At 45.9% G+C, this 57,671-nt stretch carries 51 protein-coding genes (2 of these 51 cut by a window edge); 14 read left to right on the top strand and 37 right to left on the bottom strand.

The annotated features are described in order from the left end of the window. From accC to OQJ75_RS14720, 6 genes are all read right to left on the bottom strand, one after another. Positions 1-512 carry the 5' end (the start) of an acetyl-CoA carboxylase biotin carboxylase subunit gene (gene accC, locus OQJ75_RS14745; RefSeq protein ID WP_265973866.1) on the bottom strand. The gene continues 832 nt to the left of window position 1, outside the view, so 512 of the gene's 1,344 nt are visible here — the first part of the coding sequence; its start codon is at positions 510-512; its stop codon lies beyond the left edge, outside the window. Between the two features lie 15 nt (positions 513-527). Next, positions 528-977, bottom strand: coding sequence for an acetyl-CoA carboxylase biotin carboxyl carrier protein (accB, locus tag OQJ75_RS14740; protein WP_017083823.1), 450 nt, complete (start codon positions 975-977; stop codon positions 528-530). Positions 978-1,051: 74 nt separating this feature from the next. After that, positions 1,052-1,501 (bottom strand): type II 3-dehydroquinate dehydratase, encoded by a 450-nt coding sequence (aroQ, locus tag OQJ75_RS14735; protein WP_265973867.1) that lies wholly within the window; start codon positions 1,499-1,501, stop codon positions 1,052-1,054. Positions 1,502-1,823: 322 nt separating this feature from the next. Beyond that, positions 1,824-3,773: an acetate--CoA ligase gene (acs, locus tag OQJ75_RS14730; protein ID WP_265973868.1), complete on the bottom strand. Its 1,950-nt coding sequence runs from the start codon at positions 3,771-3,773 to the stop codon at positions 1,824-1,826. A gap of 218 nt (positions 3,774-3,991) precedes the next feature. Then, the gene (locus tag OQJ75_RS14725) at positions 3,992-4,624 is read right to left on the bottom strand and encodes a 3'-5' exonuclease (RefSeq protein ID WP_017630889.1); all 633 of its coding nucleotides are present in this window, start codon (positions 4,622-4,624) and stop codon (positions 3,992-3,994) included. 11 nt (positions 4,625-4,635) lie between these two features. Then, positions 4,636-6,468 (bottom strand): DUF294 nucleotidyltransferase-like domain-containing protein, encoded by a 1,833-nt coding sequence (locus OQJ75_RS14720; RefSeq protein ID WP_265973869.1) that lies wholly within the window; start codon positions 6,466-6,468, stop codon positions 4,636-4,638. Between the two features lie 229 nt (positions 6,469-6,697). Between OQJ75_RS14720 and OQJ75_RS14715 the strand changes: the two genes are divergently transcribed. Together OQJ75_RS14715 and OQJ75_RS14710 are read left to right on the top strand one after the other, a co-directional pair. Continuing rightward, the gene (locus OQJ75_RS14715; RefSeq protein WP_265973870.1) at positions 6,698-7,879 is read left to right on the top strand and encodes a 3-phenylpropionate MFS transporter; all 1,182 of its coding nucleotides are present in this window, start codon (positions 6,698-6,700) and stop codon (positions 7,877-7,879) included. 131 nt (positions 7,880-8,010) lie between these two features. Next, positions 8,011-11,442 (top strand): PAS domain-containing hybrid sensor histidine kinase/response regulator, encoded by a 3,432-nt coding sequence (locus OQJ75_RS14710; protein WP_265973871.1) that lies wholly within the window; start codon positions 8,011-8,013, stop codon positions 11,440-11,442. Between the two features lie 107 nt (positions 11,443-11,549). On the opposite strand, the gene OQJ75_RS14705 is transcribed toward OQJ75_RS14710, so the two are convergent. From OQJ75_RS14705 to OQJ75_RS14690, 4 genes are all read right to left on the bottom strand, one after another. Further along, entirely contained in the window at positions 11,550-12,935 is a 1,386-nt protein-coding gene (locus OQJ75_RS14705; RefSeq protein ID WP_265973872.1) for a class II fumarate hydratase, read from the bottom strand. A 12-nt stretch (positions 12,936-12,947) separates the two neighbouring features. Then, entirely contained in the window at positions 12,948-13,334 is a 387-nt protein-coding gene (locus OQJ75_RS14700) for a hypothetical protein (protein ID WP_017630893.1), read from the bottom strand. A 202-nt stretch (positions 13,335-13,536) separates the two neighbouring features. Then, positions 13,537-15,240, bottom strand: a complete 1,704-nt coding sequence (locus OQJ75_RS14695; RefSeq protein ID WP_017630894.1) for a sodium:solute symporter family protein — start codon at positions 15,238-15,240, stop codon at positions 13,537-13,539. A gap of 10 nt (positions 15,241-15,250) precedes the next feature. Next, complete coding sequence (locus OQJ75_RS14690) at positions 15,251-15,517, bottom strand: DUF4212 domain-containing protein (RefSeq protein WP_010435433.1); 267 nt, start codon at positions 15,515-15,517, stop codon at positions 15,251-15,253. A gap of 426 nt (positions 15,518-15,943) precedes the next feature. Between OQJ75_RS14690 and OQJ75_RS14685 the strand changes: the two genes are divergently transcribed. Continuing rightward, positions 15,944-17,695 carry a potassium/proton antiporter gene (locus OQJ75_RS14685; protein WP_265973873.1) on the top strand — a complete coding sequence of 584 codons (1,752 nt, stop codon included), beginning with the start codon at positions 15,944-15,946 and terminating at the stop codon, positions 17,693-17,695. On the opposite strand, the gene OQJ75_RS14680 is transcribed toward OQJ75_RS14685, so the two are convergent. The 11 genes from OQJ75_RS14680 to aspA form a co-directional block, all read right to left on the bottom strand. Beyond that, a complete protein-coding gene (locus tag OQJ75_RS14680) occupies positions 17,692-18,321 on the bottom strand; it encodes a response regulator (protein ID WP_065677170.1) in 630 nt (209 codons plus the stop codon). The genes OQJ75_RS14685 and OQJ75_RS14680 overlap by 4 nt on opposite strands. A gap of 211 nt (positions 18,322-18,532) precedes the next feature. Beyond that, a complete protein-coding gene (locus OQJ75_RS14675; protein ID WP_265973874.1) occupies positions 18,533-20,380 on the bottom strand; it encodes a protein-disulfide reductase DsbD in 1,848 nt (615 codons plus the stop codon). Between the two features lie 175 nt (positions 20,381-20,555). Continuing rightward, positions 20,556-21,044 (bottom strand): arginine repressor, encoded by a 489-nt coding sequence (locus OQJ75_RS14670; protein WP_017630898.1) that lies wholly within the window; start codon positions 21,042-21,044, stop codon positions 20,556-20,558. A 326-nt stretch (positions 21,045-21,370) separates the two neighbouring features. Then, entirely contained in the window at positions 21,371-21,835 is a 465-nt protein-coding gene (pyrI, locus tag OQJ75_RS14665) for an aspartate carbamoyltransferase regulatory subunit (RefSeq protein WP_017630899.1), read from the bottom strand. 15 nt (positions 21,836-21,850) lie between these two features. Continuing rightward, positions 21,851-22,780, bottom strand: a complete 930-nt coding sequence (gene pyrB / locus OQJ75_RS14660; protein WP_017062721.1) for an aspartate carbamoyltransferase — start codon at positions 22,778-22,780, stop codon at positions 21,851-21,853. A 497-nt stretch (positions 22,781-23,277) separates the two neighbouring features. Beyond that, a complete protein-coding gene (locus tag OQJ75_RS14655; RefSeq protein ID WP_004729719.1) occupies positions 23,278-24,288 on the bottom strand; it encodes an ornithine carbamoyltransferase in 1,011 nt (336 codons plus the stop codon). 210 nt (positions 24,289-24,498) lie between these two features. After that, positions 24,499-25,410 (bottom strand): carbamate kinase, encoded by a 912-nt coding sequence (arcC, locus tag OQJ75_RS14650; RefSeq protein ID WP_076655802.1) that lies wholly within the window; start codon positions 25,408-25,410, stop codon positions 24,499-24,501. A 71-nt stretch (positions 25,411-25,481) separates the two neighbouring features. Next, a complete protein-coding gene (arcA, locus tag OQJ75_RS14645; protein WP_065104149.1) occupies positions 25,482-26,705 on the bottom strand; it encodes an arginine deiminase in 1,224 nt (407 codons plus the stop codon). Between the two features lie 834 nt (positions 26,706-27,539). Beyond that, positions 27,540-28,988 carry a YfcC family protein gene (locus OQJ75_RS14640; protein WP_265973875.1) on the bottom strand — a complete coding sequence of 483 codons (1,449 nt, stop codon included), beginning with the start codon at positions 28,986-28,988 and terminating at the stop codon, positions 27,540-27,542. 509 nt (positions 28,989-29,497) lie between these two features. Next, positions 29,498-30,805, bottom strand: coding sequence for an anaerobic C4-dicarboxylate transporter (locus OQJ75_RS14635; RefSeq protein WP_017063667.1), 1,308 nt, complete (start codon positions 30,803-30,805; stop codon positions 29,498-29,500). 180 nt (positions 30,806-30,985) lie between these two features. Next, a complete protein-coding gene (gene aspA / locus OQJ75_RS14630) occupies positions 30,986-32,437 on the bottom strand; it encodes an aspartate ammonia-lyase (protein WP_048612383.1) in 1,452 nt (483 codons plus the stop codon). A gap of 284 nt (positions 32,438-32,721) precedes the next feature. Between aspA and OQJ75_RS14625 the strand changes: the two genes are divergently transcribed. Next, a complete protein-coding gene (locus tag OQJ75_RS14625; RefSeq protein ID WP_012604974.1) occupies positions 32,722-33,246 on the top strand; it encodes an FxsA family protein in 525 nt (174 codons plus the stop codon). Between the two features lie 208 nt (positions 33,247-33,454). On the opposite strand, the gene trmL is transcribed toward OQJ75_RS14625, so the two are convergent. From trmL to OQJ75_RS14605, 4 genes are all read right to left on the bottom strand, one after another. Further along, positions 33,455-33,934, bottom strand: coding sequence for a tRNA (uridine(34)/cytosine(34)/5-carboxymethylaminomethyluridine(34)-2'-O)-methyltransferase TrmL (trmL, locus tag OQJ75_RS14620; RefSeq protein ID WP_009844716.1), 480 nt, complete (start codon positions 33,932-33,934; stop codon positions 33,455-33,457). A gap of 92 nt (positions 33,935-34,026) precedes the next feature. Further along, on the bottom strand, positions 34,027-34,644 hold the full coding sequence (locus OQJ75_RS14615) for a superoxide dismutase (RefSeq protein ID WP_265973877.1): 618 nt from the start codon (positions 34,642-34,644) through the stop codon (positions 34,027-34,029). Between the two features lie 76 nt (positions 34,645-34,720). Then, positions 34,721-36,100 carry an envelope stress sensor histidine kinase CpxA gene (gene cpxA, locus OQJ75_RS14610; RefSeq protein WP_265973878.1) on the bottom strand — a complete coding sequence of 460 codons (1,380 nt, stop codon included), beginning with the start codon at positions 36,098-36,100 and terminating at the stop codon, positions 34,721-34,723. Next, the gene (locus OQJ75_RS14605; protein ID WP_265973879.1) at positions 36,100-36,789 is read right to left on the bottom strand and encodes a response regulator; all 690 of its coding nucleotides are present in this window, start codon (positions 36,787-36,789) and stop codon (positions 36,100-36,102) included. Before OQJ75_RS14605 ends, cpxA begins: the two co-directional genes overlap by 1 nt. A gap of 180 nt (positions 36,790-36,969) precedes the next feature. Here OQJ75_RS14605 and OQJ75_RS14600 point away from each other — a divergent pair, with 180 nt between their 5' ends. The 3 genes from OQJ75_RS14600 to pfkA all read left to right on the top strand — a co-directional run bounded on the left by OQJ75_RS14600 (position 36,970) and on the right by pfkA (position 39,832). Continuing rightward, the gene (locus OQJ75_RS14600; protein ID WP_265973880.1) at positions 36,970-37,479 is read left to right on the top strand and encodes a CpxP family protein; all 510 of its coding nucleotides are present in this window, start codon (positions 36,970-36,972) and stop codon (positions 37,477-37,479) included. A 164-nt stretch (positions 37,480-37,643) separates the two neighbouring features. After that, complete coding sequence (gene fieF / locus OQJ75_RS14595) at positions 37,644-38,552, top strand: CDF family cation-efflux transporter FieF (RefSeq protein ID WP_265973881.1); 909 nt, start codon at positions 37,644-37,646, stop codon at positions 38,550-38,552. 317 nt (positions 38,553-38,869) lie between these two features. Further along, positions 38,870-39,832 (top strand): 6-phosphofructokinase, encoded by a 963-nt coding sequence (gene pfkA / locus OQJ75_RS14590; protein WP_017061160.1) that lies wholly within the window; start codon positions 38,870-38,872, stop codon positions 39,830-39,832. A 149-nt stretch (positions 39,833-39,981) separates the two neighbouring features. On the opposite strand, the gene tpiA is transcribed toward pfkA, so the two are convergent. Next, on the bottom strand, positions 39,982-40,752 hold the full coding sequence (gene tpiA, locus OQJ75_RS14585) for a triose-phosphate isomerase (RefSeq protein ID WP_017061158.1): 771 nt from the start codon (positions 40,750-40,752) through the stop codon (positions 39,982-39,984). 249 nt (positions 40,753-41,001) lie between these two features. Here tpiA and OQJ75_RS14580 point away from each other — a divergent pair, with 249 nt between their 5' ends. After that, entirely contained in the window at positions 41,002-41,349 is a 348-nt protein-coding gene (locus tag OQJ75_RS14580; protein ID WP_016793866.1) for a 5-carboxymethyl-2-hydroxymuconate Delta-isomerase, read from the top strand. A 45-nt stretch (positions 41,350-41,394) separates the two neighbouring features. Next, the gene (locus OQJ75_RS14575; protein ID WP_248373185.1) at positions 41,395-41,823 is read left to right on the top strand and encodes a DUF805 domain-containing protein; all 429 of its coding nucleotides are present in this window, start codon (positions 41,395-41,397) and stop codon (positions 41,821-41,823) included. A 60-nt stretch (positions 41,824-41,883) separates the two neighbouring features. Here OQJ75_RS14575 and OQJ75_RS14570 read toward each other — a convergent pair whose 3' ends face one another. The 3 genes from OQJ75_RS14570 to glpX form a co-directional block, all read right to left on the bottom strand. Further along, a complete protein-coding gene (locus OQJ75_RS14570; protein ID WP_248373177.1) occupies positions 41,884-42,231 on the bottom strand; it encodes a DUF3135 domain-containing protein in 348 nt (115 codons plus the stop codon). A 136-nt stretch (positions 42,232-42,367) separates the two neighbouring features. Further along, a complete protein-coding gene (locus OQJ75_RS14565; protein ID WP_265973882.1) occupies positions 42,368-42,994 on the bottom strand; it encodes a helix-turn-helix transcriptional regulator in 627 nt (208 codons plus the stop codon). A 198-nt stretch (positions 42,995-43,192) separates the two neighbouring features. Beyond that, on the bottom strand, positions 43,193-44,200 hold the full coding sequence (gene glpX / locus OQJ75_RS14560) for a class II fructose-bisphosphatase (protein ID WP_048605418.1): 1,008 nt from the start codon (positions 44,198-44,200) through the stop codon (positions 43,193-43,195). A gap of 324 nt (positions 44,201-44,524) precedes the next feature. Between glpX and zapB the strand changes: the two genes are divergently transcribed. Further along, on the top strand, positions 44,525-44,767 hold the full coding sequence (zapB, locus tag OQJ75_RS14555; RefSeq protein ID WP_009848877.1) for a cell division protein ZapB: 243 nt from the start codon (positions 44,525-44,527) through the stop codon (positions 44,765-44,767). A gap of 109 nt (positions 44,768-44,876) precedes the next feature. Here zapB and rraA read toward each other — a convergent pair whose 3' ends face one another. The 7 genes from rraA to priA form a co-directional block, all read right to left on the bottom strand. Then, positions 44,877-45,395: a ribonuclease E activity regulator RraA gene (gene rraA, locus OQJ75_RS14550; RefSeq protein WP_265973883.1), complete on the bottom strand. Its 519-nt coding sequence runs from the start codon at positions 45,393-45,395 to the stop codon at positions 44,877-44,879. Positions 45,396-45,468: 73 nt separating this feature from the next. After that, entirely contained in the window at positions 45,469-46,386 is a 918-nt protein-coding gene (locus OQJ75_RS14545; protein ID WP_265973884.1) for a 1,4-dihydroxy-2-naphthoate polyprenyltransferase, read from the bottom strand. A 155-nt stretch (positions 46,387-46,541) separates the two neighbouring features. After that, on the bottom strand, positions 46,542-47,882 hold the full coding sequence (gene hslU / locus OQJ75_RS14540) for an HslU--HslV peptidase ATPase subunit (protein WP_009848880.1): 1,341 nt from the start codon (positions 47,880-47,882) through the stop codon (positions 46,542-46,544). A gap of 58 nt (positions 47,883-47,940) precedes the next feature. Continuing rightward, positions 47,941-48,489 (bottom strand): ATP-dependent protease subunit HslV, encoded by a 549-nt coding sequence (hslV, locus tag OQJ75_RS14535; RefSeq protein WP_004729692.1) that lies wholly within the window; start codon positions 48,487-48,489, stop codon positions 47,941-47,943. Positions 48,490-48,713: 224 nt separating this feature from the next. Beyond that, complete coding sequence (locus tag OQJ75_RS14530) at positions 48,714-49,253, bottom strand: SPOR domain-containing protein (RefSeq protein ID WP_265973885.1); 540 nt, start codon at positions 49,251-49,253, stop codon at positions 48,714-48,716. A gap of 122 nt (positions 49,254-49,375) precedes the next feature. Then, positions 49,376-50,380, bottom strand: coding sequence for a DNA-binding transcriptional regulator CytR (cytR, locus tag OQJ75_RS14525; RefSeq protein ID WP_210442147.1), 1,005 nt, complete (start codon positions 50,378-50,380; stop codon positions 49,376-49,378). A gap of 239 nt (positions 50,381-50,619) precedes the next feature. Further along, positions 50,620-52,821 (bottom strand): primosomal protein N', encoded by a 2,202-nt coding sequence (gene priA / locus OQJ75_RS14520; RefSeq protein ID WP_265973886.1) that lies wholly within the window; start codon positions 52,819-52,821, stop codon positions 50,620-50,622. Between the two features lie 331 nt (positions 52,822-53,152). On the opposite strand from priA, the gene rpmE reads away from it, so the two are divergent. Then, the gene (gene rpmE, locus OQJ75_RS14515; RefSeq protein WP_004737142.1) at positions 53,153-53,371 is read left to right on the top strand and encodes a 50S ribosomal protein L31; all 219 of its coding nucleotides are present in this window, start codon (positions 53,153-53,155) and stop codon (positions 53,369-53,371) included. A gap of 334 nt (positions 53,372-53,705) precedes the next feature. Then, positions 53,706-54,995, top strand: coding sequence for a malic enzyme-like NAD(P)-binding protein (locus OQJ75_RS14510; protein WP_248388963.1), 1,290 nt, complete (start codon positions 53,706-53,708; stop codon positions 54,993-54,995). A 201-nt stretch (positions 54,996-55,196) separates the two neighbouring features. On the opposite strand, the gene metJ is transcribed toward OQJ75_RS14510, so the two are convergent. Further along, positions 55,197-55,517, bottom strand: coding sequence for a met regulon transcriptional regulator MetJ (gene metJ / locus OQJ75_RS14505; protein WP_004415993.1), 321 nt, complete (start codon positions 55,515-55,517; stop codon positions 55,197-55,199). Positions 55,518-55,725: 208 nt separating this feature from the next. On the opposite strand from metJ, the gene OQJ75_RS14500 reads away from it, so the two are divergent. After that, positions 55,726-56,907: an O-succinylhomoserine (thiol)-lyase gene (locus tag OQJ75_RS14500; RefSeq protein ID WP_265973887.1), complete on the top strand. Its 1,182-nt coding sequence runs from the start codon at positions 55,726-55,728 to the stop codon at positions 56,905-56,907. Positions 56,908-56,909: 2 nt separating this feature from the next. Beyond that, on the top strand, positions 56,910-57,671 hold the 5' portion of the coding sequence (locus tag OQJ75_RS14495; RefSeq protein WP_017632081.1) for a bifunctional aspartate kinase/homoserine dehydrogenase II. Its footprint extends 1,650 nt past the window's final position; only the first 762 of its 2,412 coding nucleotides appear in the window; it begins with the start codon at positions 56,910-56,912; its stop codon lies beyond the right edge, outside the window.

Genomic DNA, 57,671 nt, shown 5'->3' with positions numbered 1-57,671 from the left:
ACACGCATACCACGACCGCCGCCGCCGCCAGATGCCTTGATGATAACTGGGAAGCCAATGCGCTTAGCGTGTGCTTTGTTTCTGGCTTCGTCGTCATCAAGAGGACCGTCAGAACCTGGTACACAAGGTACGCCAGCTTTTTTCATTGACGTGATAGCTGACACTTTGTCACCCATCATGCGAATGGTCTCAGCTTTAGGTCCAACAAAGATAAAGCCACTGCGTTCTACCTGTTCTGCAAAGTCTGCATTTTCAGATAGGAAGCCGTAGCCAGGGTGGACAGCTACTGCACCTGTAACTTCAGCTGCGCTGATGATACGAGGGATGTTTAGGTAGCTATCGATACCACGAGCTGGACCGATACAAATGGTTTCATCTGCAAGCAGTACGTGCTTAAGATCACGGTCAGCAGTTGAGTGAACCGCTACCGTTTTAATGCCAAGCTCTTTACATGCACGCAGAATACGTAGTGCAATCTCACCACGGTTCGCGATTACTAATTTATCTAACATAATGAGTGCTCTCTATTATTCGATAATTACTAGAGCTTGGTCGAATTCTACTGGTTGACCGTCTTCAACTAGGATAGCTGTTACAACACCAGATTTATCAGCTTCGATTTGGTTCATCATTTTCATTGCTTCAACGATACATAGCGTTTCGCCAGCCGTTACAGATTGACCAACTTTAACGAATGGTTTTGCGTCTGGGCTTGGAGCGCCGTAGAAAGTACCAACCATTGGAGAAAGAACTTGGTGACCCGCTGGAACTGCAGGAGCTGCTGCTTCTGCTGCTACAGGTGCCGCCGCAGGTGCTGCCGCTACAGGAGCTGGAGCCGCTGCATATTGAATAGGCGCTGCAGATACAGGGCTGTTACGACTGATTCGTACTGACTCTTCACCTTCAGAGATTTCTAGCTCAGAAATACCAGACTCTTCAACCAATTCGATTAGCTTTTTGATTTTGCGAATATCCATTGTTTCTTTCTCTTTATCTGTTGATTGAACTTACTCTTTGACTGAGTAGGTTAGTAATAGTTCGTTGTTTTTATTTACTTTGCGTTGAGCTTGTTGAGCGCAGCCGTCAAAGCAAATTGATAACCTTGGGCACCTAAGCCACAAATCACACCTTCTGCTTTATCAGATAGGTAAGAGTGGTGACGGAATGGTTCACGTGCGTGAACATTCGATAGGTGAATCTCAATAAATGGGATAGCAACACCAAGTAGTGCATCACGCAACGCCACACTGGTATGTGTAAAGGCCGCTGGGTTGATAATAATGAAATCAACATTTTGATAAGCACTATGGATAGCTTCAATCAGTTCATACTCACGATTTGACTGTAAGTGAGACAGCTCAACATCTTGTGTTTTCGCTTGCTCGGTCAATGAGCTAATAATCTGGTCAAGTGTTTGAGAACCGTAGTGTGCAGGCTCTCTAAGGCCTAACAGGTTAAGGTTTGGGCCATTTAAAACTAGAATGCGAAACTTTGTAGACATTGTGGGGCTATCTTCCTTTATCGTGTTTACGAATGTGAATGTTGCCATTTTATTGAAAATTTGGGGTTAATTTCCAGTAAGAAAAACCCAAATTTAAAAATTAGAACCAGATTATAGCTAATTCAGCGCAAATCGCAGCAATTTACTGGTCTAATCTCCTATAAGTACAGCATGGAATTGTTACCAACTTAACAAAAAAGCGTCTTAGCCTTAATTTGGGGCGGGATATTTGAGATCAAGATCAGCCATAAAAAAACCGCCACATAGGTGACGGTTTAGAAAGGGCTGTTTTAAACAGTGATTAGCTGCTGTGACTGGTTGCTTATGCCAGTTCTGCTTTCTCGGCAATCAGCTTATCAACCACGCTTGGGTCGGCCAGTGTCGAGGTATCACCTAGGTTACCTGTATCACCAGTCGCGATTTTACGCAGGATACGACGCATGATTTTACCAGAACGAGTTTTTGGTAGAGAGTCAGTCCAGTGCAGTACATCTGGCGTTGCAATTGGGCCAATCTCTTTACGTACCCAATCTTTCACTTCTTTATGAAGCTCTGCAGTTGGGAACTCACCATCATTCAGCGTGATGTAAGCGTAAATCGCTTGGCCTTTAATATCATGAGGGATACCCACAATCGCGGCCTCAGCGATCTTATCGAACGCTACTAGAGCCGATTCAATCTCAGCGGTACCCATACGGTGACCTGATACGTTAAGCACGTCATCGACACGACCAGTAATCCAGTAGTAACCATCTTCATCGCGACGAGCGCCGTCACTGGTGAAGTACATCCCTTTAAAAGTAGAGAAGTAAGTCTGTTCAAAACGGTCATGATCGCCATGAACGGTACGCATTTGTCCAGGCCAAGAATCTAGAATGACTAGGTTGCCGTCGGTTGCGCCCTCAATGATGTTACCCATGTTATCAACCAGCGCAGGTTGTACACCGAAGAATGGACGTGTTGCTGAACCTGGTTTTAGATCGGTCGCGCCCGGTAGTGGTGCGATTAAGATGCCGCCCGTTTCAGTTTGCCACCATGTATCAACAATTGGAGATTGCTCATTACCGATTGTTTTGTAGTACCACTCCCACGCCTCTGGGTTGATAGGTTCACCCACTGAGCCCATGATTCTTAGGCTGTCACGAGAAGTACCTTCAACGGCTTCATTGCCTTTTGCCATCAATGCACGAATAGCCGTTGGTGCAGTATAAAGAATATTAACTTGGTGCTTATCGACTACTTCACTCATGCGACTGGTGTTCGGGTAATTTGGTACGCCTTCAAACAAAATAGTTTTTGCACCATTGGCAAGCGGTCCGTAAACAAGGTATGTGTGACCGGTAATCCAACCCACATCGGCTGTACACCAGAAAGTTTCGCCTTCTTGGTAATCGAATACGTATTTGAAGGTCATTGCGGCATAAACCAGGTAGCCACCTGTGGTGTGCATTACACCTTTAGGCTTACCTGTGGAACCAGACGTATAAAGAATGAAGAGAGGATCTTCCGCATTCATCTCTTCTGGTGGGCAATCCTCAGATACGTTTGCGATAGCATCGTGCCACCACACATCACGGTGTTCGTGCCAAGCAACATCACCGCCAGTGCGTTTGAATACTACAACCTTCTCGATGTTCTTCACTTCAGGATTCGTCAGTGCTTCATCGACGTTTTTCTTCAGTGGAACAGCACGGCCGCCACGCACGCCTTCATCGGCAGTGATCACGACTTTAGAGTTGGAATCGATAATACGACCAGACAGTGCTTCAGGTGAGAAACCACCGAATACCACTGTGTGAACCGCACCGATACGGGTACATGCCAGCATGGCTACTGCCGCTTCTGGCACCATTGGCATGTATAAACAAACCACATCACCTTTGCGTACGCCTTGCTCTTTTAGAGCATTTGAAAACAGGCATACATCTTTGTGCAGTTCATTAAAAGTTAGAGTTTTGTCATCAGCCGGGTCATCGCCTTCCCAGATGATAGCGACTTCATCACCGCGCTCAGCAAGGTGACGGTCGATACAGTTAGCCGAAACGTTAAGCGTGCCATCTTCAAACCAGCGAATATCAATGTGGCCTGGGTCGAAAGAGGTATTTTTTACTTGTGTAAAAGGCTTAATCCAATCAACGATTTTTCCGTGTTCACCCCAAAAGCCTTCAGGGTCAGAAACAGATTGTTGGTACATGGCTAGGTAAGTGTCATTATCCGCGTGTGTGGTTGATTTAATACTTTCTTTTACCGGATAAACGTGGGCTTCACTCATTGCATCTCTCCTTGTGCCTACATTCTTAATGAACTGGCAACTTCCTTTGTGTTCAGTTTCTAAGTCTATTACAGGACTGTCGTTGTGCTATCACTCTCGGCTAGGACGGCGATTTCCACAATTAGACTTTAGGATGAGACGCCGCTTTTCACTTACAAAATAGCGAGTTAAGTTCATTTTTGAGATGTTGCTCTCTATGTAGAAAGCCAGTGGTTGAATTAAGAGTAAGAAGAGTTGAAGCGGGGCAAGTCGCCGTGCTTTAGGCGAACAAAGATCAGCGCAGCGGAGATAGCGTCTTGTAATGCATCATGTTTATTGACTGGAATAGGCAAATCGAGCTGGCGACAGATGGCATCCATACTGAGGTCGAAGTAGGCATTGGGCAACTGTCTTTCGAGTTTGTCTTGATAGAGTTGGCTCACTTCGACTAATCGGTTAGGCAGTGGAAATCCGAGCTGTTTTAAACAGGCGCGGTCGAGAATTTTCTTGTCATAGCGGATGTGATAGCCGACTAAAGGACGATTACCAATGAAACTCAGTAGCTCTATTAGGGCTTGTTTCTCTTCGATGCCATGCTTGAGATCTTGATGGCGAATGCGGTGGATTTTTATCGAATTGCAATCGAGTGATTGAGGCGCCCGCAGCCGCACTTCAAAAGGTTGGCTGGTAATGATTCGGTTACCGATGATCTTTGTCGCGGCAATGGTCACCAGTTCGGCTTGATTGGGATCGAGGCTGGTGGTTTCACAATCGAGTGAGACATATTCTTGATGAGCAGGCGCAGTAAATAGAGGCTGATACGCAGAGCCTTTGAGCTTGTGGTGCCAGTAATAGCGAACCAGTCTATTCATCGTTCAATCGCCTAGTCCCTTATCTGATAGTGGTAGCCAAGCCATTGCTTGAATTTCTTAACCACGTGCAAGCTATGACGAAGCAGATCTCGGTCAGCTCGTTCCATTAGTTTGACGTCGATTTTATTGCTGCTGTGCTGTTGCGATAGGCGTTGTGATAAGCGCCACTTAAAGAACTGCTTGAGCGCTTCATTGAGGTTATCCGCGGTGCTTTGCTCTAGTACCTTCTTATTCACGAGATGCTCAATGCGTTCGAAGGTGTTATTTACCGTGACACCATGTTCAAGGCTCAGCGCTCTCACACCATGAACAATTGGGAAAATACCGCCTTGTTTGATGTCGAGTCCTGACTTGGACTGTTTCACGTTACCAAACAGGGTCAGGGGAACCGAGAAGTTCAGAGCAGGGCGGCAGAACTCGGTCAGAATCAACTCTTGTCCGAGCATTAAATCACTCAAGTGCTGTTTGACCGGTTTTAATAATTCCCTGTTACCCGCCACTGCGTGTGCGTCCGCCATGATGGCGATATCCATCACTGTCTCTGGCGTTGCTTTTCTTACCCAACTAGTGAGGGTTTGTTTCCACTCTTGCTCTGAATGCACCCATTTCGGATTGTTGACCATCACGTTGCCTGGGCATAACGGATAACCCAATTGCTGCAGTGTGTGGGTGAGGTCGTTCATGGCACTTTGGCATTGATGCCACTCCAAACCATCTTGAATTATTAGCGCGTTGTCTTGATCGGTTTTGAGGATTTGTTCTCCACGCCCCTCAGAACCCAACACGATCAGGCAACAATGGTTGTGCAGCGCTGGCGGGATAACCAACTCAAATGCTTTCTCTATTATCTGTTCATTTACGGCTGAAATTAGCTCCATGATAAAGCGTGTACGAATGCCATTACTGAGTAGGCTTTCGACCAATTGACGCTGTTTGTTGGAAGCCATTGCCAGTTCTTCAATGCTGGTGGCTCGCGCAATTCGCAAAGTAAGTACGTGCGAGTGAGTGGAGAACGCGCTGAGTATTTGCGTCATATCGACCATGCCCACTGCGTTTTGACCATCACAAACCATCAGCCTTTTTACGCGATTTCGGGTCATGGTGATCATGGCATTAAACAAGAAATCGCCTTGATTAACATGCAACACAGGGAAGGTTGCTATCTCGCCAACCGCAGTATCTAGAGGGCGATTATCGAGCATCACCGCGTGCAATAAATTGGTCCGTGTGACGATTCCATACGGGAAGGAACATGATGATCCAAAAGCTTTTGGAACATCATGATCTAAATGAACCAGAGCCGAGTCCAACCCTTGTTCTTTCAGGGTTTGAGTGACTTGATTAATCGGTTGGTTGGGTTCGAGTATCAGTGGTGGGTGATAAATAGAGTCGTCTACTTTGGTTAGTATGAACTCGGCAAGATTTTGTTGCTGCTGAGCGGCTTCAATCAGTGCTTTTCGGGTTGATAGGTTACTATCAAAGTAAGCCGCGAACTGACCATTGGCGTGGTAAAGCTCAAGGAAGATATCGGTTGGTAATAGATAACTTAAGGTATCTTCCAGCGCGATATATTGGTGCTTGGTGTGAGGCTCAAACTGACTACGCACATCGAAAATATCGTCATTGGCATAGTGCGCGTAGATCTCACCATCGCTGCTGGCACGTTCTTCGACGGCTCCTTTAATCAGAATATGCAGGTGGCGACTTGGGCGGTCGGCCTCCAATATCACCTCGTGCGCTCGGTAATAAACCACATCTAATGAGGAACGCAGCGTTAACTGTTCCGCGTCGGACAGGCTATCGAAGGGCGGGTGCTGCATATTAAATTTATCAGGCATAAGCATCGAAAGAGTTAGGAGTCTCTTTTCAGTCTGACAAATTACCAGCGAAGCTCCAGACGACTTTAGTCTAAATGCGATCGTGAGGGCTGTTGAACACTGGATACTTTAACCAAATGGGATATCGATATTCATTGAATACAGGAATGCTATCTCTTCAATAATTCCCTTTTTCATCCTATGCGACGTAGGCATAATTGGTGCTGCTTCTTTCTGCACATTTTATAGGTCGCCTATGTTTAGTCCTTCTCCCTATGGCTGGATCTCCCAGTACTTTCTTGGTTTCTTTTTTGCCTATGGTGTTTACTTGCCATTTTGGGCGCTGTGGTTTGAAGACCAAGGCGTTTCTGCGGGTGACATTGGTGTCTTAATTGGTATCGGCTTTGCGACGCGTTGTGTGGCAAACCTCGTGATTACGCCTCGTATCCATAAAGTTGAACACTTGATGCCGGCTCTGCGCTGGTTGAGTTTTGCGGCACTGCTATTTGTTGGCTTTCACTTTTTCACTGGCGGCAGCTTTATATTGATGCTGTTGGCAACGGTGCTATTTAACCTCTGTTATGGGCCGATCATTCCGCTCTCGGATGCGATGGCTAACCACTACAGTCGCCTTAATATGCTCGACTACGGACGCACTCGCTTGTGGGGTTCGATTGCCTTTATCGCAGGTTCGACAGTGGTGGGTTACTTAGTCGCGCAATTTGGCACGGACATGATCTTGTACACGGCGTTTGCTGGTGTGCTGGTGTCATTAGTGTTGGCGATGAGAAATCCGAACGTGATGCCGGTGACAAATTCTCAACAACAGGCGGTACGTCCTAAGCTGGGTGAACTGCTGCGAGAATCTTCTGTTGTGAAGTTCTTGGCCTTAATGGCGTTGTTGCAAGGTAGCCATGCCGCTTATTACAGCTTTAGTGCGATTTACTGGAAAGAAGCGGGCCACTCTGAAGCTATCATTGGTTACCTATGGAGCTTGGGTGTGGTTGCCGAAGTGGCGGTGTTTGCTCTGAGCAAGCGACTGTTCTCTGGGTTAACGTTACGTACTTTATTTGTCGTGGCGGCATTAGGTGTGATGGCTCGTTGGGGCATCACAGCATCAACTACCGCCATTGCGGCTCTGATTTTGGTGCAACTACTGCACGGTGTGACCTTCGCGATGGCACATATCGCTGCGATTCAATACATTCAGTCTGAAGAACAAAACAAGATGGTGGCATTACAAGCTCTGTACAACGCAATCCCGCTGGGCGCATTCATTGCTCTAATGACAACACTCAGTGGTTGGGGCTATGAGCTATGGGGTGCCAATATCTTCTGGGCGATGGCTGCGATGGGGGGACTGGCACTGTTCATCAAGCTTGATGAAAGAAGCTCTGTGATTGAAGTTAATCAACCAGAGTCAGAAGTTCATAGCTGATAACCAATCGTGATTATTAGAGTCTAAAGCACAGAATTTAAGCGATGCGATTGAGTTAATCCCACATCCTTAGTTAAATGAAACCTCTCCCTTATGGAGAGGTTTTTTTATGGATGAAGAAAGGGTTTTCAATGCAAGGATGGGTAGTAATTCCAGTCTCTTTAGCCTACTTGGGCGTGTTATTTCTGATCGCTTGGTATGGAGACAGACAGGTTCGTTGGCTATCGCGTTGGCGTCCGTGGATCTATAGCCTTTCGATTGCGGTGTATTGTACCTCTTGGACCTTCTATGGAACGGTGGGTCAGGCGAGCAATAACCCTTGGTCTTTTTTACCCATCTATCTCGCACCGATTTTGGTCTTCACTCTCGGCTGGCGGATCTTAGCGCGGCTGATCTTGATAGCGAAGCGTGAACACATTACCTCTATTGCCGACTTTATCGCGGCTCGCTACGGAAAATCCCAAGGCTTGGCGGTGGCTGTCACCGTGATTGCTGTGGTCGGTATTCTTCCTTATATCGCGTTGCAATTGCGTGGTATCACCATGGGGTTGGATATTGTTGCTCCGAGCCTAGCTCAAGATTTTGGCTATCAGGATTATCACGTCTCTTGGTTTGTGGTTGGCGCACTGGCCATCTTTACGATGTTGTTTGGTACTAGGCACATCGATAACACGGAACATCACCGTGGCATGATGATGGCGGTGGCATTTGAGTCCATCGTTAAGTTGGCGGCATTCCTGATTGTTGGTCTGTTCATCATGTACCTGGCGATGAGCAGCGACAAAATCGACTTGCTTGATGTGGCCGCTTCCACCTACGAATCACCGAATATTCCGACTCTAATCATACATACCGTTTTAACCATGTTGGCGATTGTCTGTTTGCCACGCCAATTCCATACCATGGTGGTTGAGAACGAACGCCCTCAAGATCTGCACACCGCTCGCTGGCTGTTTCCGCTTTACCTAATTTTAATGGGATTGTTCGTACTGCCAATTGCGTGGGCTGGTCAGGGATTATTGACCGGCATGCCAGCCGATACTTACGTGATCAGTGTGCCTATGGCAGAGGGGGCTAATCATATTGCTTTGTTGGCTTTCTTAGGTGGTACTTCTGCAGCGAGTGGCATGGTGATTGTCTCGACCATCGCCTTGGCTATCATGGTGTCGAACGATTTAGTGATGCCTTTGCTTCTGCGTCGTATGCGCTTAACTCAAAGAACCCATCGCCATTTTTCTGGTCTGTTACTCGTTATTCGTCGCGGGTTGATCCTGTTGCTTCTACTTGGCGCTTGGTTGTTCTATCAGGCGCTCGACACCATCCATTCCTTGTCGGCGATTGGCTTCCTTTCGTTTGCAGCGATTGCGCAATTTGCTCCAGCATTGATTGGCGGTTTGTACTGGCGTCCGGGTAACCGAAAGGGTGTCTATGTCGGCTTAATGGTCGGTTCGGTCATTTGGCTGATTACTCTGATGAGTCAAACCAGTATGTTGGCAGGCGATAGCGAAAGTAACCTTTTGCTGTGGATTATCACGCCGCCAGAGTTGCTCAGTAGCTGGAATATCAGCAGTTCTAACTGGGGCATTGTGCTGAGTATTGTGCTCAATACCTTGTGCTATGCAGTGGTTTCAATGTCGACAAGACCAAGCCTAAGTGAGCGCTTACAATCAGCGGCATTTGTTGGTACACCGTTGCCTGAGAATGAAAACATCAGCCTTTACCAGAACCGCGTGACGGTCGCTGAATTAGAGATGTTGGCGTCGCGTTTTGTCGGTCGAAAGCGAGCGAAAAGCGCCTTACACAGCTATTGGCAACAACACGGACAGCCGCTGCTTCCCAATCAACAAGCGCCTGCAAGTTTGATTCGACATGCAGAGCGCGTACTCGCGGGTGTGTTTGGTGCCTCTTCCGCTAAGTTAGTACTTACTTCTGCTTTACAAGGAAGAAACATGCAGCTTGAAGAGGTCGCGACCATCGTTGATGAAGCCTCTGAACTGTACGATTTTAGCCGTGGTTTACTGCAAGGTGCGATTGAACACATAGGCCAAGGCATTGCCGTAATAGACAAACAAATGAGGCTGGTGGCGTGGAATCAACGTTACTTAGAGTTGTTTGAATTCCCTGCGGGTTTGATTCAGGTTGGGCGACCTATCTCAGATGTGATTCGTCACAATGCCGAGCAAGGTTTGTGTGGTCCGGGTGACCCAGAAGATCATGTTCGACGTCGTGTTTATCACCTTGAGCAAGGTACGCGACACACCTCTTCACGTATTCGTCCTGATGGTCGAGTTATTGAGGTGCAAGGTAATCCGATGCCAAGTGGTGGCTTCGTAATGAGCTTTACTGACATCACGGTATTCAGACAAGCAGAGCAAGCGCTAAAAGATGCTAATGAAACCTTGGAATCGAGAGTTCACGAACGAACTCAAGAGCTCGAAAAGCTGAACCATCGCTTGGTCAAGGCGACACAAATCTCTGACCAAGAGTCTCAATCTAAGAGTCGTTTCTTGGCGGCAGTAAGCCACGATTTGATGCAGCCACTCAATGCCGCACGCTTGTTTGCTTCGTCACTTTCAGAGGTAGCAAAAGAGCAAGAGGTGAAACAGCTTTCGTCTCATATCGAGAGTGCGCTTGGTGCTGCTGAAGATTTGATTGGCGACTTACTGGATATCTCTCGACTGGAGTCTGGCAAGCTAGAAACCAACATTCACGCGATTGCTGTGCACGATGTGCTAACCAACTTAAATGCGGAATTTAGTGCCTTAGCGAGACAACAAAAAATTGAATTCAAGATGATCCCATCGTCATTGTTCATTCATTCTGACCCTAAGTTATTAAGGCGTGTGATTCAGAACTTTTTGACTAACGCTTTTCGCTATAACCCAGAAGGGAAAGTGGTACTCGGTGCGAGACGAGTCAATGGTCAGGTACGAATTGATGTGTGGGATAATGGAACCGGTATTGATGAAGACAAGCAACAAGAGATCTTCGAAGAGTTCACTCGTGGCAGCCAAGTGCGTGCTGACCAAGGCTTGGGGCTAGGGCTAGCTATCTCTAAAGGTATTGCTCACGTGCTTGGTCATCAAATTTCGATGCGTTCATGGCCGGGGCAAGGCAGTGTTTTCTCTATCACCTTAGCGAGAGCGCAGCAGGTGGCTCCGGTTGTGCAAGCTTCAGCGCCAATGGCGACCAGTGATATCGAACATCTCAAAATATTGTGTGTCGATAATGAGCGCGAGATTTTGGTCGGAATGGAGAACCTGATTGGACGTTGGGGTTGTGAGGTGAAGACCGCGGTTGATTTGGTTGAAAGCTTGAAGTGTCTCGATGACGACTGGCAGCCGGATGTGATCTTCTCTGATTATCGTCTCGATAATGGTCGAACGGGTCTAGAAGTGTTGCAACAGTGTCGCTTGCGCCTTGGAGATTCTTTTGAGGGTGTCATTATTAGTGCTGATAGAACCGATGACATGTTGGCAGCGATAAAGGCCAACAGCTTTAGCTTTATTGCCAAGCCAGTGAAACCGTTAAAACTCAGAGCGGTATTGAATCGAGTGAGCTAGCTTGAATTAACAGGTTCGGGCTTGCTAACGGATATTGAAAAGGCCTCGTATGAGGCCTTTTTTGTCTCTGCTATTTCAGCGAGTTTTAGCAAATGTTTGTCAGCTTGCTAACCTGCAATACCACCTTGAGTGAGCGCGGTTGGATCAAGCAGCTTGCTGAGTTCTTCTCGGCTGAGATCGGTTTCTCTTTCTGCAACATGAAGGATTGGCAAATCCTCTTTGTAGGCTTTCTTAGCAATATCGGCAGCCTTCAAGTAACCAATCACAGGGTTGAGTGCCGTCACTAGAATTGGGTTCTTTGAAAGTGCTAAATCAAGATTGTCTTGGCGCACCGTGAAGGTCGCAACCGCTTTATCTGCTAGTGCGACAGAGCTGTTAGCTAAAAGCTCGATACTTTCTAATACGTTATGAGCAATCACTGGCAGCATCACGTTTAGTTGGAAGTTGCCTGATTGGCCTGCGACAGTAATGGTGGTGTCGTTGCCAATTACTTGTGCTGCCGCCATTGCTGCGGCTTCTGGAATCACAGGGTTTACTTTGCCTGGCATGATAGAAGAACCTGGCTGTAGCGCCTGCAATTCAATTTCACCTAAGCCTGCCAATGGGCCAGAGTTCATCCAGCGAAGATCGTTTGAGATCTTCATGATCGCAACTGCTGCAGTTTTGAGCTGTCCCGAGAATGCAACGATCGCGTCTTGGCTGCTGAGATTAAAAAAGAAGTTCTCACTTGAGTTAAAACTGATCTTTGTCGATTGAGATAGGTTACTTGCAAACTTATCGGCAAAGCGTGGGTCGGCATTGATCCCGGTTCCGACCGCTGTACCACCTTGAGCGAGTGCTTTGATAGCAGGTAGGGTGCTTTCAATGGCTTGCTTAGCGTGTTCAATCTGGAATTTCCAACCACCGAGCTCTTGAGCAAAGGTAATTGGCATTGCATCCATTAGGTGAGTACGGCCTGTTTTCACTACCTCAGCCAGCTCTTGCTGTTTAACGGTAAGTGCTTCTGCAAGGTGAGTTAATGCAGGTAGCAGTTTGTTTTCAGCCATCAGAGCGACACTGACTTGAATTGCGGTTGGTACCACATCGTTACTGCTTTGGCCCATATTGACGTGATCATTCGGGTTTACGTCGCCTTGTAAGCTTCTTGAAGCGAGTGTTGCAATCACTTCATTGGCATTCATGTTGGAACTAGTACCAGAGCCTGTTTGGTAAACATCGATCGGGAATTGATCGAGATATTTACCATCGATGATCTCTTGGCTCGCTTCGGCAATCGCGTTGGCAATATCACCCTCTAATAAGCCTAACTGAGCGTTGGTGTCTGCGGCGGCCTGTTTAATGAATGCCAGTGCTTGAATGAAGCTGGTTGGCATCTTGTGTGAACTAAAAGCAAAGTTATCTGCAGCACGTTGAGTTTGTGCTTGATATAGCGCATCGGCAGGGACTTTCACTTCCCCCATGCTGTCTTTCTCAATTCGATATTGTAGGGTCATCTTCTATCCTTGTTAGCCAAGTGGGGCTTGGACTTGTTGTAGTGTTTGGCTGAGATTCAAAAAACGCGCTTGGCCTTGAGGCTGCTGGCAGTAGTGGCGTTTCAAATAAAATAGTGGCGAGTGAATAGAGTCTAGGCAGATATGTCGAAAGGCGAAACTGCGCTCAGGAGACTCAATCGCTTCAATCAAATGGAAGAAAACTTGGCGCAGGTACAGCTCGCACAACAAGATGTTTTCTTGGGCGGCGTGCTTTTCATAGTAAGCGGAAAGCGTCAGTGCGCACTCGATGTAGTCTCGAATCACAAACGGCTCATGGCCTTGAACTTGTTCTAATGAAGCAAAGCGATCCTGTGCTTTGTAAAACCTCGAATAGAGACCCTGCTGTTCTTTCATCATCATTTGCATCTCTTTAATGGATGTTAATGATAATTATTATCAAATGAGATTTTAAAAACAACCCTTTGTTTCTCTTTTTATAAAATGAAAAGGGAAAAGAAAAAGCCGATACGTAAAGTATCGGCTTTCTGAAATGCAGTACCTAATCCCTACAATGTAAGTACTGATTCATTTTTTGCTAAACATCTCTGTTTCGTAGTCGTGCTTAGTGGTCGTGAGCTTCACCTGCACCTTTGGGGTAACGGATGTTCTCAACCATGTCTTGTACATCTTGTGGTACTTCAGCAGTTACTTTGTTTACAGCAATCGATACTACGAAGTTTAGACACATACCTAGCGTACCGATGCCTTCTGGGCTGATACCAAACCACCAGTTTTCAGGTGTACTTGCTGCTGGGTTAATGAACTTGAAGTAGATGATGTAGCTTGCTGTGAAGGCAATACCTGACAACATACCTGCAATTGCGCCTTCCTTGTTCATCTTCTTGTAGAAGATACCTAGGATAATCGCAGGGAAGAAGGATGCTGCTGCTAAGCCGAAGGCAAACGCTACTACCTGTGCTACGAAGCCTGGTGGGTTAATACCCAAGTAACCTGCACCGACAATCGCTATCATGGCTGCCAAACGAGCGGCTAACAGCTCCTGCTTGTCGGTCATGTTTGGTCTGAAGCCTTTCTTCAATAAGTCATGTGAAATCGAAGTCGAGATTACCAATAGTAGACCTGCGGCAGTTGATAGTGCGGCTGCTAGGCCACCTGCTGCTAGTAGTGCTACAACCCAGTTTGGTAGTTTCGCTAGCTCTGGAGAAGCCAGTACGATGATGTCACGGTTAATCTTCATCTCGTTGCGCTCATCGCCCGAGTAGAACATTTTGCCATCGCCGTTCTTATCTTCCCAACCTACTAGACCAGTGCTTTCCCAGTTTTTGTACCAGCTTGGTGCGTCTGCTGCTGCGACACCTTGCATGTCAGGGCCGTTGATTGTTTCGATCATGTTTACACGAGCGAATGCTGCAACGCCTGGTGCTGTTGTGTATAGCAATGAGATGAACAGTAGAGCCCAACCCGCTGAGATACGAGCATCACGTACTTTTGGTACAGTGAAGAAACGAATGATTACGTGTGGAAGACCTGCAGTACCTACCATTAGAGCCGCACAGATGAAGAATACATCCACCATGCTCTTGTTACCTTCGGTGTAGGCGGTAAATCCGAGTTCTTCGGTGAGTCCATCCAGTTTATCAAGTAAGTAAACATCTGTGCCTGATAGCGTAGAGCCCATACCAACTTGTGGAAGTGGGTTACCTGTCATCATGATTGACGTAAAGATTGCTGGAACAAGGAAGGCGAAAATGAGGACACAGAATTGAGCTACCTGCGTATAAGTGATGCCTTTCATGCCACCAAGTACTGCGTAGAAGAACACAATACCCATACCAATGATGATACCTAGGTTGATGTCGACTTCTAGGAAACGAGAGAATACAACGCCTACACCACGCATCTGACCTGCAACGTACGTGAATGATACGAAGATTGCACAGAATACGGCTACCATACGTGCTGTTTTCGAGTAGTAACGCTCACCGATGAAATCAGGAACCGTAAACTGACCGAACTTACGTAGGTAAGGTGCTAAACATAGCGCAAGTAGTACGTAACCACCTGTCCAACCCATTAGGTAAACCGCACCGTCGTAACCAACGAATGAGATGATACCTGCCATTGAGATGAATGATGCTGCCGACATCCAGTCAGCGGCGGTCGCCATGCCGTTTGCTACTGGGTGTACACCACCACCAGCAACATAGAACTCACTGGTAGACCCTGCACGAGCCCAGATTGCGATGCCGATATATACCGCGAAAGTAATACCGACGAGAATAAACGTCCAAGTTTGAATATCCATGTTCTAGCCTCTAGTCTTCCTGTACGTTGTATTTTTTGTCGAGCGCATTCATGCGAACAACGTAAATAAATATCAGCGCCACGAAGGTGTATATCGAACCTTGTTGAGCGAACCAAAATCCTAGCTTGAACCCGCCAAACTGAACGGTATTGAGGGCATCTACAAATAAGATGCCAGCGCCGTAAGACACTGCAAACCAGACCGCGAGCAGTGTTCCCATAATTCCCAAGTTTTCCTTCCAGTAGGCTTGAGCATGTTCCGTAGATTCGAACGCCATTGCCTTCTCCTTTATTCCGTTTTCGTAGAAACCGTTTTGTGAAACCGTTTTTGTAAAATAGCGTGTTAACGTAATGTTACGATTTAGAATGTAGCAAGGATGAGTCAAGGGATCTGTGCAACTTTAGTCGGGATAGTATTGGCGCTAATGTACTGAAATATGGGAGTTGGAAGACAGAACCATAGTAAAATGTGATGTTACAAGGTTGTTAAATTAGCCAAAGGTCTAACAAAAGTGGATGAATTAGAGTGCGAGTCATAAAATTTAACAACTAAATGACTGAGAAACGGTATTTAGTCCTGCGTATGACACGAAGGGAAACATAAGTTTGTTATAGTAACTAAAGCACTTTCATCGACCGTGCCATGCTTAGCGCTAGAAGATCAACATGCTTATATCTTGAGTTTTATTCTTTGGGGGAACGAATTGGACGCAATAACTATTAACCACTTATTTTTAACTGGTGCGGTGCTCATCGCCATCAGTGTGCTTTTCTCACAAGTGTCCTCACGATTGGGCGTTCCGATTCTTTTGATCTTTTTGTTCGTTGGTATGTTGGCGGGTGAAGATGGTCCCGGTGGCATCAATTTCGATGATTATTCACTCACTTACTTGGTGAGTAACCTTGCACTTGCTGTGATCCTGCTTGATGGCGGTATGCGAACCAAGGTCGCGAGTTTTAAGGTTGCTTTTTGGCCGTCGCTCTCGCTAGCGACGATAGGTGTCGCCTGTACCGCGACTCTAACCGGTTTAATGGCGTCTTGGCTGTTCGACCTGTCATTGATGCAGGGTATCTTAGTCGGTGCGATTGTCGGTTCGACTGATGCTGCTGCGGTATTTTCTTTGTTGAAAGGACAGAGCCTCAATGAACGTGTTGGCTCAACTCTGGAGATCGAATCGGGTACCAACGACCCAATGGCGGTCTTCCTGACAGTGACTTTAATTGCGCTGCTGGGCACCCCAGATGCCGAGATGGGAATGAACTTCCTACTGAAAAGCTTCGCGATGCAGTTTGGTGTCGGCACGCTTATCGGGCTTGGTGGTGGTTGGGTTCTATGGAGTCTAATCAATCGAGTGCAGCTGGCTGATGGCCTGTATTCGATTCTGGTGCTCAGTGGCGGTGTAGCTCTGTTTGCCTTCTCTAACATGCTTGGCGGCAGCGGTATCTTATCGATTTACTTAGTGGGCTTGTTCATTGGTAATCGTCCGACACGTTCTCGACACTCTATTCTTAATGTCCTTGATGGCATGACGTGGTTAAGCCAAATCGTGATGTTCTTGGTATTGGGTTTACTGGTGACGCCATCGACGCTGATGGACATTGCTCTGCCTGCGCTAGCATTGGCTTTCGGTATGATTCTGTTTGCACGTCCACTGTCTGTTTGGTTGGGCTTGCTACCGTTTAGAAGCTTTACCACCAAGGAGCGCTGGTTTGTTTCTTGGGTTGGGTTACGTGGCGCGGTGCCGATCATTTTAGCTGTATTCCCGATGATGGCAGGCTTGCCCAATGCTCAGCTGTATTTCAATATCGCCTTCTTCGTGGTTATGGTTTCGCTGATTGTTCAAGGCGGTAGCTTAATGAAAGTCGCGAGACTGGCTCAAGTGACCTTACCACCGACGCCTACACCGATTTCTCGTACCGGTATGGAGATTTATCCGACCAGTGAGTGGGAGATGTTTGTTTACAAGCTGAAAGAAGAGAAGTGGTGTGTGGGCGAACCACTGAAGCGCTTGTCTATGCCTGAAGGAACGCGAATTACCGCACTGTTTAGAAAAGATGCTTTGCTCCACCCATCGGGCAGTACCGTATTAGAGGCGAACGATATTTTATGTGTGCTTGGTCAAGACAAAGATTTGGACAGCTTAAGTTCGTTGTTCAGTGAGGCGCCTCTAGCAGAAGAAGCTGCGCGTTTCTTTGGTGACTTCTTCCTCGATGTTGAGCTATCAGTTGCCGCAGTGAGTGATTGTTATGGTATTGAACTTGGCTCGGAAGAAGAGCGAGGAATGACGCTAAAACAATTGGTTGCTCAGGAGCTTGGCGCACACCCTGTATTGGGCGATAGCTTCGAGTGGCATGACATCACTTGGGTAGTTGCAGAGATAGATGACCATAAAGTCGTCAGGTTGGGTTTATGCTTACCTAAGACGACTTTAGAAGAGGATATCAGTGAAGCTTAATTGTGGACTTCTTGTAGCAAGATAACCGCTTGAGTACGATTTTTCACATCCAGTTTACGGAAGATGGCCGTCATATGTGCTTTGATGGTCGCTTCCGAAACATTCAATTCATACGCGATTTGCTTGTTAAGCAAGCCGTCAGAAAGCATCCCTAATACCTTGTACTGCTGAGGCGTCAGAGTAGAAAGCTTTTCTGCAAGGTCGCTACAGGCTGCATTATTGGTGATAAGTCCTTCAGGGAAGAACGGGTCGCCATTTAGTACTTGATTCAGAGCACTCACCAACTCACGCATATCACTCGACTTAGGAATAAAGCCAAACGCACCGTGGCTCTTCACTTGAGTGACCACGCTGGCATCTTCACTGGCAGAGACCACTACAATAGGGAGATCTGGGTATTCCGCGCGCAGTTGAATCAAGCCTGACATGCCATTGGCGCCCGGCATTTTAAGATCGAGCAACAATAGATCCGGCTCGTCTTCTTTCTTTAACAGAGTCAGTAAGGCATCGAGAGAATCGGCCTCAAGCAGGTTCGCACCGCTGATCGCCATATGAACTGACTGAAACAGGGCGTTGCGAAAGAGAGGGTGGTCATCAGCAATGATGATGGTATAGGTCGAGTCCATGACGTTCATACTTTTAACAATTTAGTTAATATTTATTATCATCCTGATTGAGTATGTGGACAATATCTATGCATGAAAAGTCTGAACCATATCGACTTTTATCCCTGTTCTTGGAAAGCGTTTCCTATAATCACAAAAAAGCCGCACTGCCATCTCGTTATGAGGAGCGGTGAGGCCTTTGTGAGTGCTTGTATTTAGACGAATGTCGTCGTTATAGCTGGTGGTCTTGCATGTGTTTTAAGAATACATCGGCAGGCATAAAACCAGTGACACGAGCATTTGGAACATGGTTACCCTCGCCATCCCAGAACTCAATCGTTGGCAAACCGAGCACTTGTAATTGTTTAAGCAGTTCAATGTCTTGAGGCATGTTCCTTGTCACGTCAGCCTGAAGCAGGACGAAATCAGAAAGCTTGTCCTCAACATCAGCTTGGTGGAAGGTATACTTCTCAAACTCTTTACATGCTACACACCAATCAGCGTAGAAATCGAGCATCACTGGCTTGCCGAGTTTCTTGGCTTCGATGAGCTGGATTTCGAGCTCTTCAACGGTGTTGATGCGTGCAAATTGGATATACTGTTGTTCTACCGTTACGCTCTTCTCGGCAAACCAATAGTTCAACGCAGGTTGCGCGGAAGCGAACAAGCCAAGCATCGCGATGATGCCTACCGCACTCTGCTTCCAGCCGCCGAATGGCAGAGCATTCTTACTGTGATATAGCCAACCGAAGGCGATGAAGCCAAGGCCAGACCAAAGTACCGTTGCCCATAACTCAGGGATAATACGCTCTAGCAGGAAGATAGGTGCTGCCAGCAAGATAAAGCCGAATACGATCTTAACCTTGTCCATCCAGCTGCCTGCTTTCGGTAGTAGCTTATTACCAAATACCGCCACCAAAATCAGTGGGATACCCATACCCATCGCCAATGCATACAGAGCGATTGCGCCGGTAAACAGGTCACCACTTTGAGCGACATACAGCAGCGCACCGGATAGTGGTGCTGTGGTACAAGGTGAACACACCAAGCCAGAGATAGCGCCCATCGCGAACACGCCCAAGGTATTGCCACCTTGCTGCTTGTTACTTTGGTTGTTGAGCCACGTTTGGATGCTGCTCGGCAGTTGCAGGTTATAAACGCCAAACATCGACATAGCTAACGCCACAAACAGAACGCTCAATGCAATTAACACGTAAGGATGCTGCATCGCCGCTTGGAACTGCATACCCGCAGAGGCAACCACTAAACCTAATAGGGTGTAGGTTAGTGCCATACCTTGCACGTAGATGAAGGACAACATCAGCGCACGACTTTGGCTGAGCTTGCCGCCACCTAACACGATACCCGTTAGAATTGGGTACATCGGCAGAACACACGGTGTAAAGGCTAAGCCAACACCAAGTGCTAAGAATAATAATGGCGTCCACCAACTGTCACCGAGCTTATCGGCTAGGCTCGCTTCTTTTGAAACGGGTGCAGTTGATTGTGGAGTGGTGTTAGTTGCAACGTCTGCTTTTGGAGAGGCTTGCTGTGTTGAAGCGTCGGCCTCATTGTTTGCAGCCGGTGACTCTGGCGACACTGCATTAGCTTGAGAGTCGCTCGAACCTGTAAATGGTTCAATATCGATGATTCTAGTCTCGGGTGGATAGCAGAAACCTGCGTCCGCACAGCCTTGATATTTAACAATCAGCTGTGAACCATCTTGGTAACTCTGTAGCGGAACTTGCACGAATAATGGCTGAGTATAAATGCTCACCTCACCAAAGAATTCATCTTGGTGTGGCTTGCCATCTTCCATTTCAACATTGCCGATCGCAAGATTTTGGCCAGTGAAAGAGAGGCTATGTTGATAGAGGTAGTAGCCTTCTTTTACTTGCCAGTCGAGAAGCATCTTGCCGTCTTGCTGGTAGTAATTGAAAGGGAAAGCTTGGTCTACAGGGACAAAACCGTTGTTATTGCCTCCGAAGCTTGGCTCGGCGTTGTCATTTCCAAAAAGCGCCCACGCAGGCTGGGTGAATAGGGAAATACAAACAAAAAGTAATGTGGCAAGTCGTCGCATACAATTTAGTCATCAAAATGGAGTTGAAGGTATCTTAACTCAATCAGACCGTAATAGTTTGTGATTAGTTTCATCGACCAGCAAATATCCGCTAGGGCGGGTGAGCCACCTTCATAGGTAGTCGAGAGAGAGTTAGCAGCGCAACTGCAGTGAACAGACCTTGCCAATAAGACATTTAGGCAACGCCCAAGCGTGCTTTGACCACTTGTTCGCAAGCATCAATGTTGGTCGTGTCTTTCGGGATGATTAACACGGTGTCGTTGCCGCCAACTGTGCCGATAATCTCGGTATGTGGGTCGATGTCGACCAATCGTGCGACTAACTGTGCACAACCTGGGTGGGTTTTTACTATCACCATCGCTTGGTTATGAGTAATTAATTCAATTTGCGATGAGATGGATGCATCGACACGAACCGGTGCGCTTTCAACAGTGATGCAGTACACCTTTTTGCCACAGGCGTTCTGGATTTTCACCACGCCAAGTTGTGACAAAATACGAGATACAGTCGATTGGCTAATACCGGTATAACCGATCTCAACCAGTTTCTCGCGCAGTTGATTTTGGGTCGAGAAGCTTTGTTGTTGTAGTAAGCGTTTGCACGCTGCAGTCAGTGTTTTATCTTCAGCTGAATACAAGCAACCGTGCTCAGTGATTTCGTTCATGAACAACTCCTTAAGGTCAAACTGTGGATATCGCTTGTCCATAGCGCCGAACGCACTCCCAAAGCCGTAGAGTACGATTATTAATAGGGCTTACCGATGAATCCCGAAGTAAAGAAGGGAGGGTATGCGAGATGTATGATCATCTATGCATTGAGTCTACCACTAAAGGATAGTTATCTTTTTGAAGGTGATCACCAAATAATATTCTGTTTTATTGCTTTTATTTTGGGATTATATTCTATGGCGAATGGATATTTATTCCGACTTGGGAATAAATATCCACATTGTTTAAATGGTTTTTGTTGCGAAGGTAATACCGCTAAGGGTTAGCGAATTTCATTCATGATCTCGCGAGAGAATACTTTTTCACAATAGTGACATTTTAGCTGCACTTTTTCCTGTTTTAGCTGCACTTTAAAGTGACTTTCGACAGGTTCACCGTGTGAAATACAGTTGCTATTTGGGCAAGAGAACACACTGTGGATTTGTTCTGGCAGCACAAGGGTTAGCTTGTTAACCACTTTATACTCTTCAATCTGATTCACCGTTGCCTGCGGAGCATAAAGAGCCAATTGGTTGGCTTGTTCCTTGGTCAGGAAGATGTTCTCAATCTTGATTAGGTCTTTATGGCCAAGTGCCGATGATGGCAGGTTTAATCCCATGGTGATTCGTTGTTCTGTCTTGTGCAGCTTAAACAGTTTAAGGATTTTGATACCAAGGTGCGCAGGGATGTGGTCAATCACGCTGCCGTTACGGATCGCTTCTACTTGTAGCTGAGTTTGTTTAACCATGACTGTATCTCCTGCTTATAAAGTGTCGTTTAGAACTAGGGCTAATAAAGCTTCACGTGCATACACACCGTTTTCAGCTTGTTCGAAGTAGTAAGCGTGTGGCGTTTTATCAACGTCGGTGGTGATTTCGTCGACGCGTGGCAGCGGGTGAAGGACCTTCATGTTTTGACGAGCGTCTTTCAATGTATCGGCGGTTAGGATGTAAGCCGATTTCATGTGTGCGTATTCCGACGCATCAAAGCGCTCTTTCTGTACGCGAGTCATGTACAAAACATCCAATTCCGGCACCACTTCTTCAATGCTGCTGTGAGTGCTGTATTGGATGCCCATCTCTTCTAATTCTTCACAGATGTAATCTGGCATCTCTAATACTTCTGGCGCGATAAAGAAGAAACGCACGTTATTGAACTTTGATAGTGCTTGCGTCAATGAGTGCACGGTACGGCCATATTTTAGGTCGCCGACGAATGCCACATTGAGGTTATCAAGCGTGCCCTGCGTTTCGTAAATCGAGAACAGATCCAGCAAGGTTTGCGTCGGGTGTTGGTTGGCACCATCGCCGCCATTTACCACCGGAACACCGTTAGAAAATTCAGAGGCCAAACGTGCTGCCCCTTCTTGTGGGTGACGCATGACAAAAGCATCGACGTAGGATGAAATCACCTGCACTGAATCGGCAAGTGTTTCGCCTTTCTTCGCCAGTGATGTGTTACCGCCATTATCAAAGCCGATGACCGTGCCACCAAGACGCTGAACAGCGGTTTCAAATGAAAGACGAGTTCGAGTTGAAGGCTCAAAGAAGCAGCTCGCAACGACTTTATTTTTCAGCAACTCTGGGTTTGGCTCGGCCTTGAGTCTTGCTGCTGTGTCGACGATAAGCTCCAGTTCATTACGAGTGAGCTCAGGTATGGAGATGATGTGCTTGTTAAATAACGAATGCGCCATAACGGGTCTTCCTTCTATGCATACAGTCAAATTGCGGACAAAAAAAAGCCCCCTAAAAATAGGAGGCTTCGAAACGATCAATAGAGCAAAATAAAAATGACACCAACGCCACTCTCGGACGTGTAGTTTGACAATCATGTGCGACAAAATTGCAGTTCATTTTTTGCTCTCTTAAGACAAATTGCGGAGGATTATACTCAGATAAAAACGCCATGCAATACTTTCTGTAAAGTATTCATTTAATGGATTTTCATGCGAAATAACGTCCGTTTTTAACTTCCATTTAAGCCTTTGTTGAAACTGAAAAACTTGTGTTTTTTGGGGCGAAAATCTCTTCAATCGAATGAAAAAAAATGCGGGCTTTATCCAAGGGTTAAACCCCAAGTATGCCACCCGCATTTCCCTGCTACTGCACTTAACTTGTCAATGTCTTGTGAACAAGTGAGTGCTTAACTATTTAGATTATTAGTTATCTAGATTCTCAGTTGTTTAGCTTATTAACTGCCTAATGTCGCAACCATTACTGCTTTGATGGTGTGCATGCGGTTTTCTGCTTCATCGAACACGATAGAGTATTCAGACTCAACTACTTCATCTGTTACTTCAACGCCGTCTTTTAGTTGTGGGTATTCAGCAGCAAGCTGTTTGCCAACAGTGGTGTCTTCACCGTGGAAAGCCGGTAGGCAGTGCATGAATTTCACATGTGGGTTGCCCGTCGCTTTGATCATGTCCATGTTGACTTGGTAAGGCATCATTAGGTTGATGCGCTCAGCCCATGCTTCTTTCGCTTCGCCCATTGATACCCAAACGTCGGTGTATAGGAAGTCACAACCTTGCACGCCTTCTTGAACATCTTCTGTTAGCGTGATCTTGCCGCCCGTGTGTTCTGCAATTTCACGACATTGAGCTAATAGCTCTTCTTGTGGCCAGAACTGTTTTGGAGCAACAAGGCGAATGTCCATGCCCATTTTCGCAGCGCCAACCATTAGAGAGTTACCCATGTTGTTGCGAGCATCACCTAGGTAAGCAAAGCTGATCTCATGTAGCTGTTTACCACGGCCGTATTCCGTCATAGTTAGGAAGTCAGCCAGGATTTGTGTTGGGTGGAATTCGTCAGTCAGACCATTCCATACTGGTACGCCAGCGTAAGCGCCTAGCTCTTCAACGATTTCTTGACCGAAGCCGCGGTATTCAATGCCATCGTACATACGGCCAAGAACGCGAGCTGTATCTTTCATTGATTCTTTGTGGCCAATTTGAGAGCCAGATGGGCCTAAGTAAGAAACGCGAGCACCTTGGTCGAATGCCGCTACTTCAAATGCGCAGCGAGTACGAGTGGAGGTTTTCTCAAAGATAAGCGCAATGTTTTTGCCAGTCAGTGTTGGCTGTTCGTAACCGTTGTACTTCGCTTTTTTTAGCTCCATAGAAAGATCTAACAAGTGTTGAATTTCGCGTGGAGTGAAATCTAGTAGTTTTAGGAAGTTACGATTGCGTAGGTTAAAAGCCATGATGTATTCCTTTTTAGATTTAGGCGCTTCCTTGTTACAGGGAAAGAAAATTCAAGAAAGCGCGATTCAATATTTAGTTAAATTTGTTCGGTTCTGTTTGTTCGTTTAATTCTGTTTTCGCAAGCTTTAAAAGCTCTCAAGGTTTCAGCTTCTTAAGCTTTAAGGTTCTCAAGCTTTAAGTTTTTCAAGATGATAAAGCTCGCTAGTGCGTTAATCTTTGGTGATATTGGTGCCCGCTTGGCCTTGCAGAATTTGCAAACCATCTTCGAGTGCGCCGATACCTACTACCTTGCCGCCTTGCTGAATGAATTCGCACGATGCTTCAATTTTTGGCCCCATTGAGCCTGCATCGAATTCGAACATTGCTAACTCGCTTGGCGTGGTACTGCGCAATGCGTGTTGAGTCGGCTTGCCCCAATCAAGGTATACAGCGTCCGCATCGGTCAGAATTAGCAGTGCATCTGCATCCAATTGTTTCGCCAAGAAAGCCGCTGACATGTCTTTGTCGATAACCGCCTCAACACCGACTAATTTGCCATTTTCTTTTTTCACTGGGATGCCACCACCGCCAGTACAAATCACAAGGTGACCCGCATCGATAAGCTGAGTGATCGCTTCGTGTTCAACAATGCCGGTAGGGCGCGGGCTTGGTACTACGCGACGGAAATGTTGGCCGTCAGGTTTTACGATCCAGTGGAATTTCTCTGCTAACTCACGCGCTTCTGCTTCTTCGTAGATCGGGCCAATCGGCTTGGTTGGGTCCGCGAATGCAGGATCGTTTGGATCGACTGTCATTTGGGTCAACATGCACGAGATGTTGCGATTAGGCAGATAGTTCTTGAACTCTTGCATCAGCATGTAGCCGATCATGCCTTGAGTTTCACTGCCCAATACATCCAGCGGATACGGGTTTACTTTTTTGTATTCCAAACCTTGCAAGGCAAGTAAGCCAACTTGTGGGCCATTACCGTGTACTAATACCACGTTGTACACTTTTGCGATTTCAGAGATGGTTTTAACCGCAGTTTCAATATTACGGCGTTGAACATCGGCTTCTAACGGCTCACCGCGACGAAGTAGGGCATTACCGCCGAGTGCAACAACAACAGTTTGCTTAGTCATAATTGTGTTCTCTCATTTTGGCCAAGCTGAGATTATTTAGATTATTCAACTTGGCCGTTTCGTCTTAGTGATTAGATACCATCACGCTCAATTGGGCAGCTCATGCAGCGTGCACCACCGCGACCGCGACCAAGTTCATCGCCTGGAATCGGAAGAACCGTAATGCCTGCTTTGTCGTATTTTTCGTTGGTGTAGGTATTGCCTTCGTAGCCAACCACAACACCTGGTTTAACAGTCAGCACGTTGTTCGCGTCGTTCCACTGTTCACGTTCTGCATGGAAGTTGTCACCACCAGTTGTGATTAGGTTTAGCTTGTCTACGCCAAGTGCTTTTTCGATAGCCGTTACGAAGTAGCCTTCTTCTTTCACTTTCACAGCGCCTGATTCATCGCCAGTTAGGTTCCAGCACTGCACATCCTTACTCACGACTTCAGGGTAAACAGAGAACGTATCTTCGTTCATGTGCGTCATAACGGTGTCTAAGTGCATGCAAGAGCGGTGTTTTGGTAGTTGCATTGCGATAACTTGTTTTGCTTGACCGTGTTTGAATAGGCTAGATGCTAAGTGCTCAACACCTTGTGCTGTTGTACGCTCAGACATACCGATAAGAACCGCGCCACGACCGAGTACAAGTACGTCACCACCTTCAATCGTTGAGTTGTCGTAGTTGATCTTTTCTTCATCGCCGAAGTATTTAATGAAGTCTTGGCCTGCGAATGTTGGGTGCCAACGGTAAATAGCGCGAACGTGGTTTGTTTCACGTTGACGAGCAGGTTTCGCCATTGGATTGATAGAGACACCACCGTATACCCAGCAAGAGGTGTCGCGAGTAAATAGGTGGTTTGGTAGAGGCTCGATAATGAAGTCGGTTGGTGCGTGCATGCCTTGCATCATTGAAGATGATTTCATTGGCATCTCAGCGTAAGACAAACCGCCTGTTAGAATTTTTGCTAGCTCTAGGTTTGGTAAGTCGCCCAAGTAGCAGCGCACATCATTGGCAAATGTTTTACCCAAACGGTAATCAGATACTTGGCAGCTTAGTAGCCAATCTTTCGCTTCTGGCACAGCTAATGTGTCGGCTAGCAAGTCAGTAAGAAGAAGAACTTCAACACCTTGATCACGTAGCGTTTGAGTAAATGCGTCATGCTCTTTACCTGCACGCTCAACAGCCAGTACGTCATCAAACAGCAAATCGTGACAGTTAGAGGGTGTTAGGTGAGTCAGTGCGCGTCTTGGGCGGTGAACTAGAACGCGGCGTAATTGACCTATTTCAGAACCTACATAGAACTTACTCATGATCGTCTCTCTCTTATATATTTGAATTACTTTTATCGCTAAGAGCAATTATTTATTTTCAGTTGAGAAGAATGAATTATTTTATTCATATCTCTTGTCTGGAATTAATATTACGCCTGCTAGTCAGGTATTCTTAGAGATCTATCACAAATCGTTTTTTATCCTGCAGCCCTTTAAAATCAAGGGTTTTAACAAACTTTATGCACTTTCAACTATTGTCAGTCCTTTCTAAATAGTTAACTCTTCGGGAATATTATGCATGCTTTTTTCATTCATCTAGCTAGAATCTAATTTATGAGGGATTATATGCAAAATAGTTTTATTGATAAGAATGAGCTTAGATTGGAAGTATGCAATGTTAGTATTTAGATATTTAATTTTGTACGTGGAATTAATTGTTTTTTAACAATTTAAATGCGAATAAAGCTATTGTGGTCACACTTTATAATTGGGTGTTTTAAGTCGGTTTTCTATAAAAATTACTACTATTTCTCCTTTGGTGAGTATGGAGTGAATTACTTAGAATATAATTAACGCTAATAAATGACTAAATATTTGTATAAATATAATAACGAAGAATAGTTGGCGTTTTATTAGCCTTAACCTTGATGTTTAAACGTTGGCTTACTCTTTGTCGCAAGTGATTTTTGCTCGTTTAAGCTTTGCTACTGAGATAGGTAATAGAGAGGCTTTAGATGAGGCGTGCGCAGCTCGTGAGGGTGTTTCGATGGAAGGGTCTTGTTGGTGAACGATAGTGACAAAAAAAGCCGCTAAGAAAGCGGCTTTGAACGAGAAGATGAAGCTTGTTATCTGAAGCTTGTTGGTTAGGGCTGTCTAGATAAGTGCACCAATACTCAGCACAATGATGCAGAACACCATCAAGATACCGATTAATGGCATTACCCATTTAACCCAGCGTACGTAAGGGACACGAGCTATCGCCAAACCACCCATTACTACCGCAGAGGTTGGTGTGATTAAGTTCACCAAGCCAGAAGCTGATTGGTAAGCGGTGATAACAAGGTCACGACCTACGCCTGCAAAGTCAGCCAGTGGTGCCATGATTGGCATAGTCAGTACCGCTAAACCAGAGGTCGAAGGTACCAAGAATGACAATAGAATCTCTAGGAAGAACATCACGTTAATAAAGACAACCGAAGATAGCCCGGTCACCATTTGTTCTGCAGAGAAGAGAATAGTGTCTGTGATCATACCGCGGTCCATCACCACCACAATACCACGTGCGATACCTATGATAAGCGCTACACCCAGTAGGTCTCGAGCACCGTCAATGAAGCTAGTGGTAAACTCTTCTTCGCTCATGCGAGACACAATACCAACGATGATAGTTGCTGCTAAGAACATCGCGGAGATTTCAGCCATCCACCATCCAGCAACGGATACGCCGTAAATCATCACAGCGAACGAGCCACCAAAAATGGTCAGAATCAGTTTGCGAGTCATGGTGAATTCAAGTTTTTCGCCGCTCGCATTACCTAAGAAGTGCGCTTTGTTCTCTTCGTACTTGTCGTACACAATCGATTTGCTTGGATCGGCTTGAACCATTCTTGCGTAACGCATAACGTAAGCGACACAAATACCCCAACCAACAATCAGCATACCGACACGCAGTACGATACCATCGGTAAATGGAATACCAGAGGCGTTGGCAGCGATCACGGTCGCGAATGGGTTAATGGTGGAACCTAACACCCCAATCCCTGCGCCAAGCAGTACCGTGGCAGCAGCAACTAAAGGGTCAAAGCGAGCGGCCATCATTACTGGTACTAGCAGCGTATAGAATGGCAGTGATTCTTCCGCCATGCCGTAGACGGTACCGCCAGCAGCAAACAGCGCCATCAGTATCGGTATCATCAACTCTTCTCGCCCTTCTAAGCGGGCGGTGACACGTTCGATACCGGCATCAATCGCGCCAGTTTTGGTTACTAGCCCTAAGAAGCCACCAATGATTAAGATGAACAGTGAAACGTCGATGGCCGCAGCTTCATAGCTATTGTGGTCGTAGAAACCGTCAATAGGCGCGAGCAGTACATCAATCACACCTTGAGGGTTACCTTCTACCGCTTGATAGGTTCCGGTTACGGGTACTTCTCGACCGAGTTCTTCGTTCATGGCTCGGTCGTATTGGCCTGCTGGAACAACCCAGGTAAGGAGCGCTACGAACGCAATAAGAATAAATAAAATTGTATAAGCAGAAGGGAATTTAAAATTGGCAAAGAAGCCGCCCTTTTTTGTCTCGCTTGGTATCGTTTGAGTTGTCATGGCTATCTCCTTACATCATCTTAAATAGAAGTGATGTGAATTAGCGACTAATGATTTATAGATTGTAAATACATTGACTATTATAAAGTGCCCAACGATAAAAAGTTGCTGACTTTAAATTAAGGTTATTTTTATATTTACCAATCCAAATGAATTTAGATTTATTTTAGCTGCGGTTATTTTATTCCTTACTTAACTATTTAATTTTGGTGTTGTTCACAAAAATAATCGCTAATGAATGGACTGGGAAATGGTGAAAAAAATGGCAAGGTTTTTTGGTTGGTTAGCTTGGATTAATATTCGCTATAGATTAAAGGAAAGTGAGGGGAGATTGATTTGATAGGTGTTGCTTCTGGTTGAGTTGAATAATCTTGGAATTTTATTCAAACTTTATTTTTGAGCGGTTTTTGAAGTTTATAATGGTTATTTGACGTGTATCAAATATCACATGAGTAGAAAACAAAAAAGGAAGCCGAAGCTTCCTTTTAAATTTTAATCATCAGCGAATGTTAGATGAACAGACCACCGAACGCGAAGCCTAGTGCTACCGCTGTACTGATTGTTGCCACACCAGGAATGAAGAATGGGTGGTTAAATACGTACTTACCAATGCGCGTTGAGCCTGTGTCATCCATCTCAACCGCTGCCAGTAGCGTTGGGTAAGTTGGAAGTACGAACAACGCACTTACTGCAGCAAAAGAAGCTACGGCTGTTAGTGGTGCTACGCCAATCGCTAGAGCTGCAGGCATAAGTGCAACGGTTGTTGCGCCTTGAGAGTAAAGCAGCATAGAAGCGAAGAACAGAACAAGAGCCAGCATCCATGGGTAGTCAGCCAGTAGAGCGCCTGCTACGTCTTTGATCTCAGCAACGTGTGCGTTTACAAACGTTGAACCTAACCAAGCTACACCAAGTACACATACACATGCCGTCATACCAGAGCGGAATGTTGGTGCTGAAGAGATCTTCGCAGCATCAATCTTAGTGAACATAACAATTGCAGCAGCTGCTGCCAGCATCACAGACATGATTGCTTCGTTACGGCCCAGAGCTGGGTTTTCAATTAGGCCAACAGAGCTAGAGATAGCCGCTGCATAACAAACCACGAAACCAATCGCTGCTAGGAAGATGTAAGTTGCTTTCTTCGCTGTTGGAAGGATCTCGCGCTTCTCTTCTGTTGCCAGTTTGATTAGACCTTTCTCTAGACGCTCTTGGTAAACAGGATCGTCTTTCAGTTCGCTACCCATGTAGTTAGCAACAACTGCACCAACCATACAAGCGATGAAGGTGGTTGGGATACAAACCATCAATAGCGTTAGGTAATCAACACCAAATGGTGCCAGCATTGCTGCGAAAGCCACAACCGCTGCCGAGATTGGCGAAGCTGTGATAGCAATTTGAGAAGCGACAACTGCGATAGACAGTGGACGAGAAGGACGCACGCCTTGGCCTTTTGCTACTTCTGCAATAACAGGAAGCGTAGAGAATGCTGTGTGACCAGTACCCGCCATCAATGTCATTACAAAGGTCACGATTGGAGCATAAAAGGTGATGCGTTCAGGGTGTTTACGCAAAAAGTTTTCTGCAATTTGTACCAGCCAGTCCATACCGCCAGCAACTTGCATTGCAGCAATTGCGGTGATAACAGACATGATGATCAAGATTACGTCGATCGGGATGAAAGATTGGCTTGTTGGAACGCCAAGAATAAGTGAAAGGGCAATAACACCAGCACCACCGGCAAAACCAATACCGATACCGCCAATTCTGGCCCCCAAAAAGATAAAGAGCAGGACGACAAACAGTTCTACTGCAATCATAAGTAACACCTCAGTTAGATTTTATTATGTGAACATTCGCCACTGGAATGTTCATATAATAGTTCTATGGTTTAGATTTAATTTGGCAAAAGCGCAACCAACGGAAATCCACAAAATAATCATGGTTAACCGTATTGGAGCCTAAAAAAGGGCTCCCTTTGGAGCCCTTTCTCGCTAACTTTATTCGTAGCGCTTTGCTTTATACTGAGGATGCATCAAATTTTCAACAGAGAAAATGTCATCAAGTTCTTCTTCGGTTAATAAACCGCGCTCTAGAACCACATCACGCACGCTCTTACCTGTCTCAGCACAGATCTTACCAACGATGTCACCCTCGTGGTGGCCAATGTATGGGTTTAGGTAAGTGACGATACCGATAGAGTTAAATACGTGAGATTCACACACTTCTTTGTTCACCGTAATGCCGTCTACACACTTGTCGCGTAGGTTCACACAAGCGTTTGTTAGGATGTCTAGAGACTCAAACATGCTTTGTGCAATAACAGGTTCCATTACGTTCAGTTGCAGTTGACCACCTTCAGCTGCGAAAGAAACCGTGTTGTCGTTACCTAGAACTTTAAAGCAAACTTGGTTTACTACTTCAGGTACAACTGGGTTTACTTTAGCAGGCATGATTGAAGAACCTGCTTGCAGTTCAGGTAGGTTTAGCTCGTTCAAGCCAGTACGTGGACCTGAAGAAAGCAGACGCAAATCGTTACAAATTTTAGACAGTTTCACGGCTAGACGCTTAAGAGCGCCGTGCGTCATTACGTATGCGCCACAGTCAGACGTTGCTTCGATTAAATCTTCAGCCGCAACACACTCTAGGCCCGTTACTTCTGCTAGGTGTTTAACTGCTAGGCCTTGGTAACCCGGTGCTGCGTTCAGACCTGTACCGATAGCTGTTGCGCCTAGGTTTACCTCAAGCAATAGTTTTGAAGTGTATTCTAGGTTTTTGATTTCTTCATTGATGGTTACTGCCCAAGCGTGGAACTCTTGGCCAACCGTCATTGGAACTGCGTCTTGAAGCTGAGTACGACCCATCTTCAAAATCGTGTTGAATTCTTGGCTCTTAAGCTCGAATGCACCTTTTAGGTATTCAATCGCATCAATCAGTTTACGAACGCTGTTGTAAACAGAGATACGGAAGCCAGTTGGGTAGGCACAGTTTGTAGATTGGCTGCGGTTTACATGGTCGTTCGGGTTGATGAACTCGTATTGGCCTTTTTCTTTGCCCATAAGTTCAAGTGCCACGTTCGCAATAACTTCGTTCGCGTTCATGTTTACAGAAGTACCAGCACCACCTTGGAAAACGTCCGATGGGAACTGATCCATGCACTTACCCGTGTCTAGAATTAGGTCACAAGCTTGGATGATATATTTAGCCACTTCGCTTGGGATTACACCTAACTCTTTGTTTGCTAAAGCCGCAGCTTTCTTAGTCATCACCATACCGCGAACGAATTCAGGTACATCTGAGATCGTTACATTTGAGATGTTGAAGTTTTCAACTGCGCGTAGAGTGTGGATGCCGTAGTAAGCATCAGCCGGAACATGACGTTGACCTAATAGATCTTCTTCGAGACGAGTAGCTTGAGGAGCTTCAACTTGAGCTTCTGATTGAGTAGCCATAACAGGATCCTTAGATAATTATTCTGATTATATAGTTAGTTATTAGCCTATTCTGTGTGCAAATACTCCGTTCGCTAGAATATTGGGCTGATAAATCCGTCCTGACTTATGTGGCACATGATACTGTACTTAGCGCATAAAAATATTAAGTGGATCACCTTTTTCGGTTTTGTTTAGTCAATATTTTGCAAAGTTATTCTTGGTCAATAAACACGCTTATTTACAGGATAAATTTGAGATTGTTAGGGCTTTCAGCGTAAACTGCAAGTAACAAAGGAGGGCGTGTGTTTCCTATCTTATTATTACTATTTATCTTCGTACCCATCATTGAGATTGGGTTATTTATTCAAGTTGGTGGCTTCTTAGGATTGTGGCCAACAATTGCGTTGGTTCTTATCACTGCATTTGTGGGTGCATCACTGGTTCGTAGCCAAGGCATTCAGACGCTTATGTCTGTGCAAGGTCGTTTGCAACAAGGCGAAATGCCAGCACAGCAGATTCTTGAAGGCGTGATGCTTGCGGTTGCAGGTGTATTGCTGCTGACTCCGGGCTTTATGACGGACGCACTCGGTATGTTGGTATTACTGCCAGCACCAAGAGCGATGATTGCCAAGAAAATGATGGAAAAAATGGTGGTGACCAATATGTCTGGTGGTTTCCATGCGGGTGGACAAGCGGGTTTTGGCCAGAGTCCATTTGGACAAGACCCATTCAATCGCGATCCATCTGACCAATCAAAAGACGGCAACACCTTTGAAGGTGAGTTTGAGAAGAAAGACGACGACAACGATCGTAACCGCTTAAACTAATCCGTTTTTTCTCTTCTTTGTTTTTCTCTCTTCTTTATATAGATAGAAAAACAGAAAAGGCTCTTACCTTTATCCTTCGCAAGAAAGTGATAATGGTAAGAGCCTTTTTTATTGTCTGTCGCCTGATGTTACTTACTGTTTACGATTGATAACAGATAACAGATAACAGATAACAGATAACAGATAACAGATTAATTTGAGCGTTTGGTTATACCGCGCCTTCAAAACCCATTTGTCGCCATGCTTCAAAAGCAATGATTGCCACTGCGTTAGACAGGTTCAGGCTACGTGCGTCTGGCATCATTGGGATACGAATGCGTTGTTCCATTGGCATGCTCTCGATGAATTCAGCAGGCAGGCCGCGAGTCTCTGGGCCAAACATCAGCACATCACCTTGTTGGAATTTCGCATCAACGTGGTGGCCTGTCGTTTTAGTGGTGCAAGCAAAGATGCGGAAGTCACCCTCGCGTTCATTCTCTAGATACTCAAGAAAAGCTTCTAGGTTCTTGTGACGCTTTACTCGCGCAAGGTCGTGGTAATCCAAGCCAGCACGACGAACTTTCTTCTCTTCAAAATCAAAGCCAAGCGGTTCGATAAGATGCAGGTTTGCGCCGCAGTTAGCACATAGGCGGATGATGTTACCCGTATTGGGTGCAATTTCAGGTTCGTATAGAGCGATATCAAACATGTTGGTTCACAAGAATAATCAAAGATAGCCAGAGTATACGGTGGCAAGCTGAGTGAGTACAGTTCACCACCGTCACCACCGTCACCATTCACTTAAGCTTGGTTTGCTAATGCTTGCGCGTAGTTTTCAGATACGGCATTCCAATTCACCACGTTCCACCATGCATTGATGTAATCAGGACGACGGTTTTGGTAGCTGATGTAGTAGGCGTGTTCCCAAACATCCAGTGCAAGAATCGGTTCGCCATCACTCGCCACGGTATCCATCCACGGGTTGTCTTGGTTCGAGGTTGAGATGATCTTCAGTTGTCCTTGCTCTACCACTAGCCAAGCGAAGCCAGAGCCAAATGTATTGATCGCTGCTTGAGCGAACTGATCTTGGAATGCCTCGAAATCTCCGAATGTGCTCTTGATAGCATCACCAAGCTCACCAGTTGGTTCACCTCCGCCGTCTTGAGACATGCAATTCCAATATAAGATGTGGTTGTAGTAGCCGCCACCATTGTTACGCACTGCAGGGCTGTGCTGCGAGATGTTAGCGAAGATCTCGGTCAGAGATTGCTGTTCTAGTTCGCTGCCAGAAACTGCCGCAACAAACTTATCGTAGTAGGTTCTGTGGTGCTTGCTGTAATGCACTTCCATTGTTTTAGCATCAATGTAAGGTTCTAGGGCATCGTAAGCGTAGGGTAAAGCAGGGAAAGTGTGTGACATGATAAATCCTCCATAATTAGAGGATTTACCATAATGATAATAACAATCATTATCAACTGCGATCTTTGTGGGGGTATTACACCGGTAAGATAGGCAGGGTGATTTCGAGCTGTAATCCACCTAGCTGGCTACGGCTTGCCGTGATGGTTCCGCTGTGCTGACGAATCGCACTTTCAGTAATGGTTAACCCGAGCCCTGTGCCGCCAGAGTTTCTATCACGTGCTGTTGATACTCGGTAGAAAGGTCTGAAGATAGAATCCAGTTCATCCTCTGGAACACCATCACCATTATCATTGACGCAAATTGTTAGCTGATCTTGAACCACATGGAATTGCACATCCACTTGGTCTTTACCGTAGTAGATGGCATTGCGTGTAATGTTGTCTAGCGCACTCATCAGCAGTTTAGGGTTACCCGAAATAGAGCGTTCTGGGATCTCCGAAAACGTTAGCAATTTGCCCATCTGTTCAGCTTCAAACTCTGCGTCTTTTAAGATCTCCTCCCACAAGCTCGAGATAGGTTGAACCTCACGAGTAATATGGCTATCGACCTGCATACGAGATAACGTCAGTAGCTCACTGATCATCTGTTCCAAACGCTGTGCTTCGGTATCAATACGTTCTAACTCTTGGCTTTCACCTTGCTTACGAATCGCTAATGCATTGGCCATGCGAAGGCGTGTTAGTGGAGAACGGAGCTCATGTGAAATATCAGAAAGCAGGCGTTGCTGTCCTGAAATCATCTGGTTTACAGCTTCGACCATCTGGTTAAAGCTTTCACCCGCTTGTCTGAACTCTGAGGTACCTTTTTCGAGTGTTGGATCGACCTCAAATTGGCCTTTCGCCACGCGCTGCGCTGCGCGTTCTAGCCTGCGAGCAGGTTGACTTAGTGCCCAAGCTAACCAAAGCAATAGCGGGGTACTCGCCAGCATTACGGCAAGCAACAGCTGCAGAGGTCTATCAAACAGGCGCAGTAAAAATGGTGGTGGTTGATTCCACTTCACCCCGGCATACATCAGTAGTTCTTCACCTGCGAGAGTAATCGGTACTGGCCCTGCAACCATGTAGTGTCCATAGAGTTTTTGCTTTGGCATCTCAGGGTTATCAATCGAGGTAACAAAGTTACGAATAGCCTTAAGCTTATAGTCCGAATGCCTTTTCGAGGTTAGAACCGCGCCTTCAAGATCGGTTAAATAGATGCGAGCACGAGAATCCTTGCGACTGCGTGGCGCCTCAAGTTGGAAGACAATTTTGCCGAGATTCGGTTCTCTGGCGTAGCGTTTTTCAGCGGCCTTGGCGATACGCTCTAATTTACCGAGATGATCAGCAGGCACATCGCGCGCGACTCGCGGGTCTAAATGAGGAAGTGACAGTACCGACAAAAGCACCAGTAACATGGTGAACCAAAAGATAGCAAAGATACGTCCATATAAGCTGGTGATTTTAGGGATACGCATTAATCCTCCTCTACCAATAAGTAGCCACGACCGCGTAAGGTCTTGATGCGAGATTTGCCGTCGCTGCGCTCTGGGATTTTTTTACGCAGATTGGAGATGTGCATATCGATTGCGCGGTCAAATGCCGCAAGCCTTTTACCTAATACATCTAGGCTTAATGCTTCTTTGGTGATCACTTGCCCTGGGTTTTGGATAAGGTGACTCAATAGGGCGAATTCTGTGGTGGTGAGGTCGATGAGCTCACCATTGCAGTAGGCTTCTTGTTTGCCAGGGAAGACTTCGATGTCTTGATATTGAACTCGATCACTGGCCGCTTTAGGTACGCTGGTGGTTTGAGTTCGACGCAAGATAGCTCGAATACGCGCTAACAACTCTCGGTCACTGAAAGGCTTAGGTAGGTAATCGTCCGCGCCAAGCTCAAGGCCAATCACACGGTCGATCTCTTCGCCTTTTGCGGTCAGCATCAGCACTGGCGTTTCCCAATTTTCTCTCAGTTTCTTTAGTGTCTCCATGCCATTGAGACGCGGCATCATCACATCCAAAAGAATCAGGTCAATCTCATCATTGATAGCTTCAAGTCCTGCATAGCCATCATTGGCTTCGGAAACAGTGAAGCCCTCAAAGCTCAGAATGTCTTTAAGTAAGCTGGTTAACTCGGTGTCGTCATCAATAAGAAGAATGTTCGCCATTGGGAAGCCTTAATTGGTTATTTACACGTTAATAATACTGCTAATTATTCGTCAACTTTCACTCTTTACGATTCTTTACGCTTTCTAAACGTCACTTTACGAGGGAAAGACTAATCTATATCTAAGCGCTGAGAAACAGACGCAACACATGACTTATTATACCGAATTGAGGCAACAATTATGAAAATGACTAAGAAACTTGTACTAGCAGCTGCGGCACTTCCACTAATGTTAGGTACAGCAAGCGCGTTCGCATATGGCGGCGGCGATAAAGGCGACCACAAAGGCATGCACGGCAAATGTGGCGGCTTCGATAAGAAAATGATGCGTCAACTAGACCTGACTGATGCACAAAAAACAGAATTGAAAGAGATGCGCGAAGCAAATCGCGCTGAGATGAAAGAAAAACACGCTGGCAATAAAGCCGATAAAATGGCGAAAATGAAAGCGCACCAAGAGAAAGTTCAAGCATTGGTACTGGCTGACAACTTCGATGAAGCAGCAGCGAACGACCTAGCAAGCCAAATGGTTGAGAAGCAAACTGAGCGTCGCGTAGCAATGCTTAAGAAGCAACACGAAATGATGAGCGTACTAACGGCAGAGCAAAAGACTCAACTGAAAGAAATCCAACAAGAGCGCATGACTAAGTGTGCTGACAAAATGGAAAAACGCATGAACAAAGACAAGTAATTCATTGCTTGAGAAATCAGCGTTGAATGAAAGTGTTTAGAAAGAAGCGGCCGAGTGCCGCTTTTTTTGATCCTTAAAAATGAATGTTTTACATCATAGCTGTCATATTCAATTGGTTGTTTGCAGGTTATACTTTGTGCTATCAGTCACTTTATAGCCAAGTTATGAAACAAGAATACGCACGTTTAGTTACGCTTGCTGCTTGGGCAGCCACCACCATCGCCACTATTTTATTGATAGTGAAAGTCGCAGCATGGTGGGTGACAGGTTCTGTGAGTCTGTTGGCTTCCGTGGTCGATTCAATGTTGGATATCGCGGCCTCTGTCGTTAACCTCATCGTGGTTCGTTACTCTCTGCAGCCTGCCGACAAAGAGCACACCTTTGGTCATGGTAAGGCTGAATCTCTCGCTGCATTAGCGCAGGCGATGTTTATTTCAGGCTCTGCGTGTTTCCTTATTCTCAATGGTATTGAGCGCTTCTTCCGACCTCATGAACTGAACTCTCCAGAGATTGGTATCTATGTCAGCTTATTTGCGATGGTGATGACCTTCGGTTTGGTTCGATTCCAAAAGCATGTGGTCAACAAAACAGGCAGCCAAGCTATTGCGGCAGACTCTCTGCACTATCAATCAGACCTTTATATGAACGCTGCGATCATGCTGGCACTGGCATTGAGCTGGTTTGGGATTGGTCAGGCGGACTCAGTATTCGCGGTCGGTATCGGTATCTACATTCTGTACAGCGCTTATCAAATGGCGATGGAAGCGGTTCAGTCTCTGCTTGATCATAAGCTGCCAGATGATGAGCTGAAACAGATTAAAGAGACATCATTGAGCGTGGAAGGCGTGTTGGGTGTGCATCAATTACGAACGCGTCGTTCGGGGCCAATACGCTTCATTCAACTGCATCTAGAATTGGAAGATAATATCCTACTTATTGAAGCGCATCGCATTTCTGACGAAGTAGAGGCTAAGCTTATCTCCGTGTTCCCTGATGCTGATGTATTAATTCACCAAGACCCGTATTCGGTCGTATTTGGACCAGAGAAGCAGCAGAAATTTCACTCGTGGTAATGCGTGCTAAAAATCAGCGGGCAAATGGTAAGTGAGTGGCTTTTGAACTAAAGTGAGTAAAAATTATTAACTGTTAGGTGATTCAAAAACCACCTTAGTAACAATTAATGTTGATTCTGATGTGAATCAACAAAGTTATTGAGTAAAACTGTAATACTCTTACAGAAGTAGAAATGTTACATAATTTTACGCGATTTGAGTGCTATTCCTGTTGAGGAAATGTAACATAACGCACAAATATAGATTTAAAATCTTGTTGATATACAATCAGCAAGAACAAGAATTGAATAATAGATTCCCAAAAATCGAGGGTGAGCATGATTAAGAAGATCGGTGTTTTGACCAGTGGTGGTGACGCTCCAGGTATGAACGCAGCAGTTCGCGGCGTTGTTCGTACTGCGTTATCAGTTGGCATTGAAGTTTACGGCATTTACGATGGTTACCAAGGCCTTGTTGAAGACCGTATCGAAAAGCTTGACCGTTCAAGCGTATCTGACGTGATCAACCGTGGTGGTACTTTCTTAGGTTCTGCACGTTTCCCTGAATTTAAAGACGTTGCTGTTCGTGAGAAAGGCATTGAGAACCTTAAGAAGCACGGTATCGAAGCACTTGTTGTTATCGGTGGTGACGGTTCTTACATGGGTGCTAAGAAGCTGACTGAAATGGGTTACCCATGTATCGGTCTTCCAGGCACAATCGATAACGATATCGCGGGTACTGACTACACAATCGGTTACCTAACTGCGCTTAACACTGTTATTGATTCAATTGACCGTCTACGTGACACGTCTTCTTCTCACCAACGTATTTCTATTGTTGAAATCATGGGCCGTCACTGTGGTGACCTTACGCTTATGTCAGCAATCGCGGGTGGTTGTGAGTACATCATTACTCCAGAGACTGGCCTAGATAAAGAACAGCTTATCAGCAATATCCAAGATGGCATTGCTAAAGGTAAGAAGCACGCAATCATCGCTCTAACTGAGCTAATGATGGATGCTAACGAACTGGCTAAAGAGATCGAATCTTCAACAGGTCGTGAAACTCGTGCAACGGTTCTTGGTCACATCCAACGTGGTGGTCGTCCTACTGCATTTGACCGTGTACTGGCTTCTCGCATGGGTAACTACGCTGTTCACCTTCTTCAAGAAGGTCACGGTGGTCGTTGTGTGGGTATCGAGAAAGAAGAACTTGTTCACCACGACATCATCGATTGTATCGAGAACATGCAGAACCCAGACCGTTCTGAGCTGTTCCGTGTTGCAGAAGAGTTGTTCTAAGCCACGCTTAGCGTTCGCTTAAAGAATTTAAAAACCGCTGATTTATCAGCGGTTTTTTTGTGCCTGTCGTTTGAAGTTTCAGGAATGACAGGTACTAAAAAGGCCAACCTAAGTTGACCTTTCATTTAATCTAAACAGTGAAGTTTAAATTAAGCTTTTGCTTCAGCTGCTGCTTTAGCGATAGCTGCGAAGCTTTTCGCGTCTAGAGCTGCGCCGCCAACTAGAGCACCGTCGATGTCTGGTTGTGCGAAGTAAGCTGCTGCGTTTTCTGGCTTAACAGAACCGCCGTATTGGATAACAACTTTCTTAGCAACTTCTTCAGATTTCTCTGCGATGTGCGCACGGATTTGAGCGTGGATGCGTTGTGCATCTTCAGCTGTCGCTGCTTTACCAGTACCGATAGCCCAGATTGGTTCGTAAGCGATGATAGCGCCTTCAAGAGCTTCAACACCTTGAGTGTTGATAACAGCGTCAAGTTGACGAGCACATACTGCAACAGTTTCGCCTGCTTCGTTTTGTGCTTCAGATTCACCGATACAAAGAACTGGAGTTAGACCGTTCTCTTTTAGGAATGCGAATTTCTTAGCTACGAACTCATCTGATTCGTTGTGGTATTCACGACGCTCAGAGTGACCGATGATGATGTGAGATGCGCCGAACTCTTTAAGCATTGCTGGAGACATGTCGCCAGTGAATGCACCGCTGTTGTTTAGGTCAGAGTTTTGAGCACCTAGGATGATCGCGCTGCCCGCTTCAGTAAGCGTACGTTCTGCAAGATCAACGAAAAGTGCTGGTGGAGCAACTGCTACGTCTACGCCTGTTACGCCTTCAAGTTCAGCGTTAAGACCGTTTAGTAGATCAACAACCATTTCTTTGCTGCCGTTTAGTTTCCAGTTACCCATAACTACAGGATGACGCATAGGAATATCTCCAAAGTATTTAAAAAAATCGAATGTAAAAAAGTAAACTTTATTACGAAATAATATAACAGATTAATATCAACAGATCATGACTGTGGTCATGACTTTCTTGGATCTTACTCAATGGTCAGAGTAGATTCTGAGCAAATATCAGTGATCCGGCAGACAGAATAATAGCTAACTTCTCGGATTTTTCATCGTTAGTTGTTATTAAGGGACAAACGATTGCGTTAACAACAGGAAGTAACAATGCCGAATCTAGTTCTAGAGTACTCAAATTCAGTGGATGAGAGAGTGAATATCCAAGGCTTACTGGAAGATCTCCATCAAGTCGCTCTCACATGTGGCTTGTTTGATGTGCCGTCAGTGAAATCTCGTTCACTGCGTTGCCATAATTGGTTGGTCGGTGAGGAGGAAGATAGTGTAGACTTTATTCATATCAGCTTTGAGTTACTTTCGGGACGAACGGAAGAGCAAAAGCGAGAATTGTCACGATCGTTAATGCAGATCCTGCAAGAACAAGCGAGTCATGTAAGAAGCTTAACGGTGAATATTCGTGATATGGATAAAAGTTGCTTTCAAAAAGTAATAAACTAACCATTGCTGCTGACTTTTAGCGGTGTATAAATTTGAGTATTTAAGATGTCGATGAAAGAATTACTGCTCTCTTTCAAGGGGAGGATTGGTCGTAAGACTTACTGGATTTGGAATGTTTTCTACTATGTAGCGATTACTGGTTTTGCTTCTGGTATTTCTGTTCTGTTCCCTGCATATTCCTATATCCTGCTACCAATCTTTCTACTGTTGCTGGTTATCCCGGATCTTGCAATTACCGCTAAACGCTGGCACGACCGCAATAAGTCGAACTACTGGCTGTTGTTGAACGTGCCACTGGTGCTTGGGCGTTTGGCTTCGCCAATGGTAGCAACGACAACAGAGTCGGTGTCGCCAGTTCACATGGCAGCAACGGTTGCAGCATTAGTATGTGGTTTGTGGATTCTGATTGAGTGTGGCTTGTTGAAAGGCACTGAAGGCCGTAATGACTACGGCGAAGACCCATGTAAATATTGATCAATGAATAGATAGAAGGGAGCATTACGCTCCCTTTTTCTTTTTAATACTTTGCTACTTTTAGTACATTTTAGGTTCGGTATTCGGCTTAAAAGGCACGACATTTTCAGGTAGAGATTCTTCAAAGCCGCAGCGCCCTTCGAGCGCCTCTTGGAACTTACAAACCTGACAGCGTAGCTCTTGCATAAGCACGACATTGGCATGATGTGGATTTTTACAACGGCTAACCACTAAGTCGATGTGACTTTGTTGTGCGCGAAGTCGGTCTTGCATCACGTCTGAAGCCGAACAAATCATCTGTTCGCACATCTCGTGTTTGAATTGATTGAATGCTTTCGGATCGCTTTTCGCGAGTTGGACAAGTTCATCAAAGGGTGGCAGTTTTTGAGTGGGTTGTGGATGTGCCATCATTCCTTCCTTAGCATTAAGCATGTTTCATATGCTATAAGCTTAAGAAAGAATTCTGTACAAATTTTGTTCTATTGGGGTTTTCTCAATATTGAGACGAGATCAGTGGCTTGGCGCTAGGCTTTAGTGTTTGGGATTACGATAAAGGTGTGGGTGTTAAAGTGTAAGTACAACGTCGCTCACCAGCAATAATGTGCTCAGTGCGACTCACGTGGCACTCATCTTTTAGTAACTCAGTAAACACATTGAGTTCAGATTGGCACAAGCTAGGGCAGCGAGTTGCAGCCTTGCAGATAGGGCAGTGGTTCTCAATCAAGATGTAGTGGTCATCATGCTCTTGAAGCTCAGCCATGTAGCCTTCGTCTTCACGAAGTTGGGTGAGTTTTTTAAGCTTGCTGATAAGTGAATCACAGTCAGACAGCGCAGTTTTATACTGTTTGAGTGTGTGTTGTTCACGCTCGGCAGCAACCTTAGCCAGTCCTTCTTTACCAAATAGATTTTCTACAGCATCAATCACTTGAATGGTGAGTTCACCATGTCGGTCTGCAAATTGGCTATGGCCTTGTTGAGTCAGGGACCAGTGGCGAGTCGGGCGACCCACTTTCACTTTCACATCATGAAACGCAAGAATACCGTCATCTTCCAGGATTTGCAGATGTTGTCTTGCACCCATTGTCGTCATGCCAAATTCTTCTGACAGTTGTTTCGCGGTTACCGCGCCTTGACGCTTAATGGTCTGTAAGATTTTGTCGCTTGTTTTCATACTATCCCTACCTCATGAACCTTACTATTATGAGGCAAGGTGTTTATAAAGCAAACCATTTACTATATTGATGATGATTTACTCTATAGATAGCGTTTTACTCGATCTGCAGCCATGGTGAGATTCTGGTGCACCAATAAAACAAAAGGCTGATACTTGGTATCAGCCTTCGAATATTTTGTTTAACCGAGTTTTAGCTTACAGGATATGACCGACTACTTCTGGATCTTTACGCTCTAGGTAGTGGATAGATTTGATGCGACGAATCGTGCGACAGCGACCACGGATAAGCAAAGTTTCTGTGGTTGCGATATTGCCTTGTCGAGAAATGCCTTCTAGTAAGTCACCCTTAGTAATACCCGTAGCTGAGAATACAACGTTGTCGCTGCGTGCCATGTCTTCCATCTTTAACACGATACCCGCCGTTACGCCCATTTCTGCGCAGCGCTCAAGTTCAAGTTCACCGTGCTTGCGGTTTTCTTCTGTGTCGCCTTTAACTTCGTGACGAGGTAGAAGACGACCGTGCATGTCGCCATCGAGTGCACGAATAACAGCAGCCGAAACCACACCTTCAGGTGCGCCCCCGATGCAGTACATGACGTCTACTTCGCTGTCTGGCATACATGTTAGGATAGAAGCTGCAACATCACCGTCTGGCACAGCAAATACACGAACGCCCATAGCTTGCATGTCGGCGATGATTTGATCATGACGAGGCTTAGCAAGCGTGGTTACGACTAGAGTATCGAGTGTTTTACCTAATGCTTTAGCGATGTTTTCTAAGTTTTCTGTTAGTGGTAGTTCTAGGTCAATCACACCTTTAGCGCCAGGGCCAACAACCAACTTTTCCATGTACATATCAGGCGCTTTAAGGAAGCTGCCTTTTTCGCCTGCCGCCAATACAGCCAATGCATTTGATTGGCCCATTGCTGTCATGCGTGTCCCTTCAATTGGGTCAACTGCGATGTCGACAGCGTCGCCGCCCACACCTACGTTTTCGCCGATGTATAGCATAGGTGCGTCATCGATTTCACCTTCGCCGATAACAATTTCACCGCTAATTTCGGTTTTGTTTAATAGGCTACGCATTACTTCTACAGCAGCGCCATCTGCAGCGTTTTTATCGCCACGGCCAAGCCACTTGTAACCAGCTAGTGCTGCACCTTCTGTGACACGAGAGAATGACATTGCTAAATCGCGTTTCATGCGGACTCCAAAACTTTCAAAGGGGGAATAGAAATTTCGCGGCGAATTTTACCATATCCAAAAGAAAACGTTTGCCTTTTTGTTTTTTGGAGATTGCTCTCGATCAATTCGCAGTGGAAAACAGTTATTATTCATCAAAATAATCGGTTTGCCGTTGTGGCGGTAATCGTTCACGTCAATATTCGGTAAAAAGCGCTGTTTTTTTCATCGAATGGCGCAAAATATCGAATATATAGAGTGTTTATCCTTGCTCTGCTGAGTAGAATGGGGAAATAAGTGGAGTGAACCTTCACCATCAAACGGATAACTTAAAGGTAGGCCAGAATGTCTTTTGAAGTACTAGAGCAGCTAGAAGCAAAAATTCAAACAGCAGTAGATACAATTGCACTTCTTCAAATGGAAGTTGAAGAGCTTAAAGAAGAGAAACAAGCACTAGCAACAGAAGCTGGTGAGCTTAAAGCAAGCCGTCACGAGCTAGAGCAAAAAACTCAGCAAATGCAGGAAGAGCATTCTGCATGGCAAGATCGCATCCGTAACCTTCTTGGTAAAATGGATGACGTAGAGTAATCGACTCTTCAGATTTAAAAAACGCCCGCTACTCAGTAGCGGGCGTTTTTGTTTGCGTTCTAATGCTTCGTACTCTTATGCTTTGTTTTATTATTCAAAGCTGAGTGAGCTACTCGACCTCTTCTTCTTCGACATCCAGATCAAGTTCTACATCTAAAGGTTCGGCAGAAAGAATGACGCCGGTGTTGTCGGCGTAGAGGTAATCTTCGGGTAAGAAGGTCACGCTACCAAAGTTCACGGGAACATCTACCTCACCGACACCTTCTTGGCTCGCGCCAACAGGGATAGAAGCCAAGGCTTGAATACCTAGATTCATGTCTTCAAGCTCGTCGACTTCACGAACGCAACCGTAAACCACAATACCTTCCCACTCATTGTCTTCGGCCAGTAGGGCAATCTCAGCATCGATCAGCGCCTTGCGCAGTGAGCCGCCACCGTCGATTAACAACACACGCCCCAGACCGTCTTGCTCTAGTACAGAGCGAATCAAAGCGTTGTCTTCAAAACACTTTAATGTCGTGATCTGTCCTGCGAAGGATGCACGTCCACCGAAGTTGCTGAACATTGGCTCCACGACATCAACTTGATCCAAATATATGTCGCACAGTGCTGAAGTGTTGTATTCCATTAGTATACCTTTTGAACAATGAGCTTACTTTGAGTATATCGGTGCTTGATCCCTTTGCAATGATTAGTCTCATTTAACTCAATAGAGTTTGAGCTACGACAACCCCTGCAAACAATAGGTTAGTGACCAGTGAGCATTTCACAATCACGGGCATCATCGGTGCCATCTGCGCTGGCTTTTCGGTTTCCCAAACGGCCTTGCCATGCTTGTACACAATAATAATGCTCAGTAAAAACGGCAGGCTAATCCAGACCGGTTTTTCTTGAATCAGTAGGTAGATGGCGAAAGACGCAAGCGCCAAACTAAGCAGGGCGAAATGGTATTGCTTGGCTTTGCGCTGCCCCAGACGAACCGCCATGGTGCGCTTACCACATTCGCTATCGTTTTCGATATCACGCATGTTGTTAATATTGAGTACCGCAACCGCCATCAGTCCACAGCCTAATGCTGGCAGAAACAGGCTTGGTTCAACATGGCCAGTGTGTAAGAAGTAAGTCCCTGAAACACCTAATAAACCGAAGAAGATAAACACCGATAAGTCGCCAAGGCCAATATAGCCATAAGGTTTATTACCGACGGTATAAGCGATGGCAGCCATTATGGCTAATACGCCTAACGCAATGAAAGATAAGATACTTTCAATCGAGGTTAAGGCATGAAAAATAAGAATCAGCCCAGCGACCATGGTAAACACGATGTTGAGGATGATCGCTTGCTTCATGGTTTTGGCGGTTACCGCGCCAGATTGCATGGCACGTGTTGGCCCCAGACGATTTTCGTTGTCGGTGCCTTTTACGGCGTCGCCATAGTCATTGGCTAGGTTCGACAGAATTTGTAATAAGGTGGCGGTTAAAAATGCCAGTAGGGCTATCGATAAAGAAAACTGACCACCGGCGAACGCTAAACTACTTCCTGTAAGAATAGAGACGAGTGCGAGAGGCAGAGTTTTTGGTCGTGCGGCATCAAGCCAAATCAGTAGAGATTGTTTCATCGTAGGTCTAATTCTTTGTAAGTCTTCGTTTCATACTGTGATTTGAGTATACGCCCATTTTTCGGGTAATAAAAAGCCCACTCGAAAGTGGGCCTTGAATTCGCTTATTAGCTGCTATTTCTTTGAGATAGAGCAATAAGTTGGAGTTTCCTGTGCTACAGGATGAAGCGACTTAGGTCTTCGTCTTCTACGAGTTCGCCAAGCTTAGATATTACGTAAGCTTCATCAATCACCAATTTGCTGCCGGCTCTGTCTGTTGCGTCGAATGAAATCTCATCCATTAGGCGCTCCATGACGGTATGTAGACGACGCGCACCGATGTTTTCAGTAGTTTCGTTCACACGCCATGCTGCGTCTGCGATTTGGTTGATACCATCTTCAGTGAACTCAATGCCGACATCTTCTGTTTTCATCAGGGCAATGTACTGCTCTGTCAGTGATGCCTTTGGCTCAGTCAGGATGCGTTTGAAGTCATGTGCTGATAGTGCTTCAAGTTCTACGCGAATTGGTAAACGACCTTGCAGTTCAGGGATCAGGTCTGATGGCTTAGCCACTTGGAATGCCCCTGATGTGATAAACAAGATGTGGTCAGTTTTAACCATGCCGTGTTTAGTTGATACTGTGCTGCCTTCGATAAGAGGAAGCAGGTCACGTTGAACACCTTCACGAGATACGTCTGGGCCTGAGCTGTCGCCACGCTTACAGATTTTGTCGATCTCATCGATGAATACGATACCGTTGTTTTCAGCGTTGAAGATCGCGCTCTCTTTTAGCTCTTCCTGGTTCACAAGCTTCGCAGCTTCTTCTTCCGTCAGTGCTTTGAATGCATCTTTGATTTTCATTTTACGCTTTTTCTTGGTGTCGCCAGCGAGGTTTTGGAACATGCCTTGTAGCTGGTTCGTCATCTCTTCCATGCCTGGAGGTGACATGATTTCAACGCCCATTTGCGGCGCGGCCACATCAACTTCGATCTCTTTGTCGTCTAGCTTACCTTCACGCAGTTTCTTACGGAAAATCTGACGAGTGTTTGAAGAGGTTGTGTCTTCCGTTGATTGCTCGTTCTGACCCCAAGCATCACGAGCTGGTGGTAGAAGGGCATCAAGAATGCGTTCTTCAGCTTGTTCTTCAGCGCGGTACTGTACTTTTTCCATCGCTTGTTGGTGCGTCATCTTGATCGCAACGTCCGTTAGATCACGGATGATGGTTTCAACTTCTTTACCGACGTAGCCCACTTCGGTGAACTTAGTCGCTTCTACCTTGATGAAAGGCGCGTTTGCTAATTTCGCTAGACGGCGAGCAATTTCAGTTTTACCTACACCCGTTGGGCCGATCATTAGGATGTTCTTTGGTGATACTTCAACACGCAGGCTTTCTTCAAGCTGCATACGACGCCAGCGGTTACGCAGTGCAATGGCAACTGAACGCTTAGCGTTGTCTTGGCCGATAATGTGGCGATTGAGTTCGTGAACAATTTCGCGAGGAGTCATCTCAGACATGGTTTTTCCTTAATTCTTTAATCACTGTTGAATACAACGTTATTGATGGAAGCGGTCGTTACTCTGGCTTTGGCAGCTCAACGGTGCTTTCTAGTTCTTCAATAGTGTGGTGATGATTGGTGAAGACACAGATATCGCCGGCAATGTTCAGCGACTTTTCTGCGATTTCACGCGCATCTAAATCAGTATTTTCTAATAGTGCGGTAGCTGCTGCTTGAGCGAAGTTACCGCCCGAACCGATCGCAATCAGGTCGTTCTCTGGTTGAACTACGTCACCGTTACCTGTGATGATCAGTGAAGCGGTCTCATCCGCTACTGCTAACAGTGCTTCTAACTTACGTAGAGCACGGTCGCTGCGCCAATCCTTCGCCAGCTCAACGGCAGCTTTGGTTAGGTGGCCTTGGTGCATTTGCAGCTTGCTTTCAAATTTTTCGAATAGCGTGAAAGCATCTGCTGTACCGCCAGCAAAACCTGCCAGTACTTTGTTGTTGTATAGGCGACGTACTTTACGGGCATTGCCCTTCATTACAGTATTGCCTAGAGATACTTGTCCATCACCCGCGATGACGACTTTATTATTACGACGTACAGATACAATGGTAGTCACGAGTAGGGCCTCTTAATATTTCTTATCTTTGGGTATAAAAAGTATATGAGGATGGCACTCGGATAATTCAAGGAACCGCGAGTGATGTCGTGCAACTTATCGGCGGAAGTTGTAAGGAAATTTGGCTAAAGGGGAGGGGGATAAAAGAAAACCTCCACAATGGGAGGCTTTCGGTGTTTGGTTATCTTTCTTTATTAAGAAAGAGACTGCCGTTGAATCTAAAACTACTCGGTGTCTTTCCAAATAGCACAAGGTTCGATTTTTGCTCGCTGTAGCTTGTGGCGATCGCGTTCTGCGTCACGCTTTAACTTGTAGGGACCTAAAACCACACGGTACCAACTGCTGCCGTCTTTCTTACGGATTTCACTCGAGATACCTTGGAAGGCAATATCCAGTTTACGTGCTTCTGCCTGTGCTGAGGTTTTGTAAGCGCCACACTGCATGATGTAAGGGATCTTGGAGATCTGTTGCTCTTTGGCTTTTACTTCAATCTCGCGGCTTGGCAGCGTTTCAACGTAGTCCCACTTCTCTTCTGGAGGTGGCGGAATCACTTTCGCTGGTTTTGGCTTAGGCTTTGGTTTGCTCACTACTGGAGCCGGCGCTGGTGGCTCAGGATCATTACTCAATAAGTAAAGTCCATAACCAAATCCGCCAACAAGGAAGATCGCCAAAAGACCACTGCGCCAAGGTTTACGGCGAGGGGCTTGTTTTTTGGTCGGTTTTTTAGTGCCACGACCACGTTTTACATAATCTCTATTAGCCACAAGACAATTCAATAGTTGCTGATTCTGCCCTCATGGTAATCCAGATTGCGCGAGGATAATAGTGCAGAAATGGAAGCGGCACATCAAAATGTGCCGCAGATTTATATTGGTATTTCTAAGGTTTACATTCGAGGTGGCGCAGTACTGCCTCGAACCACTAATTTGGCTTCAAGCAGACGCGAACCTGCTTGTACATCGTTGCCTTTCAGTAGATCAAGCATCATCAACATCGCTTGGCGTCCAATCTCGTAACGAGGTTGAGAAATGGTGGTTAGCGGTGGATCGCAGTATTGAGCGAACTGAATGTCATCGAAGCCAACAATCGATAGGTCTTGAGGAACACGTAAACCTAACTTCTTCGCTTCTTGAATCGCACCAATGGCCATCGCATCGTTGTGACAGAAGATAGCGGTTGGTTGTTCAGGCAGTGCTAGTAATTGACGAACTGCTTGAGCGCCGGCTTCAAAAGTGAAGTCGCCGACTGTGCTGTAGGCTGGGTTCATTGCCACACCTGCACGACGCAGAGCTTGTTGGTAACCTTGTTGGCGGAACTTACACAGCGTTGCTGATACAGGACCTGAGATTTGAGCGATACGTTTATGGCCTAACTGAGCTAGGTAGTTCACCGCTTCAAATGCAGAGGTCAGGTTATCGATGTGTACGGTAGGAAGTTCAAGCTCAGGGGCAAACTCACACGCCATCACCATTGGTGGTAAATTCTTTTGTTCAGACTTACTGACATCAAATGGATGGTCAGTGCCAAGCAACAACATGCCGTCAGCTTGTTTGGTGAAAACTAAGTTAACAAACGAAGACTCACGCTTCTTTTGTTGGCCGCTATCACCCAGTAAGACAAGGTAGTCATTTTCTACTGCGGCATCTTCGATACCTCGAATGATTTCGGCGAAATAAGGGTCACAGATATCAGGAACGATAGTGATGATGGTTTTTGATTCGTTGCGACGTAAGTTTCTAGCTAATGTATTGGGTGAGTATCCAGCTTCAAGTACTGCTGTTTCCACTCGTTTACGAGTCGAAACTGAGACTTTCTCAGGGTTCATCAATGCACGTGATACTGTGGCTGTTGAGACGCCTGCTAGCTGGGCAACATCCTTCATTGTCGCCATAAATTAAACCCTCTTTAAGTTCCTTTGTCGCCTAAGTATCTAAGGCGTGAATAATAAATGTAATCGAATAGATATTATGAAAGTGTTGCTAACACTTTTTTTATTGCAATATTTTATTCGTTTAATCCGTGTAAAGTTACGGCTAGATTAACAAAAATCACATGACTCGTGTGAAGTTGCTCACGAGAAATATGAAATATTTGTGAACAAACTTATCATTAGTTTTAACCCGGAGGGGTTTAGCTTAGATCTTGTGGCTCTATGTCGAGTGACCAGCGAACTTTTTTCGCAGCGGGTAACATATTAATTGCCGGTTTAGCGCTCATTAATAGCTTTTGCATTAACGAGCGAGTTTGAGTCTGTAAGATTAACTGCCAGCGCGATTTGCCTGCTCGTTTTGCTAATGGGGCCGGAGTTGGCCCTAGTACTATGCAATATTGGTCAAACAGCGGATGAGATTCTAATGTGTGGCGAACCTGACGCAAGAACTCTTCCACCAAGCGGGTGTCATTGGCTTCTGCTCTAAACAGCGTCATAAAGGTATAAGGCGGTAACATTGCCTGTTTACGCTCTGCCAGCGCCGTCTGAGCAAAGTGGTTATAGTCTTTGTGCAGCAAGGCTTGCAACAACCCGTGTTCTGGATGGTGAGTTTGTAAGATGACTTCACCCGGTTTGCTGGCACGACCTGCGCGTCCCGCCACTTGAATGAATAATTGAGCAAGGCGTTCTGAAGCTCTAAAGTCACTACTATATAAAGAGCCATCAACATCCAATAACGCCACTAGTGTCACGTCAGGGAAATGGTGACCCTTAGCAAGCATCTGCGTGCCGATAAGAATTTGGAATTCACCTTTACGAATTGACTCGAGTGCGCTTTCTAAGCTGCCTTTACGGCGGGTGCTGTCACGGTCAATACGAATGGTTTTGTATTCCGGAAATAGCTGGCCAAGCTGCGCTTCAAGCTGTTCGGTACCGACACCCACTGTCACCAAGTTCGCAGACCCACAACCTTGGCAATTGTGCACGATATGTTGCTGAGAGCCACAGTGGTGGCAGCGCATCTCATTACTGTATTGGTGATAGGTGTAGTAAGCATCACAACGTTTACACTCGGCTGTCCAACCACAATCGTGACACATCAATGCGGGAGAAAACCCTCGGCGATTGAGGAACAGCATCACTTGGTTGCCCGCTTTGAGGTGTCTTTGCATCTCAGCAATCAAAGAAGCAGACAAGCCACTTTCTAGATATTCACCCTTCACATCCAACACTTTATTGGTGGTCGGCAGTGCGACACCCGCACGTGAGGTGAGAGTGAGGTAACTGTATTTACCGATCTGAGCGTTGTGCAGCGTTTCAAAGGCCGGAGTCGCCGAGCCTAACACAACCGGAATCTGCGCTTTATGAGCACGCATGATGGCTACATCACGAGCGTGGTAGCGTAGGCTATCTTGCTGCTTATAAGAGGCATCGTGCTCTTCATCGACAATGATAATTCCCAGATCAGCGAAGGGTGTGAACAGAGCCGAGCGCGTACCAATCACAATGCCTGCTATTTTGTCTCGCGCTGATAACCAAGCATTCAGTCGCTCAGAATCGTTTAAACCTGAGTGGATAACCTCAACAGGCACATTAAAGCGTCGTTTAAAGCGGTTAATCGTTTGAGGTGTCAGGCCTATTTCAGGAACCAATACTAACGCTTGTTTACCTTGGTCTAGAATCGGTTTGATCATATTCAGGTAGACTTCAGTTTTACCTGAGCCCGTGACACCCTCTAACAGGAAACAACCGAAGTCGGTCTGGCTATTGACGGTCGCAATCGCGATGGCTTGTTCGGCATTGAGCTTAGGTTTGTCTTGGTCGTTTTCAAGGTCAACTGGCCACGACTGACGCTTTGGCTTTTTCTCTACCGATTCAATCCAGCCTTTCTCTTCTAGCGTTTTGAGTACTGCACTGCCAACTTCTTCATCAATGAACTCTTGATGAGGAACCGGACCGTGTTCAAGCATGCGCATCACTTTGGCTTGCTTGACCGCGCGACCAAAACCTTGCATCAGTTGGTCTTTACCTGATGGCGTTAACTGCCATTCTACCAGCGTCGCGAAGTCGGCGGCTTTGCCTTTTCTTAGGGCGCTTGGAAGGGCGTTGGCAAAGGTTTCGCCAAGAGGGTACTGATAAAACTGACTGCACCACATTAACAGTGAATAGACCGATTCCGGCCAAACAGGCTGGTTGTCTAATAAGGCTTTAATGGGTTTGAGCTTGTCTAGCTCGAATTCAGATTCGTTAACCAGAGCCGTGACAATGCCGGTTAAGGTTTGTCGTCCAAAAGGCACAGAGACTCGTCCACCAATAATCGGAAATAGGTGGTTTGGAATCTTGTAATCGAACTGCTTGTCGAGTGGAACAGGCAGTGCCACGCGGGCAATCATTGGACGCATAAAGGGACGGCTTTATCTGAGTTGACGAGAGCGAACAGTCTAAAGGATAAGGAGCTTAAATTCGAGAAGCAGTTTGGATGAAGGCGGCGAGTTAGTGCATACAGACAACGAGCGGCCGAAATCTCAGGTCGATAAAGGAAATAAAGAGACAATTGGTGAAAAATGTATCAAATCAGTTGATCCTGCCTTATAGATTCATTACTATACTGCGCCTTAAAGGTATGGCTTCATCACTCTTTTGTGTCGATGCGGTGTCTTTATTTCTTTTTTAAACTACGTGTGGTGTGCGGCTTAGAATCGTATAGCGACACGGCCTACTTGAGGTTATCCCATGAAAGCTGGAATCCACCCAGAATACAAAGCAGTTACTGCAACTTGTTCTTGCGGCAACACATTTGAGTTCAACTCAACGCTAGCAAAAGAATCAATCCACCTAGACGTATGTGACAAATGTCACCCGTTCTACACTGGTAAGCAACGTATCGTAGATACTGGCGGCCGTGTTGATCGCTTCAACAAGCGTTTCGGTGCTCTTTCTAGCAAGAAGTAATTCTCGCTATTTAGACATGAAAAAGGACACTTCGGTGTCCTTTTTTGTTGCCTGTAATTTGTAAAATCACTGACTCCCACTCAAGCATCCATCTCACCTAGCGATAAGTTGCCTCTTTATTCTATTGCACGGCAATTCCTTGCTTATCATTCGTCACCAAAATTCCACACGAAAGTTCAACAAGCGATAGTAATTTCAACTGCTCACTGGTCTTATTAGTAGTGAAATCTCGTTTTTTAATGAGACAGAGGCTTCAACCACCTAGGAACTTTGAAGTACATCCATTAACATGAACAAGATCCCCCAAATAATAATATCCTAGGAACCTACACCTATGTCTGAAGACAGCAGCCAAGCTCAATCCTCTCAAAAATTATCACCTCAAGAACAATTCCGTCAGCAAGCTCTTGATTACCATGAGTTCCCGATTCCAGGCAAAATTGCCGTAGAACTGACGAAGCCTGCAAACTCTGCAGAAGACCTAGCACTTGCATACAGCCCAGGCGTGGCTGAGCCTGTTCGCGAGATCGCACAGAACGTTGATAACGTTTATAAGTACACAGGTAAGGGCAACATGGTTGCTGTTATCTCTAACGGTACAGCGATTCTTGGCCTAGGTAACCTTGGCCCTATTGCTTCTAAACCTGTTATGGAAGGTAAAGCGCTTCTGTTTAAGCGTTTTGCTGGTTTAGATTCTATCGATATTGAAGTAAAACACCGCACAATCGATGAGTTCGTTGATACGGTTGCGAATATCGCAGATACATTCGGCGGTATTAACCTAGAAGACATCAAAGCACCAGACTGTTTTGAGATTGAACGTCGCCTGATTGAACGTTGTGATGTTCCGGTATTCCACGATGACCAACACGGTACTGCGATTGTGACAGCAGCGGGTATGCTGAACGCGATCGAACTTCAAGGTAAGAAACTTGAAGAGTGTAAGATCGTTTGTTTAGGCGCTGGCGCAGCAGCGGTTGCTTGTATGGAACTACTGATTAAATGCGGCGCTCAGCGTGAAAAGATCTACATGCTTGATCGTAAAGGTGTGATCCACACTCGTCGTGACGACCTAAACGAATACAAAGAGCTGTTCGCAAACAACACTGATAAGCGCACGCTTGAAGATGTTATCGAAGGCGCTGACCTATTCTTGGGTGTATCTGGTCCTAACCTGCTTCCAGCTGAAGCACTAACACTGATGGCTGATAAGCCAGTTGTGTTTGCATGTTCAAACCCAGATCCTGAGATCAAGCCAGAGCTTGCTCACGAAGTTCGTTCTGACCTTATCATGGGTACAGGCCGCAGTGATTACCCTAACCAAGTAAACAACGTACTTTGTTTCCCATTCATTTTCCGTGGTGCACTAGATGTGCGTGCAAGCGAAATTAATGATGAAATGAAGCTAGCGGCGGTTAAAGCGATTCGTGAACTAGCGAAAGAAGAAGTTCCAGCTGAAGTACTAGCAGCTGCGGGCGAGACTGCACTGGAGTTCGGTAAAGGCTACATCATTCCTAAGCCAATGGACCCACGCCTACTTCCTCGCGTAGCACGAGCAGTTGCGGAAGCGGCTGTTGAATCTGGCGTAGCTCGTATCGAGATGCCTGCTAACTATATGGCATAGAGACATAGATACTGGATGACATAGTCGTCTGGTATCGTCGTTTCGTTATCGAGACGAAAAAGAATAATAAAAAACCGACTCATCTGGAGTCGGTTTTTTTATGTCTATCATTCACAGCGCAGTCATAAAAACGCAATGCGTGATGTGATAAATAGGGTCAGCTATAGCGAATCAATAATGAAGGCAGTGACTGAGTTGTTTTTATTCTTCGTCAAACGCTTCGAACTCGATACCCATTTCTGTCATCAGTTTTTTCACTTCAGCAGGGATATCGTCAGGACGATCTTTACGAAGGTCTTCATCCGTTGGTAGTGGTTGGCCCGTGTACGCATGTAGAAAGGCTTCGCACAGTAGCTCACTGTTTGTTGCATGGCGTAGGTTATTAATCTGGCGGCGAGTGCGCTCGTCAGTAAGAACCTTTAACACTTTTAGAGGGATAGAAACTGTAATTTTCTTTACTTGTTCGCTTTTCTTTCCATGCTCAGCATATGGGCTTATGTATTCACCATTCCAGTCGGCCATTGCGTACCTTCATCACTTTAGTTGTTAGAGTAAATTAATAGTGGTGATTTTAGCGGGATTTACTGCCATAAGCAAAGACATATAGACGTCTAGAAGTGTTGACGTCTCACGTTTATGAAAGTAAAGTGAATAACATATATCTAACACAGCCGCAAAAACCCCACAAGTGGCTGTGATACCCAGACGCCAAACTTGTAAGGAAGCACCTATGAGCAGCCGGAAGCCAGCAACAATCGCAGTACGTACTGGTATCGAGTCAGACACGCAACACCATGCCGTTGTCCCACCCATTTATCTTTCGACTAACTATGGGTTTCCCGCTTTTGGTGAAGTGCCAAAGTATGATTACACCCGTTCTGGTAACCCAAACCGAGGTTTATTAGAAACGGCACTGTTTGAGCTTGAATCGGGCAAAGGTGCGGTGGTCACTAACTGTGGTACCTCGGCGCTTAACTTATGGGTTTCTGCTTTCTTAGGTGGCGATGATCTTATTATCGCACCACACGACTGCTACGGCGGTACTTACCGTCTGTTTAACACTCGCTCACTGAAAGGTGACTTTAAAGTTCTGTTCGTTGATCAATCGGATCAAGCGGCACTGGATACAGCGATCGCGCTTAAGCCAAAGTTGATCTTAATTGAAACACCATCGAATCCTTTGGTTCGTGTGGTTGATATTGCAGAAACTTGTCGTAAAGCAAAAGAGGTTGGTGCTCTGGTTGCTGTCGACAACACGTTTTTGACTCCTGTATTCCAAAAGCCTTTAGAGCTGGGTGCGGATTTTGTTATTCACTCAACCACTAAGTACATCAACGGACACTCGGACGTTATTGGTGGCGTTGTAGTCACGAAAACGGAAGAGCACGCTGAAGAGCTAGCGTGGTGGGGCAACTGTATTGGTGCGACCGGCACACCATTTGATAGCTACATGACTCTACGTGGTATTCGTACGCTAGGTGCGCGTATGCGAGTTCACGAAGAAAGCTCACGTGAAATTCTGGCGTCTCTGCAGCAACAAGATCTCGTCGGCACTATTTACCACCCAAGTCTTCCTGAACACCCGGGTCATGATATCGCGAAGAAACAGCAGTCTGGCTTTGGCTCAATGCTGAGCTTTGAGTTTGCAGGTTCATTCGAAGCGCTTAAATACTTTGTTGATAAGTTAGAGCTATTCTCTTTGGCGGAATCTCTGGGTGGTGTTGAAAGCTTGATTTGTCACCCTGCGTCGATGACTCACCGTGCGATGGGCGAAGAAGCGCTGGCAGAAGCGGGCGTTTCTCAACAGTTATTGCGTCTTTCTGTTGGCCTTGAAGATGCTGAAGACTTGATTGATGACCTCAAGCAAGCGTTTGAAAAGACACAAGGCTTTATCGCTGAAGGGGAGGGTTAATAATGGCAACCTTTCGCCAGCTACATAAATTTGGTGGTAGCAGCTTAGCGAATCCTGAGTGTTACCAGCGCGTGGTCAACATTCTTAGAGAATACTCGTCAGCCACTGACTTGGTCGTGGTATCGGCAGCGGGTAAAACCACTAACCGCTTGATTGAGTTTGTTGAAGCGCTCGACAAAGATGGTCGTATCGCTCACGAATGTCTGCAGGCACTGCGTCAGTTCCAACTTGAGCTGATTGAAGCGCTGCTTGAAGGTGAGTCTGCAGCTCAGCTAACGGCTACCATTCAACAAGAATTTACCGCTTTGGGTGAGCTAACAGCTCCTCTAAGCGAAGCGCAAAAAGCACAAGTGCTAGGACATGGTGAGGTTTGGTCTTCACGCCTGCTAGCCGCTTTGTTGTGCCAACATGATTTACAAGCGGTAGCTCAAGATGCTCGTGCCTTTTTGCGTGCAGAAGTGGGTGCTCAACCTGAAGTTGACCGCGCACGTTCTTACCCTCTGATTAAAGAAGCCTTGGCGCAGCATGCACATTGCCGTGTCGTGATTACTGGCTTTATGGCTCAAAACACTGAGGGTGAAACGGTACTACTTGGCCGTAACGGTTCGGATTACTCTGCAACTGTGATTGGTGCTTTGGCTGAGGTTGAACGCGTGACGATTTGGAGTGATGTAGCTGGTGTATACAGCGCTGACCCTCGTTTGGTTTCGGATGCGTGTCTATTGCCTCTGCTTCGCCTTGATGAAGCGAGTGAACTTGCTCGT

Origin of the sequence: Vibrio sp. 14G-20, assembly GCF_026241515.1 — a bacterium.
GTDB lineage: Bacteria > Pseudomonadota > Gammaproteobacteria > Enterobacterales > Vibrionaceae > Vibrio.
Note: the sequence above shows the minus strand (reverse complement) of the source record. Positions and strands in the feature narration are given on the sequence as shown.

What these genes read in the sequence shown, in the direction of transcription:
- accB (WP_017083823.1), bottom strand. Translation starts at nt 977, where the DNA reads ATGGATATTCGCAAAATCAAAAAGCTAATCGAATTGGTTGAAGAGTCT.
- aroQ (WP_265973867.1), bottom strand. Translation starts at nt 1,501, where the DNA reads ATGTCTACAAAGTTTCGCATTCTAGTTTTAAATGGCCCAAACCTTAAC.
- acs (WP_265973868.1), bottom strand. Translation starts at nt 3,773, where the DNA reads ATGAGTGAAGCCCACGTTTATCCGGTAAAAGAAAGTATTAAATCAACC.
- OQJ75_RS14725 (WP_017630889.1), bottom strand. Translation starts at nt 4,624, where the DNA reads ATGAATAGACTGGTTCGCTATTACTGGCACCACAAGCTCAAAGGCTCT.
- OQJ75_RS14720 (WP_265973869.1), bottom strand. Translation starts at nt 6,468, where the DNA reads ATGCTTATGCCTGATAAATTTAATATGCAGCACCCGCCCTTCGATAGC.
- OQJ75_RS14715 (WP_265973870.1), top strand. Translation starts at nt 6,698, where the DNA reads ATGTTTAGTCCTTCTCCCTATGGCTGGATCTCCCAGTACTTTCTTGGT.
- OQJ75_RS14710 (WP_265973871.1), top strand. Translation starts at nt 8,011, where the DNA reads ATGCAAGGATGGGTAGTAATTCCAGTCTCTTTAGCCTACTTGGGCGTG.
- OQJ75_RS14705 (WP_265973872.1), bottom strand. Translation starts at nt 12,935, where the DNA reads ATGACCCTACAATATCGAATTGAGAAAGACAGCATGGGGGAAGTGAAA.
- OQJ75_RS14700 (WP_017630893.1), bottom strand. Translation starts at nt 13,334, where the DNA reads ATGATGATGAAAGAACAGCAGGGTCTCTATTCGAGGTTTTACAAAGCA.
- OQJ75_RS14695 (WP_017630894.1), bottom strand. Translation starts at nt 15,240, where the DNA reads ATGGATATTCAAACTTGGACGTTTATTCTCGTCGGTATTACTTTCGCG.
- OQJ75_RS14690 (WP_010435433.1), bottom strand. Translation starts at nt 15,517, where the DNA reads ATGGCGTTCGAATCTACGGAACATGCTCAAGCCTACTGGAAGGAAAAC.
- OQJ75_RS14680 (WP_065677170.1), bottom strand. Translation starts at nt 18,321, where the DNA reads ATGGACTCGACCTATACCATCATCATTGCTGATGACCACCCTCTCTTT.
- OQJ75_RS14675 (WP_265973874.1), bottom strand. Translation starts at nt 20,380, where the DNA reads ATGCGACGACTTGCCACATTACTTTTTGTTTGTATTTCCCTATTCACC.
- OQJ75_RS14670 (WP_017630898.1), bottom strand. Translation starts at nt 21,044, where the DNA reads ATGAACGAAATCACTGAGCACGGTTGCTTGTATTCAGCTGAAGATAAA.
- pyrI (WP_017630899.1), bottom strand. Translation starts at nt 21,835, where the DNA reads ATGGTTAAACAAACTCAGCTACAAGTAGAAGCGATCCGTAACGGCAGC.
- pyrB (WP_017062721.1), bottom strand. Translation starts at nt 22,780, where the DNA reads ATGGCGCATTCGTTATTTAACAAGCACATCATCTCCATACCTGAGCTC.
- OQJ75_RS14655 (WP_004729719.1), bottom strand. Translation starts at nt 24,288, where the DNA reads ATGGCTTTTAACCTACGCAATCGTAACTTCCTAAAACTACTAGATTTC.
- arcC (WP_076655802.1), bottom strand. Translation starts at nt 25,410, where the DNA reads ATGACTAAGCAAACTGTTGTTGTTGCACTCGGCGGTAATGCCCTACTT.
- arcA (WP_065104149.1), bottom strand. Translation starts at nt 26,705, where the DNA reads ATGAGTAAGTTCTATGTAGGTTCTGAAATAGGTCAATTACGCCGCGTT.
- OQJ75_RS14640 (WP_265973875.1), bottom strand. Translation starts at nt 28,988, where the DNA reads ATGACAACTCAAACGATACCAAGCGAGACAAAAAAGGGCGGCTTCTTT.
- OQJ75_RS14635 (WP_017063667.1), bottom strand. Translation starts at nt 30,805, where the DNA reads ATGATTGCAGTAGAACTGTTTGTCGTCCTGCTCTTTATCTTTTTGGGG.
- aspA (WP_048612383.1), bottom strand. Translation starts at nt 32,437, where the DNA reads ATGGCTACTCAATCAGAAGCTCAAGTTGAAGCTCCTCAAGCTACTCGT.
- trmL (WP_009844716.1), bottom strand. Translation starts at nt 33,934, where the DNA reads ATGTTTGATATCGCTCTATACGAACCTGAAATTGCACCCAATACGGGT.
- OQJ75_RS14615 (WP_265973877.1), bottom strand. Translation starts at nt 34,644, where the DNA reads ATGTCACACACTTTCCCTGCTTTACCCTACGCTTACGATGCCCTAGAA.
- cpxA (WP_265973878.1), bottom strand. Translation starts at nt 36,100, where the DNA reads ATGCGTATCCCTAAAATCACCAGCTTATATGGACGTATCTTTGCTATC.
- OQJ75_RS14605 (WP_265973879.1), bottom strand. Translation starts at nt 36,789, where the DNA reads ATGGCGAACATTCTTCTTATTGATGACGACACCGAGTTAACCAGCTTA.
- OQJ75_RS14600 (WP_265973880.1), top strand. Translation starts at nt 36,970, where the DNA reads ATGAAAATGACTAAGAAACTTGTACTAGCAGCTGCGGCACTTCCACTA.
- fieF (WP_265973881.1), top strand. Translation starts at nt 37,644, where the DNA reads ATGAAACAAGAATACGCACGTTTAGTTACGCTTGCTGCTTGGGCAGCC.
- pfkA (WP_017061160.1), top strand. Translation starts at nt 38,870, where the DNA reads ATGATTAAGAAGATCGGTGTTTTGACCAGTGGTGGTGACGCTCCAGGT.
- tpiA (WP_017061158.1), bottom strand. Translation starts at nt 40,752, where the DNA reads ATGCGTCATCCTGTAGTTATGGGTAACTGGAAACTAAACGGCAGCAAA.
- OQJ75_RS14580 (WP_016793866.1), top strand. Translation starts at nt 41,002, where the DNA reads ATGCCGAATCTAGTTCTAGAGTACTCAAATTCAGTGGATGAGAGAGTG.
- OQJ75_RS14575 (WP_248373185.1), top strand. Translation starts at nt 41,395, where the DNA reads ATGTCGATGAAAGAATTACTGCTCTCTTTCAAGGGGAGGATTGGTCGT.
- OQJ75_RS14570 (WP_248373177.1), bottom strand. Translation starts at nt 42,231, where the DNA reads ATGGCACATCCACAACCCACTCAAAAACTGCCACCCTTTGATGAACTT.
- OQJ75_RS14565 (WP_265973882.1), bottom strand. Translation starts at nt 42,994, where the DNA reads ATGAAAACAAGCGACAAAATCTTACAGACCATTAAGCGTCAAGGCGCG.
- glpX (WP_048605418.1), bottom strand. Translation starts at nt 44,200, where the DNA reads ATGAAACGCGATTTAGCAATGTCATTCTCTCGTGTCACAGAAGGTGCA.
- zapB (WP_009848877.1), top strand. Translation starts at nt 44,525, where the DNA reads ATGTCTTTTGAAGTACTAGAGCAGCTAGAAGCAAAAATTCAAACAGCA.
- rraA (WP_265973883.1), bottom strand. Translation starts at nt 45,395, where the DNA reads ATGGAATACAACACTTCAGCACTGTGCGACATATATTTGGATCAAGTT.
- OQJ75_RS14545 (WP_265973884.1), bottom strand. Translation starts at nt 46,386, where the DNA reads ATGAAACAATCTCTACTGATTTGGCTTGATGCCGCACGACCAAAAACT.
- hslU (WP_009848880.1), bottom strand. Translation starts at nt 47,882, where the DNA reads ATGTCTGAGATGACTCCTCGCGAAATTGTTCACGAACTCAATCGCCAC.
- cytR (WP_210442147.1), bottom strand. Translation starts at nt 50,380, where the DNA reads ATGGCGACAATGAAGGATGTTGCCCAGCTAGCAGGCGTCTCAACAGCC.
- priA (WP_265973886.1), bottom strand. Translation starts at nt 52,821, where the DNA reads ATGCGTCCAATGATTGCCCGCGTGGCACTGCCTGTTCCACTCGACAAG.
- rpmE (WP_004737142.1), top strand. Translation starts at nt 53,153, where the DNA reads ATGAAAGCTGGAATCCACCCAGAATACAAAGCAGTTACTGCAACTTGT.
- OQJ75_RS14510 (WP_248388963.1), top strand. Translation starts at nt 53,706, where the DNA reads ATGTCTGAAGACAGCAGCCAAGCTCAATCCTCTCAAAAATTATCACCT.
- metJ (WP_004415993.1), bottom strand. Translation starts at nt 55,517, where the DNA reads ATGGCCGACTGGAATGGTGAATACATAAGCCCATATGCTGAGCATGGA.
- OQJ75_RS14500 (WP_265973887.1), top strand. Translation starts at nt 55,726, where the DNA reads ATGAGCAGCCGGAAGCCAGCAACAATCGCAGTACGTACTGGTATCGAG.